The following is a 57,671-nucleotide window of genomic DNA, read 5'->3' as shown; positions in this document are numbered from 1 at the left end:
TTCATCTTTGTGACCATGGTCCGCAGGTTCTGCATCAGCCTTGGGCGCAACCGTAACTTCCGTTACAGAATGCGGTAGGTCTGAGCCTTCTTCACCGCTCCATTCAACAATTTCACCATCTTCGTAATATTGAAATGCATCCCAGGCAACTTTCGTTTCTTCTTTAGGATTTTGTGCTACGAAAGAGAATTGCTGGAATTGTCCAGCTGCTATACCTTCATCAGTTGCTGCCCAAGTTACCGTTTTTACATGCCCATCTTTGTCACCTTCTGTCGTTACTTTCCATCCCGGTACAGGCTGATAGCTTTCAAAAGTAACCCCTTCAGGAACTTTTAAAGTCACCTTTGTAGTGGCAGATTCTTTTTCGACGGGTACTTTGAGTGTATAAGTTTCCCACGCCTCAGGGGCAGATGAACTAGGCTTGACTGTAACGTGAGCATACGCTGAACCGGAAAAAATGAATAGTGCAGCAAATGTAAAAATAAGAAGCTTTGAAATGTTTTTCATTAGTATTAATCCCTCCTGTTATGAATTTCCTATGAAAATTATAAAATCAGCATTGATTGAATCCAGGTTTTCAGTTAATCCGTGAACATGGATACTCCACTTTCCTGGCATGGTTAATATAGACTTTGATGTAAATGTACCTGTGTTTTTCTCCTTCATCTGCAGCTTCATTTCACCATTTGGCGTATCCAATGGCTTCATTGTGATTGTAAGCTGCTCTATTTCAGCAATTGGCTTGCCTTCATTGGAAAGTTTTACTTGAATCAGGTTATCCCCGACTTCATTGGGGGTTACCATTAATGTAACCTCATTATTTTCTTCAGTCAGTAACGTCTTTTCGATGGGCCCGGGAGAAGACATGGCAGTTTGGACATTTGTCAGCAAAGCTGCAACGAGAAGTATGACGACCCCTAAACCAAACTCCATTCCTACACTATAACCAAGTTTTTTCGTTTGCTTTTTCCCTCGGAGAAAATGAAAGCCTCCTAAAACGATCATGACTAACATGAGACCGATTTTCGCTAGTAACAATTGGCCATATGTTGTGTTAAACAATGAATGGATAGTCGGTACATGCTGTAAACTGCTATATATCCCGCTGACAATCAGTATGATTACAAACAGAAATGTCCATTTGGAAAACCTTGAAATGATCGACCAGTAAAACGTTTTCTTATCTTCTTGGACTGCCTGCCGATCGGCTAGCCCAGGCAAAATCACCAATAAGGCCATAAGGCCGCCGAGCCATAAAGCCATGGACAATAAATGAAGGAAATCCATCAAAACGGCCAGAACCTGATTAGGAACGGCTGCTGTATGTCCAGTTAAAGCCTTACAAATCATCAAGCAGGCAATTATGATGAAAGAAAGGTAAGGTAGTGATTTATTCAGGGAGTTCTCGAGCATGAAATAAATCACTAAAAATAGAAGCAGCAATATTAGAATTTCAATGATCCAGACCGATCCAAAGTTTGTAGCATTCAATACTTCTTTTATATAACTAACTTTAAATGCATCAGTCCAACCTACGCCAGCATCAATCGTAACTTTTAAAGGCAGACTGCAGAAGATGGAAAATGCTAAACCTGCATATGAAAGCCAAAGGTATAGACGAGTTCTTCTGCTAGCTTCAAAAAGTCGAGAATCCTTCATTAATGATAATCTAAAAAAAAGGATTCCGGTTAGGGCAGCGAAGCATATGTATTGAAGACTTTGCAGGATTACATTGATGGAATTCGGAAAACTTGCATTCACTTCGGAATTTTCTTGGTCTGAAAGACCAGCTGAATCTCCGAATTGAAAGGGTATTGTTCCTTCAATGGGATGGCCATCACTCGAAACCACTCTCCATTTAATGTAGTAAATCCCTTCATCGATAGTGCCCTTCCACTTAGCTTCCAGTACTTTTTCACTTTGTTCCGAGATTGCACTGTCTTGGATTTGAATTTTGTCCCCATCTTGGCTGAATACCTCAAGCGAATGGAAAGCTGGTTGTATATTCTCACTGAATTGAATGCTGATTTTTTCAGGAAGAGTATCCATTGCTTCATTCGGGCTAGGATTAGAGCTTATTATTGTAGCATGACCAAAAGCCATTGCCGGGTTTAAAAGCAAAACGAACAGGCTGACTATCAGCCAAAAATATTTTTTCATCTTGGTGTGCCATCATCCTTTCATCAGATTATGTAAGCTTATTATAAAAGGAAAATGTGAAAAAACAGTGAAAATAAATTTGTTATCTAAAGGCAGTTTAAGAGGTTCGCTAGAAAAGTGATAACAATAAGGTTAGATGACCTGCATCCCTCCCTCCATTATAACCATAGTATTGGTTGGGGATTCCGCTTTGCACCAAAGCATCAATAGGTATCCTCCGAAAAAATCCATTAAGAAATAATTAAGGTTCCTTTGGTAACCTGGCCCTATCATGTTTGCAGGAATTATAGGAGGGATAGGCTTTGCTAAAGAAGGGATTAAAAGAAAAAAGCGTTAAGGTGATCTTGGTTGGTTCTCTTGTGGGGATGGGGACATCCACTTATATGCCCGAGGCATGGGCGGCGGAAGGCACGTCTGTCATTCAGGAAGAGGCACAAACGGTAAATAGTCTTTCAAAGCTAGAAATAGAAGGGATAGAACTGGATCAAAAATTTTCAGAAGATGTACACGATTATAGTTCGGCAGTGGGGAATGATGTGGAAAAGATCACATTGCTTGCTGCAAGTCCTAACGAGAATGCAGCCATATACGTGAATGGTGTCAAAATGACAGATGGTAAAGTGAAGGATTTAACTCTTCAAACTGGTATGAATACGTTTGAAATCACCGTCAGCGATGGGGAAAATGAAACGGTTGCCTATACTCTCAAGGTCGAAAAACTTGAAAGTGATGATAACCTTTTAACATCGATTGGATTATCAAAAGGCTCATTAACATTCGATTCTAAAGTGACAGCTTATAATGCTTCAGTTGAAAATGAAGTCCAGTCCGTTACGGTAACTCCGACATTGAGTGACAGTACCGCAATTGTAAAGGTGGATGGAAAGGATGCTACCAGTGCCGGTGTAAAGGTTACCCTTCCAGTCGGTAAGACAACGGTGAAGATTGTCGTTACAGCAGAAAATGGAGACGAAAAAACCTATACGCTTACGATTACACGGGCTGCAGCCAAGGAAACCGAATCGAAAGATGCTCCTAAAGAGAGTGAAGTTCAAAAAGAGCCATCAACAGAAACAAGTAAAACTCAACCTTCCTCGGATAAGGGGAATAAATCATCTTTAACATCAGCAGAATCCTCGGATAAGGGGAGTAAATCATCTTTAACATCAGCGGAATCCTCCAATAATCTAAAACCAAGCAGTGGTGTCAGCCAAGTGCCGAAAGCACAGCAACTTGAAAGTAATTCAACACAAAAACTGAAAACCGATTCTATAGAGAAGGTAGCGTCAGCAGATTCTTTAGGTGAGGAAGGTAATAATGCACCAGTGTTGAACAGTCTGACTGTATCAACCGGAGTATGGAACAAATCTTTTGAATCTAATGAGCATACCTATCATATCGAGGTCGATAATGATATTTCTTCAGTCGAAATGGATGCAGCGACAAATGCCAGCGGAGCAACGATTGAATATGACGGTGAGAGCAGTAAACAAGTGAAGATCAAGGATAAAGCGAAGACGGCCATTTCCGTTACCGTTTCAAAGGATGGGGAGCGCCGTACTTACGTCCTTGTTTTCGAAAAGGATATGGATGTGGAGATGGATGAGGAAGAAACCGTGGATGATGTCAAAACAAAAGAGGCGGAAGTTGAGGCTACACAAATGAGTACGGCTGGCAAGAAAGTGAGCGATACATCCAAAGATACAGAAGGTCAGGTTAATGTGAAACAGCCTGTCGAGACTGTGTCATTCTTTGGGAATATAAAGGATTTCTTCACCTCCCTGTTTAAATAGGATCGTTCTGAATCCTGCAAAAAAGGACAAGGTTTAGGCTTGTCCTCGGATTCAAAATTTTATGGGCAAAATGATTTGGACCTCGGTTCCATGGTTTAGTTCGCTGTTAAAGCGGACCTTTCCCCGATGCGCCTCGATGATTCGGCAACTGACTGTCAGTCCTAATCCGGTTCCTTTTTCTTTAGAAGAATAGAAAGGTTCTCCAAGATGCTTTATCCGGTTTTTTTCAATTCCGCTTCCATTATCTTTGATGGTGATGGAAAGGTTATTGTCCATGCGTTCAAAATCAATCCAAATGTGATCGGCGGATGCCTCCATTGAATTTTTGAGCATGTTTATGAAAACTTGTTTTAATTGGTTTCCCTCACATAATAGAAGCGGTATTTCGTTTTTAACAGATATTGATATTTGGGTGGGGTACGAGTCCGCCTCTGGTTTCAACAAGGTTTTGACATCATTCATCAGGTCGATGATTTGATGTTTGCTGAATGGAAGTTCCTGTGGTTTTGCCAGAACGAGTAACTCGCTTACAATAAGATTGATCCGGTCCAACTCACTTAACATGATTGTGTAGTATTGTTCAAAGGGATGGTCGCTCTTTTTAAGCAGCTGGACGAAACCTTTTAAAGAAGTCAGCGGGTTTCGTACCTCGTGGGCTACACTTGCGGCAAGTTCGCCGACTATCGATAATTTTTCGGTTCTTCTTAAGCGTGCTTCGGTTTCCCGGATTTGAGTGACCTCTTTAGCATAAGTAATGATTCCGACTAAATCCTCGCCAACCATCATCGGGACAAACGTACAAGAAAGTAAGATGGACTTCCCGTACTTCGTCAGGAATTCTATATCTTTCCCTTTTTTGATCCCCTTATGGTTTTCCATGACATATTGGCAAGATGTACGGATCAATTCCGCGTCTTCTGCTGAAAAGTTCAAATTAATGAATGAGGCTCCATGTATTTCTTCCTGTTGAAAACCTGTTACCGTTTCAAATCTAGGATTCACGGTCGTGATCATTCCGTTTAAATCAAGCATCAGCATCGGATATGGGTTGTGTTCAAACAATGATTTATAGCGTTGTTCACTTTCGAATAATTGATTCTCCGCGACAACCCTTTCAGAAATATCCCTGCCAATGACGACTAAGCCTTTTCGTGAACCATCCTCATTGAACAGGGGAACTTTGATCGTATCAAAGGTCTTGTGATTGCCATCGGGAAGAGGGATGATTTCCTCACACCGTGTGATTTCCCCTTTTACCCACGTTTCTTCATCGGAAACTTCACAGTAGATCAACGACTCTTTATAAAATTCGGAGTATTCGGCGAGCTCACTGTCTCTTTTTCCCTTATAATCTACATGCTCCAATTGAAATAATTGCAGCCCGAAGGTATTGGATTCAAGCCATCGGCCATCACCATCCTTGAAGTTAACGAAATCAACCATTGAATTGATGAGTGTACGCCGACGTTGTTCCGCTTCTTTTAATTGTTTGAATTCTTCCCTTTTAGCTAAATAAAGATATAAGACCAAGCCTATTGATAAAAGGAAAACAAAGCCTTCCACTCTTTGCAGTTGAACGAAGACTTCCTTGTTATGGATATTTGTAGTTAAAAAATAGTCGAATACGACTAATGTAAGAATCCCGGATAGGATATATATTGCTAAGATGGAGCGTTTGGACATGGAGATTCTCCCTGATTTTAAGACATTACAAAGGTAAAATTACATACACATTTTAAGACATTACAAAGGTAAAATTACATACACATTTTAACAAACTATCGGAAAAAAATATATGCAGAATCTCTAAATAAAAAAACAGGGGCCAATGTGGTCACCTGTTTTTTCTGAAGAAGGTTAGTTTCTTCTTCTTTTTTGCACGCTTATAGATCAAGAAGAATAGTAAGAAGAGGAGTGCAAGAGCAGCTAGCGTATATTGGTTCATTTCAACAGATAGCAGTCCATAGGGAATCAGTGATAGGAAGAAAAAGTATATAAGGTTGCCAAGTGCCGTCGCCAATAAAAAGTCTTTGAAAGTGACGGTGCTGACTCCGGCTGCCAAGTTAATTAAGCTTGTTGGGATAAGCGGGAAAATCCTGCCTGTAAACACGTACATGAAGCCATGCTCCACTACAGATTCTTGCCACTTTTCACCAATCTTCTTTAAAAGAAGCTCCTGAAACCAGTTTCTTGCTGCATAAAAAATGAATCCTGAGGCAACAACACTTGTAAACCAACTCCATAGATAGCCATATATGAATCCGAATATCGTGACATTGATGGTCAGGAGCAAAATTAAGGGGATGATTGTAAAAGAATTTTGTACAAACATCAATACGAATGTCACAATAAATGTAAGCAAAAGATTTTCCTTCAATATGCCAATCACAGAATCCAAATCACTTTTCCAAACCAAAGTGAACAGTTCTGCATTAGAGTATATAAAAATTGCGATTACAAGTAGACCGATTATGGTCAGGACTTTTTTCAAAGGGCCACCACCATTCTTACTAATAGTTTATCATTTTCGAGTTCAATGGTGAAAAAAAAGAGCTGCCGCATCATGCAGACAGCTCTTTTCCATTATAGTGGCTTAACGGCGCGAAGATTCCTTTTAAAGCCACTTTTCAAACTGAATTCTTTTGTTCATTCCATAAATGATTGGCGCTCCAATCAAAAGGACAACGAACTCACCGACAGCTGTAGTCATCCAGCTTAGCCAGAATGGCAAGCCAAAGGCAAGGTTCAGTTCAATTGCAATTAAAAACATTGTGAACGTGAAAAAGATAATCGTAGCGATCATACGTCCTTTAATGCCTTTTATGAAACGAGAAACATAAATGACAAGCAATAAGGCGAGCAGGGATTGGCCCACCCCAAAAATCAAATCATATGGCACCATCGGCGAAAAGAGCAGATTCGATATGAAGACTCCGCCAACGATACCGTAGATATACTTTTTATTGAATACAATCAGATGATTCAACATTTCCGGTACACGGAATTGGAACATCTCAAAAGCTATTGGTTTAAACACCAATGAGACCACCACATACAAGGCAGCCAATAACCCGTTTATCACGAGTGTACGAACATTCATTTTACTCTCTCCCTAGTTTTTTATCGTGGGATGGTTACGAACCACGTGTAGGCGTTTATCCGATTATTAATAGTATCCCATGTAAGCTTGTTTCGTCAATTTGTAAAGAATGGTTTTAATTTATTAGTTTCCAAGCAGGAGAAGTAGCACAATAGGATTTTGATTTATTGCAATGAAGGATGATATTATTTCAATATGTACGTCAAAGGAGTGAATATAAAATGTCGATCGAGAGTGTCAAAAGCCATTTTAAACAATGGAATCGGGAAGGCGACGTAAAGGAGTTCGAAACATCGAGTGCCACGGTGATTGAGGCAGCGGAAACCATCGGTGTTATCCCAGCGCGGATTGCTAAGACTCTTTCCTTTAAAGGGGAAGGTGAACACGCGATTTTGGTAGTTGCCGCAGGGGACGCCAAAGTGGATAATAAGAAATTTCGTCAGACATTCGGTTTCAAGGCACGAATGCTTTCGCCTGAAGAAGTGCTTGCACAGACCGGCCATGCAATTGGAGGCGTTTGCCCGTTTGGTCTGGCAAACGATTTAGCTGTTTTTCTTGATGTATCGATGAAGCGCTTCGAGTCATTGTTCCCGGCTTGCGGCAGTGCGAACTCTGCAATAGAACTTACACTCGCTGAATTGTTTGAATATTCAGGTGCGAAGGATTGGGTGGATGTTTGTAAGGGTTGGGAAGAAAAGGAGAATGAGGAAACGGCGGTAAGCAATGCAGTTGATGGCATTTGATTAATGTGTCAAAAAATTAGATTCACATGAATGGGATTGAGTCCACTGCAGTGGACTTTATTTGTGGGGCCTTATGCATTTCTATGATTAAAGCGGAAAACGGGCAGAAAGTGTTCCTGAGCGGAGGTTGAAAGATGTTAAATGGAAGCGAAAGAAAAAGCAATAGCAGCTATCTTAGTCTTAAAACTCTTTATGAAGAAAATATAACGGTTAAGAGCATTGCCCAGGAGCTTGAGTTTTGCCATAAAAATGATCTGGCGCTGGATATTCAGAAAGCATTGGAAAAAAAGAATTTTGATATATTGGCAGTCCAAGATCAAGGGGAAATCATCGGGTATATCGAAAGGGAAGAACTAGGTGAAGGAAGTATTTCTGAATATATGAGAAACTTTTCACCAAGGGAAATGGTTTCGGATTCAACCCCTTTGATCCAGCTTCTCCATATTTTCAAGAATAAAACAAGGGTGTTCGTATTGGAGAATAATTCAATTAAAATGTTGATTACCCATGCCGACCTTCAAAAGCCTCCGATCAGGATGCTGATATTCGGATATATTACCTTATTGGAAATGAGGATGAGCGATATCATCCTGGATAGATTCGGCGATGGCAGCTGGTATCCAATGATCAGCGAAGACCGTTTAGAAAAGGCAACCGAATTATATAGAAGGAGAATTGATAAAAATGAGGATATCAATATAATAGAGTGCCTGCAAATCAGTGATAAATTCGATATCATACATAAAGATAAAGAATTGAGGTGCTTCTTCCAAATCCCTTCGAAAAGTAAAGGGAAGAAGGATGCGAACGCCATCCGGAAATTACGGGATAAGATTTCCCATGCTAATGAACTGGGTCTGGACATGTCATGGATGGAAATCATCGAGGTTGTCGAGTCCTGCGGCCGACTGCTCGAAATCTCTGAATCCTATCCTTACGAAAAGTAAGATCCGGCTAATCATGCTGGTTGTTTTTTAGCTCATCCAGACAGAAAAAAACTGCCCATATCAGGCAGTCTCCCCGAAAATTCAAAACTCCGGCAGTTGATCCAGGTTATTTTCCTTTATCCCATCGGGCTCACTCCGCAATATGTCACGTCCATATTTATGAAAGACGTCAACATTGGCCAGGTTGCCCGCCTTTGCTTCCGAAAGGGCTGTGGGGTAGTCGAGTTCGCGGCCGGAGTTCGTCTTGATGGCGATAATATTGTCCTCTTCATTTTTCCTTACGGCGATGATTTCTTCTTTTCCTGCTGAATCAGGTTGGTTTGCTTGCGGTGTTCCTTGCTGTTTATATGATTCATAGGCTTTTTCAAATTGGTCCATGTTTTAGACACCTCCTATTTATAGGGTGAGCTATTTTTTCTGCAATATACAAACCGGATTTCGTCCAACTTGAGCCGTTAATTCGTCCAAATGGGCCGATTTTTCGGCACTTTTTTTTGTGATTGCTGTCTTCTTGGCCTTTTTGCAGTGGCATGGCACTTGCATCTATTAATAAGTAGTAGCAGGTTTAAGTAGTGCAAGTTTAAGTAGTAGCAAGAAATAATATCCACTGGATTAAGGGAGGAAAATGAATCATGAATGTAAAACAAGGGGCAAGCACTGTAAATGCAAAACAACAGGTCAAGACAATGAAAGCGGCGGTCGTCAATGAATTTAACCAAAAACTTGAGATTAAAGAAGTACCCATCCCGGAATTGGAATATGGTGAGATATTAGTGAAAATTAAAGCCTGTGGCGTGTGTCATACCGATCTACATGCGGTACATGGTGATTGGCCGGTAAAACCCAAGCTTCCGCTTATCCCCGGACATGAGGGTGTGGGCATAATAGAAAAGGTGGCAGAGGGCGTAACTTCCTTGAAAGTGGGTGACCGTGTTGGGATCCCTTGGCTTTATTCGGCCTGTGGCGATTGTGAATATTGTCTGACTGGAAGGGAAACGCTTTGCTTGGATCAATTGAATGCAGGCTATTCCGTGGACGGCGGGTATGCGGAATATTGTAAAGCACCTGCCAAATATGTGGTGAAGGTTCCTGAAGGGCTTGACTTTGCGGAGGTATCACCGATTTTCTGTGCAGGTGTAACGACTTATAAGGCGCTTAAGGTATCAGAAGCAAAACCTGGTGATTGGGTAGCGATTTATGGAATTGGCGGATTGGGACATGTTGCCCTGCAATACGCAAAAGCGATGGGCTTTAATGTCATTGCTGTCGATATTCAAGATGATAAGCTTGATCTGGCAACGGAACTGGGGGCGGATTACACGGTTAATGGGCTTAAGACCGATCCTGTACAGGCCATAAAGGATAAGGTTGGCGGTGTGCAGGCATCCATTTCTGTAGCGGTTACGAAAAAAGCATTCGAACAGGCTTACAGTTCAGTCAAGAGGGGCGGCACACTTGTCGTAGTTGGATTGCCGAATGATGAACTTCCAATCCCGATTTTTGATACAGTGTTAAATGGGGTAACTGTAAAAGGGTCCATCGTCGGGACGAGAAAAGATTTACAGGAAGCTGTTCAATTTGCGGCTGAGGGTAAAGTCAGAACGAATATTGAAACAAGAAAGCTTGATGAAATCAATGACGTGTTTTCAATGATGGAAAAGGGGGAAATCAACGGCCGCATCGTATTGACGCTAGAATAGGAACAGAGGAGGAAGCCCTGGAACGGGGCATCCTCCTTTTTATTATGTCTGGCTCTTCTCATTTAATATATAGCGCAATTTCCTTATGGATATCTGCAAGCGTTTGGCAGCTTCATTCCGGTTGCCGTAGGTTTTTTGCAGTGCCTGCATGACGAGCTCCTTTCCAATTGTCGATTGAAGCTGTTTGATTTCCGTAAGGATTTCTTCAAGCATCAGTTCATCCTTCTCATTAAAATCAGCCACCAGCCTTTTTCGCCACTCTTCAAGAAGGTTTTCAGTTGACTGAATCTCATTAGGTGACACATTTTTGTCAGGAGTGATCTGGCTGTTGGATAGTGAGATATCATTGGCGGTTATTACCGACTTATTGTCTGCAAGAGTTAGCGTGCGCATGACCACATTAGAAAGTTCGCGTATGTTGCCTGGCCAGTTGTATTGTTGTAATTTTTCAATGGCTTCATTGGAAAAAGAAATATCTCCTTGACCATTTCTCTCAACCAAGTGACGGACAAGCAACGGAATATCCTCTTTTCGGTTCCTTAATGGCGGGATATCCAGAGTCACGACGTTCAGTCGGTAAAATAGGTCTTCCCGGAACTTATTTTTGTCCACTGCCTGCTGCAGGTTTTCATTGGAGGCCGCCACTAACCGGGCGTTCGTCCGTAATGTCCCGCTGCTGCCAACCCGCATGAATTCCCGTGTTTCTAAAACCCGAAGCAATTTGACTTGAATGGCGGGACTCGCATCCGCAATTTCATCAAGGAAAAGCGTCCCGTTCCCTGCAATTTCGAAAAAACCCTTTCGCAGCTGGGTCGCGCCTGTGAAAGCTCCCTTTTCATGACCGAATAATTCGCTTTCCAGCAGGGATTCAGAGATCGCTCCGCAATTGATGCCGATGAAAGGTTCATGGTTCCGGGGGCTGGCAATGTGGATGAAGCGGGAAAGCACTTCTTTACCGCTTCCAGTTTCTCCTTCAATTAATACATTGACGGATTTTTGGGCCACCTTGAAAGCCGTTTCAATCAAATTCTTCATTAAAGGACTTTCACCGACAATGAGTCCTGAATCCTCGGCTAGCTTATGGATGAAATGCTGATTCAAAGCTTCATTTTCATTCAATAGGTTGTCAATCTGCCTTTCCAGTACTTCAATATCCACGAAGGGTTTTTCCATGTAATCACTCGCGCCAAGTTTCATGGCATCAACGGCGGTCTTGACGGTGCTGTATCCGGTCATGATCAGTACCTTGCAACGCGGCTGCAGTTGTTTTAGATGCTGAAGGAGGGAAAGTCCATCACAATCCGGAAGCTTCAAATCTATCATTGCGACATCAAAACGCTGCTGATTCCAATCGATCTCATGAAACTCCTTGCCGCTATTCACAACTTGTACGAGGTAACCTTTCATCGTAAAAAGGCGGGATAGAAAAGTCCCAACCTCTTTCTCATCGTCTACCACAAGTAAATGAACCACTTTATCATCCCCTTTCCTCTCCTTGTAAGGGAAGCCTCAGGAAAAAAGTGCTTCCTTGTCCTGGTGTGCTCAATACGTCGATCATTCCGCCATGGTCTTTGGCGATGCCGAGGCTTACAGACAGCCCCAAACCTGTACCTTTTTCACGGTCTTTAGTCGTATGAAAGGGATGGAATATGAAGGGCAGGCGTTCTTTTTCAATCCCCGTTCCGTTATCAGTCACCTGAACCACCATGAACTTGTTTTCTGTATAGGTAGTGATCGCAATTGATTTTTCCGTTTGGACGGACTCATCTAATGCGTCCTTGGCATTCAATAGCAAGTTGATGATGATCTGTTCTATCTGCGGCTGGCTGCCCTTTATGAAAGGAAGGTCTTCCTGAAGGGTAAGATGGAGGGAGATTTGCTTCTTCCCAAGTTGGAACTTCAAAAGGTTCAGGACCTGGTTAATGGCTTCATTAATAGAATAATAGTGGAATCTATACTCATCCTGCCTTGAAAAGGTAAGCAGGCTTTTCACTATTTGCCTGCATCGGTCTCCGCAAATCTTGATATCGTCCAATAGCATATAATCCGGATTGTCCTTTGGGGTTTTCCGTAATAAAATTTGCGAGTTACCAAGAATGGCCGTTAATGGGCTATTCAATTCATGGGCAACCCCAGCTGCCATTTCACCAATCGCTCCAAGTTTCCCGGCATGCAATAGCTGGACTTCCATCTGTCTTCTTTCGGTGACGTTTTTATAATAAGCAATGACCCCATATACTTGATGCTCCTTATTTTGAATCGGGTAGGCATGCATTTCCAAGATGGTATCATGCTGAAGGAGAATTTCCTGAAACCCTGGCTTATTACATGTAAAGGTATCTTGAATCAGAGATTGGGATTTTTCAATTAAAGCAAGCAGGTCGGAAAAGTCCCTGGCTGAATCATTGGATTGATAGACCGTTCCTTTGTGATCAAAGACGATGATCATATCTTCAACTGCCTTGAATGTATCCTCCCATTCCTGTTTGGAATGAAGAACTTCCTTATAAAGCTGGGCATTCTCCAAAGTTAACGCGAGCTGATTGGATAGTTGCTCAAGAAATTCGAGTTCATCATCATGCCATGTTTTCTTTTTCTTCCTGCCGAAAGTCCAAATTCCGATTTTTTTACTTTTTCCGTATAAAGGGACTAATAGAAGTGATTCGATTTCAAGGGATAATAGACGTTCCTTTTCTGGAAATTCCGGTAACCGTTTAACTTCCACCTGAATCGGCTGTTTGTCCATCAAGGCGGAAGAGAAATCCTGAAAAGGGTGTAACAAGTTTTTGGGATCAATTTCAAGTTCGCAGTGACCATTAGGGCAGATGTGAAGCAGGGCAGGTTCTTCCTCATACAATATGACAAAATGACTGTCATCGAAGGTAATGAGCTGCTTAAGTTTTGCAATAACATTTCGGAGAATCTCTTGGATGTCGATGTCCATATTCATATTTTTAGTGATGTCATTCATGATTTCAAGCTGCATATTCTTCTTCTTCAGCTGATCCACGGTTTTCTTAAGTTCCGTGTAATACGTTTTCTTTGAAGATTTAACGCCTGTCATTAAATCTATCATTTCAAGTTTGTTCATGCTTTTCACCTCTTATAGGGCTGTAAGAAGCAGCTGATTTATCTGTTCTAATGACATATCACGAGGATTTGTGATCATGCAGGCATCCTCAAGAGCGGTCATCCCTATGGGATCTATCATTTCTTGCGTAATGCCGACATCACTTAAACTCTTGGGAGCCCCTATATCCTGGGATAATTCCCTTACGAAGCTAATGGCTGCCATTCCTGCTTGCTGCTCGGTCAATGCCCGTGTATCGATGCCCATGATGTCGGCAATCTCGCTGAATCGCCTTGGTGAGGCAATTCGATTGAAATCCATGACATGGGGAAGGAGTATCGCATTGATTTCACCATGCGGAAGGAGATACTTGCCGCCTATAGCATGTGAAATGGCATGGGCAGCTCCCAAAATGGCATTGGAAAAAGCCAGTCCAGCCTGCAGGCTCGCCATCGCCATCGCTTTTTTTGCTTCCTCATTATGCCTGGATGCAACAGAGGGGCGTAAGTGGCGGGAAACGATGAAAAGCGCGTTTTTAGCTTGTACATCTGTCAAAGGTGTCGCAGCGATTGAAACATAGGATTCAATGGCGTGGGTTAAAACATCCATTCCCGTAGCTGCGGTCAAATCCGGTCCCAAAGTGGTTAAGGTACCAGGGTCGACTATTGCAATATCGGGGACGAGTGATTTTGAAATGATTGTCATTTTTTTCTCGCGGAATGAATCGACGATCACCGAAAACTGGGATACTTCCGAACCCGATCCTGCAGTGGTCATGATCATCACCATGGGCGGGAGGGGAGAGTGGACTTTATCAACCCCTTCATAATCACTGATGATGCCGCCATTCGTTACTAAAAGGGCAACCCCTTTGGCGACATCCAAAGCACTGCCTCCACCCAACCCGATGATGGCATCACATTCTTGTTCTTTAAATGCCAAACAGCCGGCCTCGATCTCCCTGTCCTTCGGATTGGTCGTCATTTCAATGAAGGTAGCAAAAGCAAGGCCTGCATCTTGGCAGGATTTAATGACTTTATCTAACCAGCCAGCATTGGACACCCCGGAGTCACTTACTATCAGAGCCTTTTTGGCACCCAGCCGCAAGCAGGCCTCGCCAGCTTGTTCAATCGAACCTTTTCCAAAAATCACTTCCGGCATCACGAATTTAGTTATCGACATCTTTGCGCCTTCTCCCTGTAGAAATTCTATCTCTTCTGTATTATTTTCCCGAAAAAGAGCGAAAATCCTGTTTGGATTACAGTTATTTTTATATAATATGACAAAATATCGAATGATAGATAACTTTTGGCACGGGTCAAACCTCCTGTTGATTTCTTGGATTTGTAAATTCGGTACTTTAGACATGCATGAATAGGGATAAACCTACCTAGTTAGTATTTTCTATATATTGTAAAATTATGGAGAAATCTATTAAACTGGGAGGCAATCTATGAAAAAACAATTTCTGTCGGTAACATTAATCGCAGCATTGACACTCGGGACAGCCGGGACAACCACCGCTTTAGCAGCGCCACATTCATCGCCGGTGCTATCAGCGCCATCCACGGACAAGCAAGTCATTAAAAGAATCGATGCCGATAAAATCTACAAGAATATTGAATACCTCTCACAAACACCTCGGGTGGCCGGTACGGATTCTGAGTATAAAGCCGTCCAATTCATCAAAAAGCAATTTCAATCTTATGGCTATAAAGCCGATATTGAAGAGTTCAATTTTTTATCTTATACAGACCCAAATCTGGTCGAGCTGTCCGTTGCCGGATTTGATGGCGAAATCCAAGCGAACCATTTAACCTATTCAGTTAATGGGGACCTATCCGGTGAAGTGGTATATGCCGGTTTAGGAACGAAAGAAGAGCTTGAGGAAACCGATGTTGCAGGGAAGATTGCCCTTATACAAAGAGGCAGCCTCACTTTTGCAGAGAAAGTATTGAATGCAGCGGAAAAAGGGGCAGCGGGTGTCATCCTGTTCAATAATGCCGATGGGGAATTAAATGGGACACTCGGAGGGGCTAATGACAAGTATATTCCATCCGTCACGATCACCAAAAAGGATGGAGAAGCCCTTCTGGAAAAACTGAATGCTGAAGTCAAATTGACAGCATCATTAAAAATTGAAGGAGCCTATTCCGGAGAAAAAACCTCTTATAATGTAGTGGCAACGAAAAAAGCAACAAAGAACATTAAAGCAAAAAAGAACGATATCATTTATATTACTGGCCATCATGATTCCGTCGCAGGTGCACCCGGAGCGAATGATGATGCATCAGGAACATCCGTCACCCTTGAACTTGCCCGTGTTCTGAAGAATCTTCCTACAGATACCGAAATTCGCTTCGTCACCTTTGGGGCAGAGGAAAATGGATTGCTGGGTTCACAGCATTATGTGAGCAATCTCCCTGATGATGATATCAAGCGGATCATTGCCAACTTCAATCTCGATATGGTGGGAAGCAAGGATGCCGGAGATTTGGTCATTTTGACTAATGATGGAGAAATGAACCTTGTAACCGAGCTGGCCCAGGCATCAAGTACAAGACTGAATGGTGAGCCGACTCCATATGGACAAGGCGGGAGAAGTGACCATGTATCCTTTGCTGAGGCTGGGATACCCGCTGCTTTATTCATCCACAGTCCATCAGAGCCTTGGTATCATACTCCTGATGATACCATTGATAAAATCTCAAAAGAAAAGCTTCAGGATGTTGCTGAAATTGTCGGCACCGCTGTATATGACCAAGCTAAAATCGAAGCTAAAAAACCTGATCTCAATCATAAAAAAGGGAAAAAGGTGAAGGCTCCGCATTTATTTAACGAAAAGGAATTCAAATAATGCAGTAAATATTCAGAGGGTGCAGCCTGCACCCTCTCTTTATGTTTAAAAATGGAAAACGAGGGGTAAAAAGTCTAATCTGGAATTGGTGCGTGTGGGATGAATTCCCTAAACATTTAGCATAAATAGCTTATTTATCCCTATTTAACTCTAAGACTATAATCCTTATAATAAAAATTATGAAAAATATGACAGTCTACATAATGGGAATAGTATGTTTGAGGTGATTTTTTAAGTGTATGCAAATTCATTGAGTGAAATACATTCAGCCCTTTCCAGTAAAATGTCCGATGTGAATGAAAAAATCAACCGTTTGGAGCAGGCAAAAAGACAAATCAAAGAAGAACAGAATGCTTGTCTTGGGGAAATCGCTAAAATTAAAAATCCGGACTTGGCAAAAAGCTGGACGGGAAACCGTGCAGAAGACTTTCAAGATGCCCGCAGTGATGCATACAAGGCAATGTCAACGATCATTCATGATAATTATGACGACTATCAAGAGAAAATCGACGGTAAAATCACGCTGCTTAATATAGAGAAAAAGGCTCTTAGTGCAGCAGGTACGATAGCACATGAAGCGGATGTTCTTTTAGGCAAAGGAGAAGCCGTCATAGATCAATTGGAAAGCAAAATATCATATTTAAAAGGGTGGTTGTTTTAATGACGACAATCAAACTGAATCATCCTGCCGTAACGAAGCAAGTCGATCAGGTGAAGACGGCACTTGGTTCAGTCAAGCTTGGAAATTTGCCGGCAGGCGAGCTGGGCAGCAATAAATTGGAATTCACTTCGAAATGGATCGACCGGGAAACGAACCTGGAAAAGGTCTTCGAGCAATATATCAAAATCGTCCAGAAAAATGTGGAAGATACCCGTGCCAACATTGACTTATTAAAAGAACAGGATGAAGCCATCGCCCATACGTCTTCACATGGGTACCCTACGCGATGAAAATATATGAAGCCGAGACATTGACGGCCGCAACCAAGTCGCGCGCCAAGCAATATGAAGAACTAAAGAAGGAAGTCACAGCCCTGAAAAAGGAATTTCAGGGCATCGTCGGCCTGGATAACGAGTTTCAGGGAGCCGGTGCTACCGCCATCAAAAGCTTCTATGAAGCGCAAATCGAGGTGGCGGATGCCTGGATGGAACTATTTACTACCCAAATCAGTTTTTTGGAAGGCATACCGGCCACCCTGGAAGAGGCGGACCTCTCCGGAAATACGGTGGTCGAGGTTCCCTTTTTAGATGGCGAAGTCTCAAACGGAATCAACCAAGCGAAGTCGCTTGTCGATGAACAAGCGAACGATCTCCAAAGGATCCTGAACAGCATTGACGATATCCTGCCTCTTGATATGTTCGACCAAAAGGACTTTAATGAAAAAATCACGCTGGCCGGACAGAGGCTGGATGACACCGTGACAAAGGTCGAGAATGTCGACCGGCAATTGGTCGAGGAATATGATGTGTCCGTCGGGCAGGAAAACGTGGCCGTTGGCCTCTTCCGCGCCTTGCTTGATGCCACCAAACAGGACGGCCACGTTTCGCCGATGACATTCAACCAATCGGCATTCAAAAATAGTGACGTCTATCAAGTGAAGGATGAAGTCGCCGGTCAGATGAAAGACTATCAGACCTTCAAAAAGGAACAAGCAGAAGCCCGGAAAATCGAACAGGAAATGGAAGAACTCGAAAACCGCCCATGGTATGAAAAAGCCTGGGATACGACAAAAACCTTTACAGGGGAATTCACGGGATATTATGATTCAATCAGGGCCTCAACCGGAGTCGATCCAGTAACGGGCCGCAAGCTGTCCGATGCCGAAAGAATCGCCGCCGGCGCCATGGCCGCCGCTGGATTCATCCCCGTCGTCGGCTGGGCCGGCCGGGCCATCAAAGGCGGAAGCGCCCTATACAAAACGGCCAAAGGGCTCAACGCAGCGAACCATGCGCTCGATGCCTATAAAACGACAAAAGGCTTTAGCCTCCTCCAGAAAACCGAATACGGAATATACGGACTCCTCGCAGCCAACGGCCTCGGCGAAGCAGCCACCGGCAAAGACATGTTCGGCAACCAGCTAACCGAGGAACAGCGCCAGAACGGGCTGTTGATGGCACTTGGCATCGGCGGTGTGGCAGGAGCGGCCAAAGTCGCCGATAAAGTAGCGAGTGGTACAAAGTTCGTACCTTACAGTAAGGAATTTGCGCAAAAGCAGGTTCAGAAGGTTCAAGCTACAATAACAGACATAGCGAGATCAGGAAAAACCACGTTAAAAAATATAGGTGAAGCAATCGGTAAAAAAGAAATCCCTAAACGGATAAGTATGGAACAAGTTTCCCTTGCAGGAGGACCAAACCTTCCCCAAGTTCTGATGGAAAAGCAGACAATTAAGGAAGCCTATCAGAAATTTACGGTTAAGGATAGCAAAGTAGAGGGTGTTTCTGGGGAGAAAATTTCTAAGGGTACGGATGATCTTAAGTTTAAGAATGTTGGGGAGTATTTTAATAGTATCAATAATATTGGAAAACGAGATGATTTAACGAGTGAACAGAAGCTTGTAAAGATTCACGAAGCATATGCCGCATTAGAGGTAAAAGGTGATGTTACTGTTGTTAAAGGCACAAAATTCCTTCGTCCAGAAGGGTTTGGTCGAAATGGTAGAATGATTGTGGATTGGCCAGATAAAATGGGGTTTGTAGAAGAATCCATCCAGCCAATTGATAGAAATAGTCCGTTACCAGAAAGATGGGATAGAGTAGGTGGAAAAGGTGGAGAGAATTTCACCACTTTACCTCATAATGGTATTCCATACACATATGATCAACGTGCAATACCGTATATAGAAAACCCTGCTGCAAGGCACGTTGGGCATTTTAATAATGAATCTTATTTTGAATCTATTGATGCAGTCAAAAGTGGAAATCTTGAAGAGTTAAATCGAATTGTAGTGGCCAATGGAAGAACAGCAATTTCTGATTCAGAATTTGCTGATTTTAAGGCTTATTATGACGATTTCCAAGATAGAGTACAAAAATTTATTGGAAATACAGATACTACTTACGGAGTGAAAGGTACTGCTGCTTCCTGGACTAGTAGCTCTACAGGTGAGAAGTTAATGAATGGTGGAGCAGAACAAATTGTAACGCCATTAAATGGTGAGATGCTAGAGATTATAGGAATTATACCTAAATACTAGGAGGGCTAGACGTGACAAAACAAGAGTTCTTAAATAGATATGAAGCTGAAAAACTAAATATTGGTGAATATATTATGGTACTAGATACTATAACGGATGAGTCGCTAGTAATAGGATGTGCACATGATCAAGGAGTCTGGAAAGTTTATAAAACAAGAGAGAGAGGAGGTCACTATATAATTAAAGAAATTGCTAGTGAAAATGAAGCTTTTGATTTTCTTTATGAGTTAATATTAAGTAGACATAACAGAATTAATAATTAAAATTTGCATTAGATGGGAAAGTGTAAAAACACCACTTATTATTCAAGTTATATTTTGCATACAGGAATGACCGAACTTATAGCAAAACATGTAAAGGTAATTGAAAAACAAAGCATATTTGAAGTGTACAAAAAAAAGAAAAGGCCATTTTGAAGAATCGACTCTATGATGGTTGTACCATCAACAGTAGGTGCCATTACGGGAACATTGGCAGGTATGTACTATAAAATGGACGACATTCCTAAAGAATGGCTTGAGAAAATCATCAGAAAAGAAGATATTGATGAATTAATCAACCAATTCCATAGTTTTTGTGCAGATAAAGCCATTAAAGAAAAGTATGGGGCTTGATGTAAATCCCCAATATAAACAAAAAACTCCTATAAAATCCCTTTATAGGTTTTTTTTATGTCCAAAGTTCAGTTTATGCTATGTTAAACGGGAAGCGAAGCAGTTTATTATTGGTGATGGAAAATTAAATAATGGAGTGGGAAAATGATAAGAAAAGGTGAGTATACAATCTATAATGGGAGAGAGTATAGATTCATAGAATCTGATACAGTGGAAGCTATTGAATTAATTAGCAATGATAAAAAAGATATGGAGAATGGCTTTACTTATTATAAAAAAAATATTTACACGAAAATAGTAGGTGTAAATGAAGTTAAAGAATTATATTCTATTAATCCCTATGCTATATATAAGGGAGAGGTGTTTCCAGCATCACAAGAAAGAAAAAACGGAAAAGTATTGTTGGATACAACAAACACTGAACTTGCTAAAAGGATGGGATTTGAACGGACAGATAAATATATGTACTCTAAATCTGTAAAATGGGATGAAGTGGAGATAATCGAGAAGAGGAAACCTTATTCATTAGATTAATTTCTTCATTTCAAACGCGATTATATTTATTGTACTATCCCCTCTAATGAGTTTTGGAACTGTTTTGTTAAGGGTCTCCTTTATAGGCGAGTAGATAGGAAGATGAAATGGATAAGAAAAAGCAGTTAATCGATCAATTAAAAGTTGTGATAAATAATCTTGAAAAAGATTATAGTAATGAAATTACTAGCGGCGTTTTTCAACTTATATATATTAGATATAAGAATGCATTGGATGTAATGGAGAATAATGAAGATATAAGAGAAGTGAATATTATTGGCGGCGTAAGGGCTTATATGGATAGTTATAATGACTATCTAAATCCGTTATTAGGAGAATTACATAAAGCTGAAAAATTAAATAGAGAATTATTCCATGCTTGATAAAGTTTGAAAATAGAGGAACCTATGATAAGAAAAGGAAAGTATGCAATACATAATGGTAGCGAGTATAGTTTTAGTCTACTGGAAGATAAGTCTATAAGGTTAATAAGTAATAAATATGCTGATCTATCTCAAGGTTTCAAACATTAGATGAAAATATCTATATAAAAAATGTTTCTGTAGAAGAGGTAGATTTATTTAAGATAAATTCAAAGGCAATATATAAGGGAGAGGTGTTTCCAGCATCTGAAGAAAGAAGAACTGGAAAAGTATTGTTGGCTACAACAAACACTGAACTTGCTAAAAAGATGGGGTTTGAACGAACAGATAAATATATGTACTCCAAATCCGTGGAATGGGATGAAGTGGAGATAATCGAGGAGAGGAAACCCTATACATTAGATTAATTTCCTGATTTAAAGCGCTACATAAAGTAAAAGCGATTATTTCTTCAAAAAGTGGGTATTAAGAATTAAGCGGTCTTTCATTTAATATCTAGCACTAAGTTTTCTTTATGTTGAATAAGGAGAATTTGGTGGGAGGTGATTAAATGAGGAAGGCCTATGGTATAAAAAGTTTGATGATTTACCTTGAGTCGGTAAATTATCCAATTACCGAAGAGGAAATCAATGATCTAATATTGAATAAAAAGATCCCCCACCTCAGACCCATCGATAATTTGCTGATTTTTAATTTAGATCATATTGATGGCTGGCTTAGTGATCAGCAATCCAACCCTTAGTTAATTGAAGCCTTGCTTTAAGTGGGGCTTTGATTTATATGTGAACCTGTAATCTAAGTTTATTGATAAAAAGGAAAAGCTAGCCGAGGTGTTTCATGAAAACCTTGGCTGGCTTTTTGTTTATCTCTTCATTTTCAGAAAAACGAATCAGCACCAGTTGATTTGGTAACGACTGTATACTGCCGTTATGCCTGAATTATAATAGCTTAAGCAAAGCTTGTGCACCTGTTAGGATAAGCCCTATGATAAAACCACAGACCGCTCCATTCACGCGAATCCATTGTAAATCTTTTCCTACACCGTTTTCCATCATATCAATCAGCGTTTCGTTGTCTAGCTTATCTAAATTTTCTTGTACAAGATTGCCGATCTGAGTATGATTATTTTCAATGAGAACAGTAATTTGTTTCTGTATCCAATGGTCGATGTGCGTGCTATTTTCTTTTATTTTGTCCAGTACGTGATGAATCATTGGAGTCAGATAAGTATCCATGAAATGTTCTTCTTCCACGAAATCCAATGCTTCTTGTTGAATTTGTTGTAGACTTCCCCTTATTGTCGCCTCAGGCTCCCATTTTGTCAGAAGTTGATTTTTCCATTTTTCAACTCTTTCTAACAGTTCCGGGTTATGGTTAATGCCTTGTATCTCTTTCCTGATATATAAGATTAAAGCCTCTCTATTTGGTTCTTCCTCGTTTTGTAAATTATTTACGACACTTAATAACAGGTTTTGGATGATATTCCCAAGTTTTTCTTCGTTAAGTAGGCTTTGAATGGATTTAACGGCAAACTGAAGCATACCTTCCAGTTCAATCTTGCTGAGTACATCCATGGAAACAGTGCCAAGTCGGTGACTGGTTTCTTTTTTTCCTAACCAATCTTCAGCTTTTTTCAAAACATGATCCAAAGCCTTCTTATCAAACTCTTCGTTAAGTAACTCTGAACTTACTAAATGTAGAATCTTGCTCATGTCTATGCTAGAAAGTGATGCTTTAATTTTTTTTGCAACGAAAGGTGTAATCTTTTCTATATCTATATAACCAATCATTTGCTTGATTAGTTTAATCAGGACTTTTCTAAAAGTATCACTTTGAATCTCTTTTACTAAAATAGGGATCAATTTTTCAGTAAAAGGAATATGTTTTACTTTGTCCTGAATACTTTCCTTAGAAAGCCAGTCGTTTTTTAACATCGAAACAAGTGCATTTGTCATTCTTTTACGATTGTTGGGCAAAAGGGCTGTATGGGGGATTGGTAATCCAAGCGGATGGCGGAATAATGCAGTGACTGCAAACCAATCTGCCAATCCGCCGACTAAACCAGCCTCAAACCCTCCATGTAATAAATCTAAAGCCAATGAACCTTGAAATGGAGTGGTTGCAATATAACCCGCCCCCATGATAATTAGTGAATATGTAGCTATTTTTCTTGAAGATTTTATTTTTGGTGACATTATATTCCCTCATCCTTAAAATGATAGTCAATTACTATAACCCGAATCATTAGCAAATTTTATAACTTACTTTCATCTAGTAGTATAGCAGGTAGTTCAAAAAAATAACCACAACAAGGCAGTAAGTTCATTAATTTTGGGCATTGAATATTTGTTATTTTCCCTTGAATGTTCAATCTTCAGATGGTTAATGCACAAAAAAAAGCCGATTCACTCAATCGGCTCAATTTACTAATTTAATTAAGGAGTCAAAAAGCTCTCCGGATTATTTGTTTTGGTTCATCTCCAACATATTATGATGCGTCTGTTTTTATCGAACTATTTTTAACGGTCGCTACTTTTTTCTTATCTTTCATGCGACTGAAAATAAAGGCCAGAACGGAGCCTGATATATTATGCCAAACACTGAAGATGGCACTAGGAACAGCGGCCAAGGGCGAGAAGTGGGCTGTTGCTATGGCTACACCTAAACCAGAGTTCTGCATACCAACCTCCATTGCAACAGCTTTCTGTTTAGCTAAATCCATTCCGCATAAACGAGCAAAGAAAAAGCCCAGTAAAAAGCCAAGAACATTATGAAGAACGACCACTGCAAAAATCAGCAAACCTGTTTTAGCCAGCTGAGCTTGGCTGCCGGCTACTACGGCAGATACGATCAGAACGATAGAAATGACAGATACTAGAGGTAAAGCCTTTGCACCGGCCTCTGCCTGTTTGCCGAAAAACTTTTTAACAATGAAACCAAGCAACAGTGGGATAATCACCACTTGAATGATCGAAATGAATAATGACCCAATACTGATATTGACCCATTTACTTGCCAAGAGCAGAATAAGCAGGGGAGTTACGATAGGCGCTAGAATAGTGGAAACAGAAGCAATGGCAACTGCAAGCGCAACATTTCCTCTCGCAAGAAACACCATGACATTTGAAGCCGTTCCACTAGGGCAACATCCTACCAAAATAACACCAACAGCGACTTCTTTGGGCAAATCGAACCCTATTGCTAATCCGAATGCCAATAAGGGCATAATGATAAAATGACCTGCTACCCCTAGTGCGACCTCTTTCGGACGTCGGAATACTTCTTTAAAATCCGCTGCTGATAATGTAAGTCCCATGCCAAACATGACAATTCCTAGTAATGGAACAATATAGGCTCCAATCCATATAAAATGATTAGGTAAGATATACGCAATAACTGCAAATAAAATGACCCATAAAGTAAACGTTTTACCAGCAAATCCGCTGATTTTCTCTACTACTCCCATAGTGACCTCCTAGATGTTTTAAAATAAAACAATTATAATTTATATTCAGAATATTTAAAACCCTTTTAGGCGATAAAATTGTCAATACGTTTCTAACCAGCCTTTTGGGGAGTTTCATATGGGCAGTCATTAAGGTGATTGTTTGAACTGTATTTCTCAAGCTCTGAAATTTTGAATATGAAGATTAACAAAGAAAAATGCGAAAGTTTTTAGAATTCTGTTCGCTTTTAAAAAATAAGAGGGGTCTGCAAACTATTGGTAAACTAATTATATGGAAAGTAGAGCAGGAATTAGTATTTGTTGTTTTACAGGTTTAATTATTGCTATTGTATGTTTAGCCAAGGCTATAAAAGAATTGGAGATGTGGTTTCTTTGATACATATATTAATTGCGGATGATGATCGGCATATTCGGGAGTTGCTTAAATTTCACTTGGAAAAGGAAGGGTATATGGTATTCGAAGCGAAGGACGGGAATGAAGCTTCCTTGCTACTGGAGAAGGAACGGATCCATCTGGCTGTTGTCGATATTATGATGCCGTATAAAAACGGACTGGATCTTTGTAAGGAAATCCGGGATCAATATGATCTGCCCGTCATTTTATTGACAGCTAAAGATCAACTTATCGATAAGGAAAAGGGGTACTTTGCGGGTACGGATGATTACCTAATAAAGCCGTTTGAGCCAAGGGAACTCCTATTTCGGATAAAAGCGCTATTGCGAAGGTACCGTATGGTGAATTCTGAATCCATCTCATTGAATCAAACTGTGATTGACCGTAAAAGTTATGAAGTGCGAATAAAGGGGAATACGCTGCTCCTGCCGCTTAAGGAATTTGAGCTGCTGGCTCAGCTGGGGAGTTTTCCTGATCAGGTCTTTACTCGTGAGCAGCTTATTGAACTGGTGTGGGGTGCTGATTTTGAAGGGGATGATCGAACGGTTGATGTCCATATTAAACGGTTAAGGGAACGTTTTGCCGGGCGGACCGATGATTTTGTTATAACGACTGTCCGTGGCTTAGGTTATAAACTGGAGGTCAACAAGAAGTGAAAACACTCTATTTCAGGATAGTTATTCAAACCATTTTGATCATGGTGCTTGCCAGTGTCATCGCTTTTTTAATTTCCAATGTCTATTATCATCAGGTTCAAAAACCCTACAATGGTGAGAAGATAAACAAAGTCGCAAGTGAGATCGTCTCCTTATATGAGGAGAATCCTGATCAGGATATTGATGCGTATTTAAACCATATTGCAGGATTGCACTATCAAATGTATCTATTTAATGAGCAGGGTGAAGGAACTTTATATGGTGAGCCGTTTCGGGAAACGAGTTTGGATTCAGACACGATTTCAGGAGTTTTGAACGGGAAAACCTATCAAGGGATAGCTAATTATAATAATGGGCTATTTATTACGGGGTTTTTTGAGGATGTATTAATCAATAGCATTGGGGTCCCAATTAATGTGGATGGCGAGAAATATGCCTTGTTTGTAAGGCCGAATATAGAACTGCAGTTTGGAGAGTTCCGCTTTTACCTTTCTGTTTTGCTCGTACTTACGCTCCTGCTCAGTTTTTTATTTGTTATTATTAACACGCGTTTCATTGTTAAGCCAATTACGAAATTAACAGAAGCCACAAAGAGAATCGCTGATGGGGATTATAGTAGTGAATTGAATGTTACCCGCAGTGATGAAATTGGGGATTTGGCTCAACATTTCTCGAAAATGACTCAAAGCATACAGCGGTTAGATGATATGAGACAGGAATTCGTTTCAAATGTTTCTCATGAAATTCAATCTCCGCTCGCATCTATACAAGGCTTTTCTCAGACCCTTCAATCGGAGGAATTAACAAAGGAACAAAGAAATAAGTACTTGTCTATTATTGAAAAAGAGAGCCGGCGTATGTCCTTGTTGAGTAAACAGCTGCTCATGCTTGCTTCGTTGGATAAAGAAGAAGATCCGCTGCAACGGTCTAGTTTTGATTTAGCACAACAAATAAGGCAAGTGTTGTTCATGCTGGAATGGAATTGGCGGGAAAAAGATATGGTGATCGAAATGGATTTGCCGTCAACCGTCATTTCTGCAGATGAGAAACTTTTAAATCAAGTTTGGACGAATTTGATAACCAATAGCATTAAATACTCGGAAAGCGGCAGTTCGATCAATATTCGGATTAAAAGAATAGGCAGTACTGTTGAAGTGATTATCGCGGATACGGGCATGGGAATTCCAGAAGAAGACCTCCCTTATATCCTTGATCGCTTTTATAAAGTCGACAAAGTGAGGAACAGGAGTGAAACAGGCAGCGGCTTAGGACTTTCGATTATGAAGAAGACGGTTGATCTTCATGGAGGAACGATTGAGGTTCAAAGCGAACTTGGCAAGGGGACCACTTTTTATATCCGGTTGCCCCTTATGTAATCATTCGTTCATCTTCCATTCATATTGATTGATTACAATCAATTCATACCGGTTGAAGTACATCTGAATCGGTAACAAAAGGAATGGGAGATGAAATGATGTTTTTAGCAATACGTGAACTAAAGCATTCAAAGTTACGTTATCTGCTGATTGGACTGATTATGGTATTGGTCGCTTTGCTTGTCTTTATCATTTCAGGATTAGCTAATGGACTTTCTTCAGATAATGCTTCATCCATACAAAATATGAAGGCCGACTATTTCGTTATGGAGCATGACTCTAAAAATAAATTGAACCGATCGATCATATCCATGGAAAAGCTAGATGAAATCCGGGCTTCATCGGATGTTAAAGCAGCCGAAGGACTTGGGCAAATGATGATTACATTGAATAAAGTCGGCTCATCGGAGAAAACGGATGTCACGATTTTTGCGACCGATGCCAGTGGTATTTTAGCACCGAAGGTCATAGAAGGAACGAACTATGACAATAAGAAACAAGGTGAAGTAGTTGCAGATCGTTCTTTAAAAGAAGTGGGTTATAAATTAGGCGATTCACTTAAAGATGATCTATCAGGTAAGGTTTTCACCATTGTTGGTTTTACTGAAAAGCAGTCTTACAGCCATTCACCGGTAGTTTACATGAATGTTAAGGGATGGCAGGAGATTAACCCAGCATTGAAAAATCAAGGGAATGATTCAATCAGTACGATAGCCGTGCAAATGGATTCGAAGGCAGAAGAGAAAGTACGTGAATCATTGCCTGAAGGCCTAACGCTCATTTCGAAAGATGAATCACTTCAGAGTATACCAGGGTTCAAAGAGGAACAGGGTACATTGACGATGATGATTGCCTTCTTGTTTGTCATAGCAGCATTCGTTTTGGCTGTATTCTTTTATGTCATTACCTTACAGAAGACGAATCAATTTGGAGTCCTTAAGGCACTCGGAGCCAATACGGGCTACCTGGCAAAAAGTATCATTGGTCAAGTAATGCTGCTTGCCGTGACATGCATAGCCATCAGTGTTGCACTGACATATGTCGTCACTTTAATCATGCCAGAAGGAATGCCATTTGAATTGAGTACCGACTTGGTCATTAAATATTCCGTGTTACTTTTGGTTGTATCCATATTGGGTTCACTGCTATCACTATACAGAGTAGCGAAGATAGACGCGATCGAAGCAATAGGGAGGGTATCATGATGGGGGATAAACTATTATTTGAAAACGTCAGTAAGATTTATGGGGAAGGCGTTAATAAGGTGACAGCCCTTGATAATATTTCCCTGAATGTGAGAGCGGGGGAATTCGTCGCTATCATGGGTCCTTCAGGCTCAGGAAAAAGTACTTTTCTTTCAATAGCGGGAGCGTTACTATCTCCGAGCGAAGGTCGCTTGCTGCTGAATGATGAAGATATAACAACACTAACACCAAAGGAATTGACTAGAGTTCGCCTTGAAAAAATCGGATTTGTATTCCAATCATCGAATCTTGTGCCATATCTCACCGTACGAGATCAGCTTCTGCTACTTTCTGAACTGATTGGCAAGCGAGATAAAAAAACTGTGAAAAAAGCGGACGAATTGCTTAGCCACCTTGGACTTGGACATCGGGCAGATCACCTGCCAGAAGCACTGTCGGGCGGTGAGCGGCAGCGTGTAGCCATCGCCCGTTCGCTAATGAATGATCCAGAAATCATTTTAGCGGATGAACCGACCGCAAGTCTTGATTCCAAAAGAGGCAGGGATGTTGTTGAAATGCTTGCACATGAGGTGAAATCAAGAAATAAAGCGGCCATCATGGTAACCCACGATGAAAGAATGTTAGATTTATGTGATCGAGTGGTCAATATTACAGATGGCAAGGTATTTGGATGAAGTTATACGTAAAAGGCCGCCGCCTCTCCAAAGGAATTAGGAGTGGCGGCGGCCTGAATTGCTTGAAGGGGAACCTGGTTAATCGACAGTATGCGGTTGGAATACAGTCGTTACTTTATATAAACGATTTGCAATTATGTATAATATTTTGCTTGTATCCCAGATGGTTATCTTCGGATTAATCATGTTTTTTCATTTTAAAAAACAAGCAGTGATAGGTTGCTTTCACACCTGATTCATTTCGGTATTCTGTGTCGTATATGTTGATTAACTCTCGAAAAAAGGAAGGGCGCTGGCAGTAGTTTTCTTTGTTGCTGTTAGCAGCACCAATCTTTTTAATTGAAGTGAAAAATTCACGAACTGTCTGAAAGTACTCCAGTTCAAGCTTTTCTATTTTGGTTATCTCGATTGGAACTGCTGAGGAATAGGGCATTGCTGCTTCACAAACTTGTGATAATTCTTCCAGAGTGTAAAACATTTGGCCTGGTGAACTATCCATGGAAAGCTGAAGCCTTTCTTTCGCATGTTCATATGACCTATGAAGCTCTTGAAAGGTATCTATTCCGAACGTTGAAAATATCAGGCTTCCTTCGGCCGTTAATCGTGTAAACAGTTTTTCAAGGGTTGCAGGAAGAGCATTCAGCCATTGAAACGTTGCATTGGAAATAATCAAGTCGTAATTTTCATTAAGCGCCATTTCTTCAATATCCGTACATAAAAATGTAACACGGTCCTCCTTTGTCATTCCTTTCGCCACTTCAACCATTCCTTGTGCAATATCAACAGCCGTAATGGCGGCATTAGGGAATGTTTTGAGGAGTAACCTGGTTAAGTAACCGGTGCCGCAGCCGATTTCAAGAATATTGATTTTATGATTGGTGTTTTTTTGAGGAAGCAAATCCACTAATTGTTTTGCCATGTTTTTTTGAACATTAGCATACGCATCATATGTTTTCGCGTGTTCACTGAACCGCTTGCTTAACAATCGTTTATCAATCATGAACGTACTCCTTTTGAATAAATGTTTTTATATGCTCCATACATTCCTGTGGTTTTGTGAGAAATGGAATATGGCCAGCACCTTCAATAATATGAAGCTCAGCTTTCCCACCCAGATTTTCTTTAATGAAAGATGAGGCTTCAAGTGGACAAATTTTGTCTTCCCTCCCATGAAGCAATATAAAGGGGGCTTCAATCCGGTCGAGTCTTGCTCTAGCATCTTTCTGAAGTAAATAATCCAGACCAATCAGAAGCGAAAACACATCATCTCCATGAAACTCGCGTTGAATAGTCTTGATGAATTGATGATAAAAACCTGCTTCTTTTTCAGCATCGGAAAACATCGCTTCATAGAAAGAAGTCAAAGTCTTCTCTTTATTGCGCTGCAGTTGTTTCTTCATGCGCTCGACCATTCGTGGATCCCAGCCAAATGAATAATTTTCTCCTGTGGTGAACCGACTTGTTGCGCCAAAAAGGATAAAACCGTTTATTTTTTCTCGATACGAACTTGAAAGTTCAAGTGATACTAGTGATCCTAATGACCAGCTCAGTAAATAAACAGGACCATCGATGGAATCGAATGTGTCTATGACTCGTTCTTCAAAGTCATTTAGTCCTTTCATATCTCTCCAATCTATAAATGAAAGGTGAAATAGTTCTGACAGCGGTTTGATTAACGGTTGAAACGCCTCTTTTTCCATTCCCCAGCCAGGAAGCACGACTAAATTCGGCTGTTTCATTCAACAACACCCATTTCTTTTCCAATGATCGAAACTTTTTCAACTGCCCAATCAAGATCTTTTTTATCGTGGAGAGCTGTTACGGTAAACCGGATTCTCGCTTCATTTTCAGGAACGGTCGGCGGCCTGACAGCAATAGCTGCAATTCCTTCTTTCTGCAAACGTGCGGCAAATTCCATCGCTTTTTCGTTTTCCCCGATGACGATAGGAACAATTTGTGATTGGCTTCCGCAAATATTAAACCCGTAATATGTGAGTTCTTCTCTAAAGTATTCTGAATGTGTTTGGAGCAGTGAGCGGCGTTCTGGTTCTTGCTGTACAAGTTCAATCGCTGTTTTTATAGCACCGAGTATGGCCGGGGGAAGTGCAGTTGAATATATGAATCCGCGCATGCGATTTTTTAAATAGTCGATGAGCCATTTTTTCCCGACAACATAGGCCCCGAATGAACCGAGCGCTTTACTGAATGTTCCCATTTGGATATCTATTTTATTTTGAAGCTGAAGATGACTGGCATAGCCTTCACCATTTTTACCGTAGATACCGCTTCCGTGTGCTTCATCTGTCATTAACAGTGCGTTATAACGTTCCTTTAACCGAACAAGGTCTTCAAGAAAAGCGAAGTCACCATCCATACTGAAGACCGTATCCGTCACGATTAATTTACGTGCTTCAATCGGTGATTTTTTCAAAAATGCTTCTAAATGATCTAAATCATTATGACGATAGCGTATATGCTTTGCACGGCTTAAAAGAGCTCCATCGACAATGCTTGCATGATTCAATTTATCGCTATAAATAATATCGTTACGGGACAGCAGGGTGGAGATTATTCCAAGGTTCGCGTTATATCCACTGTTGATGATGAGTCCTGCTTCGGCTTTCTTCCAATTGACAAGAGCTTGTTCCGCCTGCTCGTAAAGAGGATGATTGCCAACAATTAAACGTGAAGCCGTTGCTCCTGCACCATATGTATGTACTGCATCAACCATAGCCTTTTTCAGCCGCTCATCTCCTGCATATCCTAAATAGTTATTAGAAGCTAGGTTAAGCATCCTGCACCCGTTGATCGTAAGCCAAGGCTGCTCGGCACATACGGTTGATACGAGTTCACGCTTTTGCGAAATCTCTTCTAAATGAGCCAGTTCTTTTTTTATTTTTTCTTCCCAACAAGGTAATTGTTTTTCACTGTGCATGGCCATTCTCCTTTTTATATGTCAACTAAAATTAATATAGGTTAACATATAAAACATTCTAATCATGACTCAATGAAACTGTCAAGCTTTGAAAAGGAGCATGAGAATAAATTAATAATCCATTAATCTCGGAGAAATCAAGGGTCAAAAAAAGCTGGTTGGTTATTTTAATCCAAGCCCGAACATTTAAGGAGAATCGGGCAGCGGCTTTGTTAAGCTAATGTATAAAAAAGCTTAGTGAAATTAGTGACTTTGTATGTATTAAGCTCGTTCATTGAAGATAATCTAACTTCCAAGGTAGTCTTTTTGTTAAACCTTCAAATCTTTGAAGGATTAAATGGAATTCCATGTTACTATAGAGCAGTGAAATTTAACAGAATTCACATTAACCATTACATAAAGGAAGGGTATAAATATGAAAAAGATTTCTTTGGATGTTTTCTTTATATTAATAGGAGCTTTTATTTTCGCTTTGGCAATAAATCTTTTCGTCATTCCCAATGAGCTTGGTGAGGGAGGAGTCACGGGGATAACCATCATTTTGTTTTATCTTTTTGAATGGTCACCAGGGCTGTTAAGTTTGATCATTAACGCTTTCCTGCTCATTGTCGGTTATAAATTTTTGTCGAAATTAACAACGGTATATACAATCGTAGCTGTTGCATTTAATTCACTTTTCCTTCATTTAACCGAAAGTTGGACGATATCTTCAGATGAATTGGTCATCAATGCGATATTTGGCGGGGTTTTTGCCGGTGCAGGAATTGGCATGATCATTCGTGTTGGGGGCACTACTGCCGGTACGACGATCCTGGCCCGAATTACGAATAAGTATTTGGGATGGAGCTTAAGCTATGGACTTCTGTTTTTCGATTTAATCGTTGCGTTCTCATCTTATTTCATCATTGGTGCAGAAGGTCTGATGCTCACTATCCTTATGCTTTATATTGGAACAAAAACGATGGAATTCATCATTGAGGGATTGAACCCGAAAAAAGCGATTACCATCATTTCAAAAGAAGCGGACCAGATTGCAAAGCAAGTAACCGAATTGATGGACCGGGGTGTCACTGTTTTTAGCGGCCATGGATACTATACAAAGGCATCCAAGGATATTTTATATATCGTTATAAGTAAGCAAGAGGTGCTAAAGTTAAAGAGAATAGTGCAGTCAACGGATAGCAATGCTTTTATAGCCATACATGACGTTCGGGACGTATTTGGTGAAGGATTCCTGGATATCTCGAAGTCCTGATGCTAATAAGGTATAAGCGAAATGAAAAGGCCTAATAGGCTTTTTTATTTTGCACTGCAAAAAATCTGTAAATTCCGAATAATTTGTTATATTATGTAAGTAAGAAACCACACACCCTGAGGAGTGCAGCCATTAAATGTGGAGGTGTCCAAGATGATCCTTTTAAAAGTGGATGACAGAAAGTTTGGGAAAAGCAATATCAAGTACAGTGTCGTTGATAAGGAAACGAATGAATTGATCATTAGCGGTGTGTTTAAGGAATTTGGACAAGCAAGCGATAAATATTATGAATTGAAGGATGAATACGGTCCTTCCAATGTGAAGATGATATTGAAGTGAAAAGAGGGGGACCGACGGGTTTCCCTTTTTTCGTATAATGCCAGGAATGAAAATGGCCCGTACAATAAATAATCGGATAAAGGAATAATCAAAGGTTTCTGAATCATATAATTAGATTAAGAGAGTTCTTAACATCCTTTTTTTACAATATACTACAATTTTATTGTAAAGTATGGAATTTGGTGGTAATATAAAGCGCATAAATGTAAACGTTTGCAACATTTTTTTGTGAGGAGGTGATGTAAAAGAAGTACGCTAGACTATAAATTTTATAGAATGAATGGCTTTTATTTTACTAATTTTATGCAAACGTTTTCTTAAAATTGCATGAATATTATGAGAAAAAGGGAGAGTGGGTAGGCATGAGGCGTAAAAAATGGTACGGGGGAATTCTTACTGTTTTATTAATTTTTAGTGTGATTTTGGCTGGATGCTCTTCTTCAACTGGCGGAAACAGCGACTCAAAGGATGTCGTGACGCTCGATATATTTCAATTCAAGGTAGAATTCAAGTCACAATTCGAGACATTGGCTAAACAATATGAAAAAGAAAATCCAAATGTGAAGATCAAGGTATCGACAGTCGGCGGCGGAAATGATTATAAATCTGCCATAACGGCAAAGTTCGCTTCAGGTGAGGAGCCAGCGGTTTTTAACATTGGCGGACCGGTAGATGTCGCACAATATAAAGATAGATTAACAGATTTAAAGGACACGAAGGCTGCTGCTGCAGCGCTTGACGGTACTTTGGATGGCGTGGAAGAGGACGGGCAAGTCCTTGGACTTCCATTTAACCAGGAAGGATACGGCTTGATTTATAACAAACGAATATTTAAAGAAGCCGGAATTAATCCTGATGAAATTACAAGTTATGAAGCCTTAGAGGCGGTAGTTAAGAAAATCGATTCACAAAAAGACAAATTGAAGATCGATGCAGTTTTCGCATATCCGGTAAAAGAGAAGTGGGTGACAGGAAACCATTTATCCAATGTATTCTTATCACCGGAGTTTGATGGGAATGTGTTAGAAGCAAGTAAAGCACCAACGGTTAAATTCACGGATGGTGACAAGTTTAAACAATTGGTCGATATCCAAAATGAGTATTCCGTCCAGCCGACAGCAAGTCTTGATTACTCCCAACAAGTGGAGGAGCTGTTCTCGCTTGAAAAGGTTGCGATCATTCAGCAAGGTAACTGGGTGTATAACACAGTCTATGATATGGACCCTGAGTTAGCTGAAAAGGGAATTGGCATCATCCCGATTCCAAATGGAGACAATGCAGGCATGCCGGTCGGTGTACCGAACTATTGGGCCGTGAACAAGAAATCGGATGAAAAGGTACAGGAAGCAGCGAAGAAGTTCCTCGACTGGATGTATACATCCGAAGCAGGGAAAAAAGCCGTTTTGGAAGATTTTAAATTCATTCCTGCTTATGAAGGATATGATGTAGAAAAAATTGCCGATCCAATTTCAAAAGAAATTTATAAATACTCCCAAGAAGGAAATACGATTGGGTGGGTGTTTAATGGATATCCGGTCGGTTGGAATGATGATCTTGGTGCAAGTGTCCAAAAATACGTAACTGGTAAATTGACTTGGGAGGAACTTGTCCAACAGAACATTGAAAATTGGGAGAAGATTCATAGCAAATAAGTGTTGGGAAATGCAAGTGACCAATCGGCATGAAAAATGTGTCGATTGGTTGTTCCTTATTATAGAAAAGCCGCTGAGGGAATTTACCTCAACAAGGGATTCAGCAAATAACACAGTCATGATCTAAACCCATTAACTATTAAATCATTTCAAGGAGGTCGGTTTCGTTGAGAAATCGGGATGCCGCATATTGGCTGTTTTTGACACCTGTTCTTGCTGCACTCATTTTGGTTGTGATCGTGCCGCTCATCTACGGATTTTATTATTCCTTTACGAACTGGAACGGTTTAGGGACTCCGGATTTCATTGGTCTTAAGAATTATATGGACTTGTTTACGGATAAAGGGTTCCTTGATACATTTTGGTTCACCATTAAATTTTCCGTAGCGGCAATTGTAGTTATCAATATCATCGGATTAAGTTTGGCCCTCATCGTGACTTCGAAAATTAAATCAAGCAACATATTGCGGACAGTTTTCTTTATGCCCAATTTAATTGGCGGCTTGATTCTCGGCTTTATTTGGCAGTTCATTTTTATTAAGGTCTTCGGTGCGATTGGTGATTTGACTGGGATCGAAGCATTTAATGGATGGTTATCAACGACAGATACAGGTTTTTGGGGATTGATCATTTTAACGTCTTGGCAGATGGCCGGATATATCATGATCATTTATATTGCCTATCTGCAGGCTGTTCCTGAAGACTTGATAGAAGCGGCAAAAATTGACGGAGCGAACAGCTTCCAGCGTTTTCGCCATATAACTTTTCCACTAGTGGCACCTGCTTTTACCGTCAGTTTGTTTTTGACGCTTTCCCACTCGTTCAAAATCTATGATCAAAATCTTTCTTTGACGAATGGAGCTCCCTATAATTCAACTGAAATGGTTGCGATGAACATTGTAAAATCCGCCTTCACCGAAAACGATATGGCATATGCACAGGCAAAAGCAGTTATCTTTTTCGTAATCGTGGCGGTCGTTTCGCTGACACAAGTCTATTTCAATAAAAAACGGGAGGTTGAGCTGTAATGAGGGGAAAATGGAAATTGTGGCTGATTGGATTCATCGGATTCATTTTGGCCATATTATGGCTCACTCCGTTTTATTTAATGCTTGTCAATGCTTTTAAAATGAAACGGGATATATTTGCCGATACACTGGGACTGCCTGAAACCTGGACATTCGAAAACTTCACTCAAGCTTTCGAGCAATTGGATTTCCTCCGGACTTTATTCAATTCTTTATTGATATCGGGCGTCAGTGTAGTCATCATCATCATCTTTTCTGCGATGGCAGCATACGCTCTTTCCCGAAACAAAAGTAAAATAAGTTCCCTGCTTTTCTTTGTGTTTGTAGCAGCCATGCTGATCCCGTTTCAGTCTGTGATGATACCGCTCGTTGCACAATTCGGACAGCTGGGGATGTTGAACAAGGCCGGACTGATTTTCATGTATTTAGGTTTTGGCTGCAGTCTTTCCATATTCCTTTATCATGGTACTTTAAAAGGGATTCCCCTCTCACTTGATGAGGCAGCAAAGATTGATGGTGCAAACCGCTTTCAAGTATTTTGGTATATCATATTTCCATTATTAAAACCGATGTCCATTACAGTTGGGATCTTAAATGTCATTTGGATATGGAACGACTATTTGCTGCCATCCCTTGTTATTGGCGGCGCAGGATCGGAGACCATCCCACTTAAATTATTCTTCTTTTTCGGTCAATATACGAAGCAATGGCATCTTGCCTTGGCTGGACTTACTTTATCTATCATTCCAGTCATCATTGCGTACTTTTTTGCTCAGAGGCAAATTATCAAAGGAATTGCAGATGGAGCAGTTAAATAACTATTTAAATATAGGGAATATTAAACCATGTGCGGTGAACGGGGAGTGTTGATGAATTTGTCTGTTACTATAAAAGACGTTGCCAAAAAAGCAAATGTCGCTCCATCAACGGTATCGCGTGTAATCCATAACAGCCCGACAATCAGTGAAAAGACAAAGCGTAAAGTACGCAAGGTATTAAAGGAAATGGGCTATCATATGAATGAAAATGCCCGGAACTTAGTTACGAAGTCAACTAAGGCCATTGGGATCGTCATGAAAAGTTCGGCAAGGGAATCACTTTATAATCCCTTTTTTCCAGAAGTGATCCGAGGCATCGGGGATTTCTGTAATAAAGAAGGGTACAGTCTTTCCTTGACAACCGGCGAGACGGAGGATGCGATCTTTGAGGATGTCGTGAAAATGGTTCAGGGCAGAAGAGTGGATGGCATGATTGTTTTGTACTCTAAAAAGGACGATAAAGTGGTGCCGTATTTATTAAAGCAGGGCTTCCCGTTCGTTTTGATCGGGAAGCCAAGTACGAACATGAGCGGAATCACGTTCATTGATAACGATAATGTTCAAGCGGCCAGGGAAGTATCGGAGTTTGTAATAAGTCTTGGACATGAGCGAATCGCCTTTTTAGGGGGCAGTCCCGAGTTTGAGGTGATCCAGGACCGCTTGACAGGTTTTGAACAAGCGATGGAACAGGCCGGGCTGGATGTGCGACAGGAATATATCAAATTGATTCCTTTAAATCGAACGGATGGAATAAAGGCCATTGACGAATTGCTGGAATTGAAAGAGGCACCAACCGCATTTTTGGTTATGGATCTTTTATTGGGTGTTCTCTTGCTTGGAGTGTTAGCTGAAAAGAACTTGAAAGTGCCACAGCAAATAAGCGTCGTCTGTTTTAACCACTCAGAATTCATAGAATTTTTAAGTACGCCGCTGACAACGGTTGATATCCATACGTATCAGTTAGGGTATGAGGCGGCAAAATGCGTGTTCGATCTAATTGCAAATCCGGAAATGATGGAAAAGAGTATCAGTATTCCTACCAAAATCATAAAGCGGGAGTCGCATTTTGTTGCCGAAAAGGAAATTAAATGAAAAATGTAGAAATGTTTTACCAATTAAAGCTTGATTTTTGCTAACATAAATTTACAATATAGATTATCACTATTATTTTTGAAAATTCATACTTACTGAAGTCAATAAGTATGTTCTTATATTTTGATCACACCTAACGCAAACGTTTGCGTTACGGATAAAGAGGTAATAGTTAAACATGCAAAGCAAGTTGCCGTGAAATGAATCTTGAATGGAGGAGGTTGTTCATGAGAGTCCTGGTATGGAATGAGTATCGCCACGAGAAAACAAAGCCTGAAGTAGCCGAAGTATACCCAGATGGTATCCATGGTGCAATTGCCGGCTTTTTACAAAGTGAGCAGGTCGAGGTGAGGACCGCTACTCTCGATGAAGAAGAGCATGGATTAACCGAAGAAGCACTGGAACGAACCGATGTACTTCTTTGGTGGGGGCATGTTGCACATGATGAAGTTCAGGATGAAATCATTGCAAGGGTCCACAAGCGAGTACTCGAGGGCATGGGTCTCATCGTCCTCCATTCCGGTCATTTTTCAAAAATCTTCAAACGACTTATGGGCACGACTTGCGATTTGAAATGGCGGGTCGCGGATGAAAAGGAACGGCTTTGGGTTGTCGATCCCAGTCATCCTATCGTTGATGGTATCGGAGAATATATAGAGCTTGAGAAGGAAGAGATGTACGGGGAACATTTTGATATTCCTGCACCAGATCAATTAATATTCGTCAGTTGGTTTGAAGGCGGGGAGATATTCAGAAGCGGCTGCACGTACCAGCGGGGAAAAGGGAAGATTTTCTATTTCCGTCCAGGTCATGAAACATATCCTACTTTCCATAATCCGGAGATTCAACGAGTAATTAAGAATGCTGTTGATTGGGTCAAGCCGGAATCTGGAATCGTAACGAACTATGGGAAAGCCGAACCGTTGGAATCCATCTCAGGCAAAGAGATGAAGTGAAGGAGAGAACAAAATGGGCAAAGTGAAGGTAGGAGTCATTGGATGCGGGAGTATCGCAAAAAACAGGCATTTTCCGGAGTATGATGCACATCAGGAAACGGAGATCATTGCCGTTTGTGATATTGTGCAGGACCGGGCGAATGCAGCAGCACAAAGGTATGGCGCCCAAGCATATACTGATTATATAGAACTTTTGAAGAATGAGGAGATTGAAGCGATCAGTGTATGTACACCGAATTACCTGCATGCACGCATCACGGTTGAGGCCTTGGAAGCTGGTAAGCATGTCCTTTGTGAGAAACCAATGGCTACTTCTTTGGTGGACGCTGAAAAAATGAATGCAGCAGCAGCGAAAAGCGGCAAAATACTAATGATTGGTCATAATCAGCGTTTTGTTCCTTCTCATCAAAAAGCGAAACAGCTTATTGAGAGCGGGGAGCTAGGGAAGGTCTATAGCTTCCGGACGGCTTTTGGACATTCCGGGCCGGAAACCTGGAGCGTGGACGGACTGGAAAGCTGGTTTTTTAAGAAGGATCAGGCAGTCATTGGTGCAATGGGCGATTTAGGCGTTCATAAAGCTGATTTATTACGGTATATTCTTGGAGAAGAATTTGTTGAAGTAGGAGCCTTTGTGGAAACGACTGCCAAGAAAAATACAGACGTTGATGACAGTGCGGCCTGTATCCTCCGGACGGAGAGCGGTATCATCGGAACTCTTACCGCCAGCTGGTCTTATGCAAAAGAAGACAATGCTACGGTCATTTATGCGGAAAAAGCGGTATTGCGCCTTGAAGACGATCCGAAATACTCACTGATCATCCATCATGATAATGGAAAGACAGAAACCATCCAATTAGGAAGCATCCAGACTAATGACTCAGAAGGACAGCATGATTCCGAAGTGATCAGCCACTTTGTAAAATGTGTGGTGGACAATGAGGAGCCTCTTGTCTCAGGAGTTGAAGGATTAAAATCATTAAAAGTCATTCTTGGCGCGATGGAATCAAATGCATCCCGAAAAATCATCCGCTTATAAAGGGGTTAAAAGTCATCATGTACAAATTAAAAATGGGTATTATCGGTGCTGGCGGAATTGCCCAAAAAAGGCATATCCCAGCTTTTCAAAAATTTCAAGATAAAGTGGTTTTATACGCCATTCAGGATATAGATGAAATGAAGGCGCGAGAAGTGGCGCGTGAATTTCATATCGAAAAGGTTTTCACCAATTATGAAGAAATGTTTGCTGAAGTGGATGCTGTTACGATTGCAACGCCAAACAAGTTCCATGCGGAGATTTCCATTGCTGCTCTGCAAGCGGGTGTTCATGTGTTATGCGAAAAGCCAATGGCCATTACAACCGAGGAATGTTTAGCAATAACCGAGGCTGCAAACATATCGGGTAAAGTGTTATCGACTGCCTATCATTACCGCTTCATGAAGGAAGCCCAGGCTGCAAAGAAAATGATTCAGGCCGGTGAGATCGGTGAACCTTATGTAGCGCGTGTACAGGCAATCAGACGTCGCAAAGTTCCTGGCTGGGGAGTTTTTACAAGTAAGGAATTACAAGGCGGGGGAAGCGTGATCGATTACGGCTGCCATTTGCTTGATTTGGCATTATGGCTGATGGATGACCCAGAACCGATTGAAATCGTAGGTTCGACATATAATTATGTCAGTAAGGGTGTCGATCAGGTCAATTTATGGGGGAATTTCGATGCCTCGGTATTTGAAGTGGATGACCATGCCACGGCATATATCAAATTTGCCAACGGAGCATCTCTATTATTCGAAACATCCTGGGCCGCGAATATCCGTGAAGAAGCAACTGTTTTGAGTTTATCCGGAACGCAGGGCGGACTTGATGTGTTCCCTTTAGTCTTGAATCAGGCTAAGCACGGCATGCTTTTAAACAGTGAGGCAGTATGGATGCCAGGGGAGGATACACCAGACCTGCAACAGGCAGAGAACTTTATTAATAGCTGCTTGGGGTTGGCAGAACCATTGGTAAAACCATCGGAAGCCATGAAAGTTTCAAAAATAATCGAAGCCATTTATCAAAGCTCGGCAAGTGGGAAGGTCATGAGCATAAATTAATGAAAAAGGTGAGGTGGGGCATGTGAAATTAGGGATCTTTACAGTGCTATTTGCTCAAAAATCATTCGAGGATATGCTTGATTATGTCGCGGATTCCGGATTAAAAACAGTTGAAATCGGTACAGGCGGGTATCCAGGGAATATCCATTGTCCACTCGATGAACTGCTGGAAAGTGAAGAAAAGCGCCAAGAATACCTCGAAGCCGTTCAAGCAAGAGGGTTAACGATCAGTGCATTCAGCTGCCACGGCAATCCAATCTCTCCAGATGAAGCATTCGCTAAAGAAAGTGATGAAACACTGATTAAAACAATCAAGCTTGCTTCCTTACTGAACGTCCCGGTCGTCAATACCTTTTCCGGTACAGCAGGTGATCACGAAGGAGCTAAATATCCAAACTGGCCCGTCGCCCCATGGCCGAATGAGTATACAGATGTGCTGAAATGGCAATGGGAAGAAAAATTGATCCCCTATTGGAAAAAGACGGCCGCCATTGCCGATGAACACAATATAAAAATCGGCCTTGAACTGCATGGGGGCTTTCTCGTGCACACACCCTACACCTTGTTAAAACTTCGGGAAGCTACATCTGATGCAATAGGCGCCAACCTTGATCCAAGCCATCTTTGGTGGCAGGGCATCGAACCAGTCGGGGCAATCAAAATCCTCGGGAAAGCGGGAGCAATCTACCACTTCCACGCAAAAGACACATACTTGGATCAGGATAACATCAATATGTATGGGTTAACCGACATGCAGCCATATGGAAATATCCAGAGCCGTGCCTGGAACTTTCGCTCTGTAGGATGCGGCCACAGCCTGCAAGAGTGGTCCGACATCATAAGCGCCCTTCGCACATACGGTTACGACTACGTCGTCAGCATCGAACACGAAGATCCGCTAATGTCGGTTGAAGAAGGATTCCAACGGGCCGTAACCAATCTGAAAACTGTACTCATCAATGAAAGCCCAACTGATTTATGGTGGGTATAATTTAGAGCCGATAACGAGCAGCCTAATGCAGGTTGCTTTTTATTTTTGCCCCTTACTCGTGAAAAAGTGGAATTCACGAGTAAAAGTGCAAAACTCACGAGTAAATCCGAAAAACTCACGAGTAAAAGAGTGAAACTCACGAGTAAAGTGGAATTAATAATAAATCAAAATTCTTTTTTTTACATCAATTGTGTTGAAGACAAACATATTATGACCCTTTCCACCCTTACGTTTAAACGGGTTCTTCACTGTCAATATACTGGAAATCTTTCGCCTTTCTTAACATACGTGTAATCATGAAGCATAGGAGGAAGTAAAAGCTCCATAAAAGAAATCAGCTGTATCCAATGGAGATAGCTGGTTTTAAAAAAATTTCAAATTGACAGTCACCTACTACGTGTTACAGCATACTCTATAGTAAGTAACACTGAATAGTGAAGTTGCAAAAATATTATTAAGAAAAAAAGTTGACACCTCTGCTACTCAGTGTTACAGTTTAGTTGTAATAAGTAATACTAAATAGCGTGATTTCCCAAAAGCTATTCAGTAAAAATTCCCTTCAGAACTAAGTTATAAGTCACAAAATAGAGGAGGCTCTGAACATGGAAAATTTAACTGAAATGCTGAAAGGTTCGCTGGAAGGCTGCGTGCTGGAAATCATCAGCCGCCATGAAACCTATGGCTACGAGATTACCCGCCGCCTGAACGACCTTGGGTTTACTGAAGTCGTGGAAGGGACGGTCTACACCATACTCGTGCGATTAGAAAAGAAAAAACTGGTGAACATAGAGAAGAAACCGTCAGATATGGGGCCGCCCCGCAAGTTTTACTCACTTAATGAGGCTGGCCGCCAGGAACTTGAACTGTTTTGGAAAAAATGGGATTTTGTATCATCGAAAATCAACGTCTTAAAGTCAATCTAGCTTCATAAGATATTTCGTACGATATTTTTGGACTGTCTTGTTCAGCTTTATCAATAAGGAGGAAAAATAACATGATGGAAATGTTCAAAAAAATGATTGGTGATAAAAAAGAGTATAAAATGATGATGGCACGGGTTGAAGCCCTGCCAGAGGACTATCAGTTTGTATTTAAGAAAATTCAAAGCTACATGTGGAATTTCTCAGCGGGCAGCGGGATGGATATGCTGCACATGCAGTATGAATTAATCGATTTGTTCGAAGCCGGTGCGGCGGAAGGTAGACAAGTGCTGGAAATCACTGGGGACGACGTGGCGTCCTTTGCCGACGAACTAGTGGCAAATGCTAGAACCTATTTCGCCAAGTATCGTGAAGATTTGAATGAAAGTATCATGAAGCGATTGGGAAAAAATAAATTCAATAGATAATTCCGACTGAATAGCTGGTTACAAATGTGAATTGCCACCTTCGCTATTCAGTTATATTTTTAACTCGGTAATAAGTAATACAGAATATCAGTCAGACTAAATAGTAGAGAATAGGCAATCTAGTTCCGCTAGGCGCTCGACCGGATAATTACAAACTTACAAGCGGCCTTGCCGCACTATTAAAAGGAGGAAAAAAGTATGAGCAATGCAGCGATTTCTGTAAAAGGGTTAAAAAAATCCTTTAAAGACAATGAAGTCTTGAAGGGGGTGGATTTTGAGGTACGGCGTGGCGAAATTTTCGCACTGCTGGGCTCAAATGGAGCGGGCAAGACGACGACGGTCAATATCCTCTCGACTCTGATGAAGGCCGATGGCGGCGAAGTAGGTATTTGCGGCTTTGACGTCCAGCGTCAACAGGATCATGTTCGCCAGAGCATCAGCCTGACAGGGCAGTTCGCAGCTTTAGACGGTATGCTCACCGGACGGGAAAACCTGATGATGATCGCCAAGTTGCGGGGAGTTTCCAATCCTGCTCAAGTCGCCGACAATCTGCTTGCAAGATTCAGCCTGACCGATGCGGCCAACCGTCGGGCGGACAAATATTCCGGCGGGATGAAGCGTCGGCTTGACATCGCCATGAGCCTGATCGGGACGCCAGCAGTCATTTTTCTCGACGAACCGACGACAGGGCTTGACCCTGAAGCGCGGATTGAAGTCTGGGATACCGTCAAGGAGCTTGCCGGCGGAGGCACGACCATCTTGCTGACGACCCAGTACCTGGAGGAAGCCGAACAACTGGCGGACCGTATCGCCATCCTGCATGGCGGAAAAATCATCTCGACCGGGACCCTTACCGAACTCAAGGAGATGTTCCCGCCAGCGAAAGTGGAGTACATCGAGAAGCAGCCGACACTGGAGGAAATTTTCCTCGCGATCATCGGCAAAAAGGAGAAGATGTAAATGAAAAGCAAAACAGGGGTATTACTAGGACGTTTAATGCGCAACATCATGCGCAGCCCGGATACAATTATCACGGTGGCGATTACGCCGATTATGATGCTGCTACTGTTTGTCTACGTATTTGGCGGCGCCATAGAGACAGGCACGGACAACTACGTCAATTATTTATTGCCGGGAATTTTGCTGATGGCTATCGCATCCGGCGTCGCTTACACTTCCGTGCGGCTGTTTACGGATGTAAAGAGCGGGCTGATGGCACGTTTCATTACCATGCCCATCAAGCGCTCGTCGGTATTGTGGGCACACGTGTTGACCTCGCTTGTTTCCAATGCGCTTACTGTCGTGGTGGTTATCCTTGTCGCGCTCTTGATGGGCTTCCGTTCCAGCGCTGATATCCTGGATTGGCTCGCGGTAGCTGGGATACTCGCGCTGTTTACGCTAGCGCTGACATGGCTGGCGGTCATTCCCGGATTGACAGCGGGGTCTATGGAAGGCGCGACAGCCTACTCGTACCCGCTGATTTTCCTGCCGTTTATCAGTTCGGCCTTTGTCCCCACCGAAACCATGCCTAAAATTGTCCGTGCGTTCGCTGAGAACCAGCCCGTGACTTCAATCGTGAATGCGATTCGTGCCCTCTTGTATGAAGGGTCTGTTGGCAACGATATTTGGATCGCGCTTGCCTGGTGTGTCGGCATCATGGTCATCGCTTACTTCTTCGCCAGTAAAGCATTTAAACGCCAGTTAGGGTAAGTACACCATAAAGGGATTAGCCATATCAATAGTCAGCCGATGCGATGAATGCATTTGCTATCACATGGAAGGCTTAAATGCCGGGGCAACCATCGATGAAATCATGGAAACCCTCACAATTGTTGTGATTGGTGTTGGCTCGATCACTTATCCCAACGCGAGGTTTGCCATGCATGCTCCGAGTAAAACTTCAAAACTCACGAGTAAAAGTGTGGAATTCACGAGTAAAAGCGTGAAACTCACGAGTAAAGTAGAATTCACGAGTAAAACAGCAGCATTCACGAGTAAAAGTGCAAAACTCACGAGTAAAAGTGCAAAAATCACGAGTAAAAGCGCAAAACTTACGAGTAAAAGTGCAAAAATCACGAGAAAACCGCAAAACTTACGAGTAAAAGCGTGAAACTCACGAGTAAAGTAGAATTCACGAGTAAAACAGCAGCATTCACGAGTAAAAGTGCAAAAATCACGAGTAAAAGCGCAAAACTCACGAAAATATCCGCAAAACTAAATAGCAAATGATTGCTGAAAATTCTTCTGAAAGTAAAAAAATGATGCCCCCGAATTCTGGGGGCATCTTCATTATCATCTTTGCCTTGGGGTGTAATCCAATTCCTTAAATAGTTCCGTCAATTCATCCTCGGTCAGGTCGCGCCATTGTCCGTTCGCCAGTCCGTCCAGATGGATGTTCATGATTCGGATTCGATGTAAATCACGGACTTCATAACCCAGTGCGGAGCACATACGGCGGATTTGTCTGTTCAGTCCTTGCATCAAAGTGATGTTAAATGTATATTTGGTCAACTGCTCAACTTTACAAGGAAGTGTTTTCGTATCCAAAATCTCCACTCCGGAGGACATATCTTTAATGAAGGACGCGGTAATTGGCTTATCCACGGTTACGATGTATTCTTTTTCATGCTTGTTTTCTGCACGAAGGATTTCATTTACGATGTCTCCGTCATTTGTAAGAAGGATCAGACCGCTTGAGTCTTTGTCCAGCCGACCGATATGAAAAATGCGAAGCGGATGATTTACAAAATCAACGATATTGCCTTTAATGTGTTTTTCGGTCGTACTTGTAATCCCTATCGGTTTATTCAGTGCAATATAGACATTTTGCTGCTCGACTTTTATCGGCTTGCCGTCTACACGAACATCATCGCCGGGTTCAGCTTGACTGCCGAGCTCAGCTACAGTGCCATTAATCGTCACACGGCCCTCGGCTATCCATTTGTCTGCGCCTCGTCGCGAGGTAATTCCGGATTCACTGATAAATTTATTGATCCTCAACTAAAGCACACCTTTACATTCAAATTTTCTTCTTTAAAGGATAACGTAAATCATGGTGCATAGACAAGGGGAAAAGACAAGAAAGCGTTCGTTGGTGAGAATTACAGGATGTTCTTTACATGTTCTTCGTGACAGCTGCCGGATATGCCTTTTTCTTTTTGCTTGTCAGGTAAACGCCAATAAAGACAAGGATGCCACCGAGGATTTGGATTATCGTAATCGCATGACCTAAAACCAGGCTAAGGATGGCGGTAAATACAGCAATCAGATTCAGATAAATTCCTGCCTGGCCGGCATTGATATGACGAAGGGAAATATTCCAGAAAATAAATGAGCCGACAGACGGGAAGATTCCAATATATAAGAGACCCGTGATTGCTTTACTGCTTAAATCAAGGTTCATTCCCGAGCCAATGGCAAATGGAGCGACGAGAATCAATCCGAGAAATACGGAAACGGCAGTAGCAGAGATGATTGGAATGTTTTTCAGTTTTTTACCGATTATTGAATAAAAGGTCCAAACGAGAATCGCCAGGATCATTAATAGGTCGCCTTTATTATAGGTGAGCTGGAAAATATCCAGAAGGTGTCCTTTTGTCAAGACCAATAAAACGCCGAATAAAGAAATGATAAGTCCGAGTGCATGAAGGGATGAAATTTTCTCCTTTAACAGCAAAGCGGAAAAAAGAACAATTAAGGCAGGGTTCATGGAATTGACAAGAGCGGCATTCATGGAAGTTGTATAGGTCAAAGCCCAATAAAGGAAAAAATTATAACTGATGATCCCGAGCACACCCAAGACTAATAGTAATTTCCAGGCTTTCCATACACTCTTCCAGTGTGGCTTTTCAATCCATTGCGCTAAAGGAAACAATAAGAAAACGGCAATTAGCCATCGCGTAAATGTTAGCTGGATCGGGGAAAGTTCTGTCACAACGTATTTTCCGAAAATGTAATTACCGGCCCAGAACAAATTTGCCAAGATAAGAAATAAAATAACAATAGATTTTTTCATCAGACTGCCTCTTCCTTAATTTATGGAATATTCACTAAATATAACAAAGTAGAGGTACCTAAGCAATATAGAGAGCCTACAGTCAATTTAAGTACAAGGATGAACCGCAGAGTAGGATAAAAAGGCCGTTCAGCTTAAACTGAACAGCCTTTTTCACATCTATATTAAGCGAAAATGGCACTGATTTCGGCGATTTCGTCCATGGTTAGATCGACATCCAATGCTTGTAAGTTGCGTGTGACCTGTTCTGGCTTTTTCGCTCCGGGAATCAGTACATCGATCGAGTGCCGAGTTAAATACCAAGCTAGTACGACATCGGCGACTTCGGTATGCTTCCTGTTGGCGATCGCCCGTACTTCTTCCACTTTTTGCAGGTTGCTTACAAAGGCTTGTCCTTGGAAAAGCGGACTTTTTGCCCGGCCGTCATCGAATGTTGATTCCTGATTATATTTGCCGCCGAGCAGACCGGAAGCAAGGGGGAAATAAGGAATGAAGGAAATATCATTCTCGGCTGTATATGGCAGCAGGTCTTGTTCTGCCTCACGTTTGAATAGATTGTACTCGGATTGCAGGACATCGACATAGCCGTCTTTATTCGCTTCCTTCAATTGTTCGAACGAAAAGTTCGAGACGCCGATTGATTTGATTTTGCCTGCATCCTTCAATTCCTTTAAGGTACCTACTGCTTCATCTTTAGGGGTATCGCCATCAGGGAAATGAATATAAAATAAGTCGATGTAGTCTGTTTGGAGCCTTTTTAGACTCGAGTCCACGGCATCTTTCAGAAAAGCCGGAGAGTTATCAAAGACGATGTTGCCATCGACAAATTTATGTGCCCCTTTAGTGGCAAGGACTATGTCATCGCGTCTGCGGCTATCTTTAAGGATTTCACCGATAAGTTCTTCTGAACGCTCAGGACCGTAAATGTAAGCAGTATCCCAAAAGTTGATCCCCTCTTCCAATGCCGTTCTCAAAACATCCCTTCCTGTATCCTCACTTAGATTAGGGAAAAGGTTATGCCCGCCAATTGCATTCGTGCCAAGGCCAATCGGATTTACATACAGATCTGTTTTACCAATACGGGTTTGCTTAGACATATTACTTATCATCTCCTTTGACCCCATCATAACAAAAAGTGGATGTCGATTTCCAAAATAAAGCAATGCAGTTGTGCACAAAATAAGCAGATGATCTGTAAAATCACCTGCTTACTTCATTATTATAGTGTTTCGATTTCCAACTCCTCCGCTGGAGCTGTTTGTCCGATTTGACTGAGCAGAACGCCAAGGGCTGTACCGACGAGAGCAGGGATGATCCACTCCATGCCGTAGGCGGAAAGGGGAAGGACATCACTCAAGGTTTGCACGGGTCCTAATTGTAAGCCGAAAGCATTCAGTCCATCCATCAAGGCGAAAACTCCTGTGAAAGTCATTGCACTGCGATAAACCTTCTTCGGGTTTTTGAAATGACGGCTGAAGAATGTCAGGACAATCAGGACGATCGTTAACGGATAAGCCATCACAAGGAATGGTACCGATACTTTCAGAATTTCATTCAGACCCATATTTGAAAGGATGAAACCGACGATTGTTACGATCAGAATGACGGTTTTATAGTTCAGCTTGGGGAAAAGTTTCGAGAAATACTGTCCGCAAGCAGTCGTCAACCCGACGACGGTGGTGAAGCATGCTAAAGTGAAAATGATGCCGAGAAGGACCTTACCGCCAGTTCCAAGTAAAAGGGTCGATGCGACAGTGAGGATATCCGTTCCGTTTTCGAATGAACCATCGGCTGCCATGCGTGCACCGATTACTCCTAAGGAGATATAAACTAAAGAAAGCAAAACACCAGCGATGAGACCCGCTTTTACTGTATATCTCGTCAATTGCTTTCGTTCGGAAATCCCCCTTTGCTGGATTGAAGTAAGGATGACGATCCCAAAAGCCAGGGAAGCCAGAGCATCCATCGTGTTGTAGCCTTCAATGAACCCTTTCGAAAATGCTCCTGCAGCATATGCTTCGGTTGGAGCTTGGAATGGAGCATCAAGCTTTACGAACCCAACGACACAGAGAATGACCATGGACAAAAGTAGAACGGGTGTAATCCAGCGTCCCATGAAGGTTTCCATTTTTTCTGGATTCAATGAAATGGCATAAACGATGATGAAAAATACGGTTGTGAACATGAATAGAAATAGTGATTGATTCATTGAGTCGCCAAGATACGGCTTGAAGCCCATTTCATAGGCAACATTCGCATTCCGTGGAATGGCCAGAAACGGCCCGATGCTTAAATAGATGACAACCATGAACAACGTGCTGAATAGTGGATGTACACGGGCACCGATGGTTTGTGCCCCGCCTTTAACAAGTGAGACTGCAAGAAGCACCAAAATTGGCAGGCCGACTCCGGTGGCGACAAAACCGGCAATGGCCGGCCAGAAAGAAGTTCCTGAAGATGCTCCTAAAAATGGAGGGAATATAAGATTCCCCGCTCCGAAGAACATTGAGAAAAGCATAAGGCCGATAAATAATGTGTCTGTTTTTTTCATGATGATTTCTCCTTTTTTTTAAAATGATAACTCTCGCCGACTGGCCTGAAAAAGGCTAATTAAAGTGTTTTGTGCAAATAAAAAACTCGCCCCTGAAAATCAGGGACGAGTTTATGCTCGCGATACCACCCATATTCCGCACTACAAAGAAGCTGCGGCACTCAGTCAACGTACGAATTCATACGTGATCCATTGTAACGGCGGAAACCCGTCAAAGCCTACTGCATTTTCAGCTTTGCATCTCAGAGATGATTTTCGGATAGGCCTTGGACATCGACTTCCACCACATGTCGACTCTCTGTGGAACAGGGTTCTCATCTTACTCTTTCTCTTCATAGATTTTATAATATAAAGACAATTTAGCAAATTCTGATTATGAAGTCAACATAATTTATCATTAATCCTTTAAAAGGAGCAGGAAATTAGTCCCTCGTTGGCGAAACTTCCTTTATCCAGAGGATTTTTTAAAGAAGAATAGGCTATTACTCCCTATTATCTTTCTAATCGCAACTATATTATAATAGAAGGCAGAACACTAAAGGAGACAACAGTATGTCTGAAAATAAAAAATTAAGCCTGGCGGATGCAGTCAAACAAAAACTGGCTCAAAAGCAAGCAGGATCAAGTAAAGATAAACTGGAAACAGGCGTTGTGAAGAAAACGAAACAGCTTAAAAGCCAGTTGACCAAAAAGCCGAATAACCAACGTAAGCGTACAGGGGTATAATCCTAATTTGTCAAAGGACAAGTACTGTTCGGAGCTTATCAGAGAGCAGTTACCTTTTATGAATGAGGTTACTGCTTTTTTATATGGATGAGGCAGGGTGATTTTGCTTTTTACCGTTTATAGGTAAGATGAAGGGGTGGGCTTCTGGTAATTTAGAGGGATAAAGAATGGTTCGCTCATCTCTAGAAAAAACATATTTTCTCGAATATGGAAATGACATCTCTGTATCGGTTTATTAAAAACATTACAGTTCCGGTTGTTTCTGTTTTAAAATTGTAAGAGTGGTGACATGTTGTTACCATATTGTTTTGCTAAAATAACATTTTAAGGTTTTGTAAATGATTTTTTAACTAAAGGAACCTATAGATTGAATGTTAGGTCTACTAGAAGGCTTATAGAATCAGTGATTATCCTTTAATTGAAAATATGAAATATATCGGGGGAATAAAGGTGGACGAACGTCTGATCGGAAAAAAATATTATGAAACGATGATTGAGGATACAAGGAAGCACCCCATTCAAGCTTTGGGTGAAATGTTTCTCGTGGAACAAAAAAAGGAAAGAGCGGATTTAACCGCAATTAGATTTACTCAAGGAGAAGTATATTTTCAGCATCATGACTATGAGGCAGCCATTTTTAAATGGGAAAACATAGAAGGGGAACTTGGTTCATGGGCGAAGAAAAACATCGCTGATGCTTATTTTGAACTGGAAATGTATTCAACCGCAGAGGATATCTATAAATCCGTCGATACGGATGAAGCGGTCTTGAAAACAGAGGTTCTTTTGCAACTGTTTTCCCTGTACATAGTGGAATCGAGAAATGACCTGGCTTCCAATGTCGTGAAAGAAGCAGTCGAGTTCCAACCGGACTACCCGAATGTCACGGAAATTGCACGCGCCTTTTTTGAAGAACAAAAGGATTGGAACAGTGCGGTGGTATTAGCGGCGAATGAAAGTATCCGTACAGAATCAATGGGCTGGTTCGATGTGCTGAAAACGTATATCCAGCAAGGTGTTGCCCAATCGATGGATCCGGATTATTTTTCAACTGTCCTTGGTTCGCTATACACACTCGACCAGGAACGTTTCGAAAAGGTGACGGTTGCCCTGTGGAAAAACTATAAATATACGGATTCTTATTTCGAATGGCTAAGAGTGATTAATAACTTGATAGATACCATCGAATTGAACCATGCGGATGTATGGGATGAGCTTTCCGTCTATTATAGGGATGCATATGCAGGTCTGTTAGAAGGAACGCACCTAATCAAAGAATTAAGTCCTGTCGTGCCAAGGTTGCTGGAAAACTGGCTCAAAATCGCAGACGGGGAGCTCTCGCTGTTTGCGGCGGCATCCGCGTTGTCCTGGAATGAAATCTTCCCGGATACTATCAATGCGCTGGTCATTCAGGATGCAGAGAGCCTGCTTTCGAAATCGCCTAAATTGGGTGGCGGACTGGAAGCGGGAGAGAAACTGTTCAATTCCATTATCCAGTGGGCTGAAGATAATGATTTAAAGGTCGGCAATAAGCTTAAATGGATGGTAGACGGGCTTAAGGATACCCGGAATTTCAATCTTCTTCTTGCAGGAAGTACAGGAAATGGCAAGACATCCTTTATTCAGTCAATCGTTGGTGAGAGCATTGCCGCTGAAGATCATTCGTCACTAGTCAGTGTCAAAGATGGGGATGATCTGGAAATCCTTGAAATTACCGATACAGATAGCAAAGTTGTCGAGGAGCTAACTGATTTGGATGAAACTCGCCGACAGCGCGGGACTATTGTCGATGTGACCATCATCAGTGACTACCTAAGAAATAATCAACTGCGATTATTGGATACACCGGGGTTCAATGGGGAAAAAAGCGTGGAATCCGATTTCCAGGGCTATTTACATGGCAGTGATGGATTGATGTTCGTTCTTGACGCCCGGGCGCCTTTCACCGGCAGCGAAAGGGATCTGTTATTGGAAATTCAAATGATGGCTCCGAAACTGCCGATTCATTTCTTATTAAATAAAATGGATACGATATACAGTGATCAGGTCGCAGTCCGGATGGAAGACGAAACATGGGATAAAGTGAATGCATATTTCCCGAATGCGAAAGTATTCGCTTTCTCCAAACACTATGACAGCAGGCAGCAATTGAAGGATCTTTCAGCTTTCCTTCAATCGAATTATCAAGATGATAATTGGAAGGAAAGAAGATCTGAAAAAATTCTGGCATTCATTCGTAAAACTTTATCTTATCTGTTAGAAAAACGGGCAGCCAATGAGCGGAAATGCGAGCATTCCATCTCTTGGAATGAACAGATGGAAGTCAAGCTGAATGGGGCGGTCAATCAACTGGCTGATTTGGAAAAAGAAAAAAGTGAAAATATCATAAGGTCGTATCGTCTGCTTAAGGACGAAGTGAAAAATCAGCTTTATTCAAAAATTCCTGAATTACTGAGGGATTGCTCTAAATCGTTAACGGAAAGCAGTGATTTCAGTCAGGTCCATGTACAGTTAAACCAGGAAATGAATGAGCGGATTCAAAACTTCATTTCTGACAAGATCATGCCTCAATATTACCGTTCTCTTCAAGACTGGATTGCCAGTTCCCAAATGGAGTTCACGCAAAGCCAGCAGTTTATGGATGAGATGAGTGCCGGATTCAATGAATTATACAAAGAAGAACGGATTACGCTGGCAGGCGACTTCAGGGTATTGGATGACTGGCGCCGTGATGCCGACCGGATGACAAGCAGTATCCGCATCGAAAACGTCAATATCCTTTTGCGCAGGACTCCATCTCAATTACTGCTTAAAGGGGCAGGGAAGCTGTTTGGGGCGATACCGCAAAATAAAGCCAATATGTACAATCGTTACAAGAAATATCTGGAAAGTGAAGATTACCTGGATGTTGCGGAAATGATCACGGAACGTTTCCTTACCCAATTTGGATTGTTTGAAAAATCTTTGGATCGTGACATCTCCCTTTTCTATCGCGGTTCATTTGCCTTACTTCAAAAAACGATAGAGCAAACGCAGACTGAAATAAAAGACTACCAGGCTGCATTGGAGCATATGAAAGAAAATCCGGAAGTTTACCGTGACCCGATCACTTTGTTCGAAGTGAAATTAAGGCAGTTGGAGCGGCTTGAAAAGATTGAGAAAAAGCGTCTAGCCCAGCTTCAAAGAAAATAAAAAATAACGGGAAACATTTCAAATATTCAAAAATCTATTGACTTTACGACTATATCCCTATAAAGTGATAATTACGAAAACGTAACACGATATATCTCTTATCAAGAGTGGCGGAGGGACTGGCCCTAAGATGCCCAGCAACCGTTCCATTAGGAATTGGTGCTAAATCCTGCAAAACAGAAATGTTTTGACAGATAAGAGAGGGACAAGTCTGCAAAACAGCCGATTAAACCTCTCTATATTAGAGAGGTTTTTATTTTGGGATTTACACCAACTTAACTGATAAGACTAATTAGAAAAAATGGAGGGAAACAAGATGAAAAGGTCTATTAAAGGGATATTCATTTCAGCCATCGCTTCGGCTTTGCTTTTAACGGGTTGCTCTACAGGTCAGAGTTCCACAGAGTCGAAGAAAGAAGAAAAAGTATCATTTGAAAATGTTCCGGAAAGATTTGCTGATGGAGATGGAGCCAGAATCAAAGTGATCCGTAAAATCGGCGGTGATGATCATACGGCCCAATACCTGGCGGGGGCGAAGGAAGAAGGAGAAGCACTGGGGTTTCAAGTGGATACGTATACAGCCAATGGTGATACGGCTAAATTCCATGATGCGATAGCGCAGGCTTTGGAGGAAGATTATGACGGCTATATCATTTCCCATGGTGATGATGCAGCAACTGTGAATGACGTTCAAAAGTTGGTTGATGCAGGTAAAAGCGTTGTCACATTCGATTCAATAAGCGATCTATCTAAAATAGAAGGCGTGACATTAACTTCACAAGATGATGAAGCGTTGGCAACGCTGGCTTTTGATAAACTGATAAAAGAACAGAAAGGTGAAGCGTCAATTGCATATCTTTGGGTGGATGGATTTCCTCCAATGGTAAGAAGAAATGCAGTCTATCAGGAAAAATTAAAAGAAAATCCTGGGATTAAAGAAGTTGAAAGATTCGGAGTGGCATCTGCTGATACTTCGGTTCAGACACAAAATGCTGTAGCCGCAATGCTGAATAAATACCCTAAAGGTAAATTGGATGCCATTTTCGCAACATGGGATGCCTTTGCTATCGGTGCAGCCCGGGCGATTAAAGAGGCGGGCCGCGATGAAGTGAAGATATATGGAATAGATGTTTCGAATGCAGATCTCCAGGAAATCCAATCGGCTGATAGCTCATGGTCCTACACGGCAGCAGTCGATCCCAAGTTGATCGGTGCAGTGAATATGAGGATATTGGCTAAAAAATTAGCGGGCGAAGAAACACCGCAAACCTATGACTTGGAGGCTTCACTTATTTCACAAAAGCAAATCCAAGCGTCAAAAGAAGCGGTGAACATGGCAAATCTGTCTGGTATTGTCGATGGCTGGGGTATATCGACGGAATTTGAAGAAGAATGGATGAAAGTTTTGAAAGATCATTATAAAAAGTAAAAAGAGACACTCTCTTTCCAGTGAAGGGAGTGTCTGTTCAATAAGGGGGAATGGACATGGGCACGCAACTAGAAATGAAGAAGATTTCGATTGAATTTCCGGGGGTGAAGGCGCTGAGTGATGTTGATTTTTCCGTAAAATCAGGGACAGCCCACGCATTGGTCGGTGCAAACGGAGCAGGGAAATCGACGTTAATGAAAGTTTTATCGGGAGCCCATGTTCATTATTCAGGTGACATTTTTATTGATGGGATGAAGCGGGATATCCGCTCACCAAAAGCGGCTCAAGAACAAGGCATTCAAATTGTTTATCAGGAAGTGGATACCGCCCTCATACCTTATTTAACGGTTGGGGAAAATGTAATGTTGAATGATATGGTTCAAAACATGGGAAAAAAACAGATGGTCCAATGGAAAGAGCTGCACAACCAAGCCGCATCTATTCTTAATGATATGAAAATTCGTGTCCCTTCGAAAAAGCTGGTAAGAGACCTTACCTTGGCTGAAAAACAGATGGTCCTGATAGCAAGAGCCGTTTCGACAGAATGCAAATTCCTGATTCTCGACGAGCCAACTGCTCCGTTAAGTCATACGGAGACGACAGAACTTTTTCGAATTGTAAATGAATTAAAGCAAAAAGGCGTGGGAATCATTTTCATTTCACATCGACTGCCTGAAATTTTTGAAATCTGTGAGGAAATTACGATCATGAGGAATGGGAAGCGTGTCACTTGTCGAAAGAAGGAAGACATAACCCGTACTGAAGTGGTAGAGAACACGCTTGGAAAAACCATGGATGAACAGTTTCCTGAAGTGAATGCTTCGATTGGCGACGTTATTCTGGAAGTGAACGGATTGTCAGATGCAGAGAAAGTTAAAAATGTCAGTTTGAATATTAAAGCAGGCGAGATAATCGGCTTGGCAGGGTTGGTCGGGGCTGGGAAAACGGAGCTGTGTAAAACCCTTTTCGGTCATACTTCGATCACAGCGGGTGAAGTCATTCTGAATGGTCGAAAGCTTTCCTTGAAATCACCGCACGAAGCAGTAAAAAGCGGTCTGGCACTTGTACCTGAGGAACGCAGAAAAGAAGGGGTCCTTGTTCAGGAATCAGTCTCGGCGAACTTGACGGCAGCCAGTCTTGGCAAATTCTCCAAGACATTCAGCTTCGTGAATCGCAAGGCGGAAAAGGAAAGAGCCAAGGAAATGATCGCAAGTCTCGGCATTAAAACTCCTTCAGGGGAAGTGAATGTCGAAAACCTTTCAGGTGGCAATCAGCAAAAAGTTGCCATCGGGAAATGGCTTATGGCCGATGCGGATGTATACATATTCGATGAACCAACGAAAGGGGTCGATGTTGGAGCCAAGAAGGATATATTCGAATTGATTGCAGAGCTTGCAAGGAATGGGAAAGCGATCATTTATGCATCATCCGAGCTTTCCGAAATCATTGGCATTACCAACCGGACATATGTGTTATATGACGGGAGCACTGTCATCGAATTAGAAACAAGCAAAACGAATGAAGAAGAACTACTATTCTATTCAACAGGAGGAAAATAGAATGAGCATACCCATTCCTGTTACACAGACAGCGAAAGCGAAGAAAAAAGTGGAACTATTCGACTTTTTCTATAAATACGGCACAATATTGACGATTATCATTCTGATTGGAATTTTTGCCGTGTCCAATCCATCTTTCATTCAAACTACGAATCTGGTCAACATCCTGCGTTCCATTTCAATCGTGACCATCATTGCGATCGGCATTACGATATCCCTGACCGTGGATGGCTTCGACCTTTCAGTCGGCTCCGTCGCATCATTGGCCAATGCCATCGTCATCTCGATGTTTGTCTGGTTTTCACAGGATACATTAATTGCTATATTAGCTGCGATCGGTGCCTCACTTGTCGTAGGGGCTTTGAATTCATTCATGATCGTTAAGTTGAGAATTCCCGACATGCTGATGACATTGGCTACCATGTTCATTATCCAGGGAATTGCCCTTACCTATACAAAAGGGGCCACGGTTTCACAAAATATGGTCATGCCCGACGGGACATTCGCAACAGGACTGATCAGCCCGTTTTTCGCCAAAATTGGCCAGGTACCATGGATAATCCTGATCATGGCCGTCATTGTGATAGCGACCCATATCTTTTTGACTTATACGAAGCACGGTCGTTATATGTACATTATTGGGGGAAATAAGGAAGCGGCGAGACTTTCCGGAATATCGGTTAATAAATACAAAATCCTTGCCTATCTGCTTTCGGCTCTATTTGCTGCAATCGGGGGGATTGTCCTTGCTTCAAGGGTCATGACATCGGAAATCAATTCAGGGTCACCCTATTTAATGGATGCCGTCGCGGCAGCCTTCAT

57 protein-coding genes, 2 riboswitches and 1 other annotated feature (1 of these 60 running past the window's edge) are annotated in these 57,671 nt (G+C 41.6%); of the genes, 37 read left to right on the top strand and 20 right to left on the bottom strand.

Features of this window, described 5'->3' with window-relative positions:
* Positions 1-507, bottom strand: partial view of a YcnI family copper-binding membrane protein gene (locus tag V3595_RS24005; RefSeq protein ID WP_485910148.1) — the 5' portion only. 156 nt of this gene lie to the left of the window's left edge; the window shows 507 of its 663 coding nt (coding positions 1-507); its start codon is at positions 505-507; its stop codon lies beyond the left edge, outside the window.
* Positions 508-525: 18 nt separating this feature from the next.
* The gene (locus tag V3595_RS24000) at positions 526-2,160 is read right to left on the bottom strand and encodes a copper resistance protein CopC (RefSeq protein ID WP_485910146.1); all 1,635 of its coding nucleotides are present in this window, start codon (positions 2,158-2,160) and stop codon (positions 526-528) included.
* Positions 2,161-2,462: 302 nt separating this feature from the next.
* Between V3595_RS24000 and V3595_RS23995 the strand changes: the two genes are divergently transcribed.
* Positions 2,463-3,953 (top strand): cadherin-like beta sandwich domain-containing protein, encoded by a 1,491-nt coding sequence (locus V3595_RS23995; protein WP_485910144.1) that lies wholly within the window; start codon positions 2,463-2,465, stop codon positions 3,951-3,953.
* A gap of 51 nt (positions 3,954-4,004) precedes the next feature.
* Here V3595_RS23995 and V3595_RS23990 read toward each other — a convergent pair whose 3' ends face one another.
* The 3 genes from V3595_RS23990 to V3595_RS23980 all read right to left on the bottom strand — a co-directional run bounded on the left by V3595_RS23990 (position 4,005) and on the right by V3595_RS23980 (position 7,053).
* Positions 4,005-5,636 (bottom strand): PAS domain S-box protein, encoded by a 1,632-nt coding sequence (locus V3595_RS23990; RefSeq protein WP_402905732.1) that lies wholly within the window; start codon positions 5,634-5,636, stop codon positions 4,005-4,007.
* A 151-nt stretch (positions 5,637-5,787) separates the two neighbouring features.
* On the bottom strand, positions 5,788-6,444 hold the full coding sequence (locus V3595_RS23985) for a TVP38/TMEM64 family protein (RefSeq protein ID WP_485910142.1): 657 nt from the start codon (positions 6,442-6,444) through the stop codon (positions 5,788-5,790).
* A 123-nt stretch (positions 6,445-6,567) separates the two neighbouring features.
* Positions 6,568-7,053: a QueT transporter family protein gene (locus V3595_RS23980; protein ID WP_485910140.1), complete on the bottom strand. Its 486-nt coding sequence runs from the start codon at positions 7,051-7,053 to the stop codon at positions 6,568-6,570.
* Between the two features lie 6 nt (positions 7,054-7,059).
* Positions 7,060-7,104, bottom strand: a riboswitch (PreQ1 riboswitch).
* Between the two features lie 170 nt (positions 7,105-7,274).
* Between V3595_RS23980 and V3595_RS23975 the strand changes: the two genes are divergently transcribed.
* Together V3595_RS23975 and V3595_RS23970 are read left to right on the top strand one after the other, a co-directional pair.
* Positions 7,275-7,796: a YbaK/EbsC family protein gene (locus V3595_RS23975; protein WP_485910138.1), complete on the top strand. Its 522-nt coding sequence runs from the start codon at positions 7,275-7,277 to the stop codon at positions 7,794-7,796.
* Between the two features lie 134 nt (positions 7,797-7,930).
* Positions 7,931-8,743 carry a hypothetical protein gene (locus tag V3595_RS23970; protein WP_485910136.1) on the top strand — a complete coding sequence of 271 codons (813 nt, stop codon included), beginning with the start codon at positions 7,931-7,933 and terminating at the stop codon, positions 8,741-8,743.
* Between the two features lie 81 nt (positions 8,744-8,824).
* On the opposite strand, the gene V3595_RS23965 is transcribed toward V3595_RS23970, so the two are convergent.
* Entirely contained in the window at positions 8,825-9,121 is a 297-nt protein-coding gene (locus tag V3595_RS23965) for a DUF3892 domain-containing protein (RefSeq protein WP_214745573.1), read from the bottom strand.
* 308 nt (positions 9,122-9,429) lie between these two features.
* On the opposite strand from V3595_RS23965, the gene adhP reads away from it, so the two are divergent.
* Positions 9,430-10,443, top strand: a complete 1,014-nt coding sequence (gene adhP, locus V3595_RS23960; RefSeq protein ID WP_485910212.1) for an alcohol dehydrogenase AdhP — start codon at positions 9,430-9,432, stop codon at positions 10,441-10,443.
* Positions 10,444-10,485: 42 nt separating this feature from the next.
* On the opposite strand, the gene V3595_RS23955 is transcribed toward adhP, so the two are convergent.
* From V3595_RS23955 to V3595_RS23945, 3 genes are read right to left on the bottom strand one after another with little or no spacing between them, the layout of a single operon-like run.
* Positions 10,486-11,916 carry a sigma-54-dependent transcriptional regulator gene (locus V3595_RS23955; RefSeq protein ID WP_485910134.1) on the bottom strand — a complete coding sequence of 477 codons (1,431 nt, stop codon included), beginning with the start codon at positions 11,914-11,916 and terminating at the stop codon, positions 10,486-10,488.
* Positions 11,917-11,920: 4 nt separating this feature from the next.
* The gene (locus V3595_RS23950; RefSeq protein ID WP_485910132.1) at positions 11,921-13,534 is read right to left on the bottom strand and encodes a GAF domain-containing sensor histidine kinase; all 1,614 of its coding nucleotides are present in this window, start codon (positions 13,532-13,534) and stop codon (positions 11,921-11,923) included.
* A gap of 12 nt (positions 13,535-13,546) precedes the next feature.
* On the bottom strand, positions 13,547-14,695 hold the full coding sequence (locus V3595_RS23945; protein WP_485910130.1) for an iron-containing alcohol dehydrogenase: 1,149 nt from the start codon (positions 14,693-14,695) through the stop codon (positions 13,547-13,549).
* 271 nt (positions 14,696-14,966) lie between these two features.
* Here V3595_RS23945 and V3595_RS23940 point away from each other — a divergent pair, with 271 nt between their 5' ends.
* From V3595_RS23940 to V3595_RS23895, 10 genes are all read left to right on the top strand, one after another.
* On the top strand, positions 14,967-16,370 hold the full coding sequence (locus tag V3595_RS23940; RefSeq protein ID WP_485910128.1) for a M28 family peptidase: 1,404 nt from the start codon (positions 14,967-14,969) through the stop codon (positions 16,368-16,370).
* A gap of 235 nt (positions 16,371-16,605) precedes the next feature.
* Positions 16,606-17,031, top strand: a complete 426-nt coding sequence (locus V3595_RS23935) for a YwqH-like family protein (protein ID WP_485910126.1) — start codon at positions 16,606-16,608, stop codon at positions 17,029-17,031.
* Positions 17,031-17,321: a YwqI/YxiC family protein gene (locus V3595_RS23930; protein ID WP_485910124.1), complete on the top strand. Its 291-nt coding sequence runs from the start codon at positions 17,031-17,033 to the stop codon at positions 17,319-17,321. The genes V3595_RS23935 and V3595_RS23930 overlap by 1 nt, the downstream gene beginning before the upstream one ends.
* Positions 17,318-19,567, top strand: coding sequence for a ribonuclease YeeF family protein (locus tag V3595_RS23925; protein ID WP_485910122.1), 2,250 nt, complete (start codon positions 17,318-17,320; stop codon positions 19,565-19,567). Before V3595_RS23930 ends, V3595_RS23925 begins: the two co-directional genes overlap by 4 nt.
* Before the next feature lie 11 nt (positions 19,568-19,578).
* Positions 19,579-19,830: a hypothetical protein gene (locus V3595_RS23920; protein ID WP_053533616.1), complete on the top strand. Its 252-nt coding sequence runs from the start codon at positions 19,579-19,581 to the stop codon at positions 19,828-19,830.
* A 165-nt stretch (positions 19,831-19,995) separates the two neighbouring features.
* On the top strand, positions 19,996-20,181 hold the full coding sequence (locus V3595_RS23915; protein WP_350445741.1) for a hypothetical protein: 186 nt from the start codon (positions 19,996-19,998) through the stop codon (positions 20,179-20,181).
* Positions 20,182-20,325: 144 nt separating this feature from the next.
* Complete coding sequence (locus V3595_RS23910; RefSeq protein WP_485910120.1) at positions 20,326-20,715, top strand: hypothetical protein; 390 nt, start codon at positions 20,326-20,328, stop codon at positions 20,713-20,715.
* A 107-nt stretch (positions 20,716-20,822) separates the two neighbouring features.
* The gene (locus tag V3595_RS23905) at positions 20,823-21,098 is read left to right on the top strand and encodes a hypothetical protein (protein WP_072272337.1); all 276 of its coding nucleotides are present in this window, start codon (positions 20,823-20,825) and stop codon (positions 21,096-21,098) included.
* Positions 21,099-21,331: 233 nt separating this feature from the next.
* On the top strand, positions 21,332-21,505 hold the full coding sequence (locus V3595_RS23900) for a hypothetical protein (RefSeq protein ID WP_485910118.1): 174 nt from the start codon (positions 21,332-21,334) through the stop codon (positions 21,503-21,505).
* A gap of 143 nt (positions 21,506-21,648) precedes the next feature.
* Positions 21,649-21,840 (top strand): hypothetical protein, encoded by a 192-nt coding sequence (locus V3595_RS23895; protein WP_057278530.1) that lies wholly within the window; start codon positions 21,649-21,651, stop codon positions 21,838-21,840.
* Between the two features lie 196 nt (positions 21,841-22,036).
* Here V3595_RS23895 and V3595_RS23890 read toward each other — a convergent pair whose 3' ends face one another.
* Positions 22,037-23,293, bottom strand: coding sequence for a DUF445 domain-containing protein (locus V3595_RS23890; RefSeq protein WP_485910115.1), 1,257 nt, complete (start codon positions 23,291-23,293; stop codon positions 22,037-22,039).
* 293 nt (positions 23,294-23,586) lie between these two features.
* Positions 23,587-24,564 carry a bile acid:sodium symporter family protein gene (locus V3595_RS23885; RefSeq protein WP_485910113.1) on the bottom strand — a complete coding sequence of 326 codons (978 nt, stop codon included), beginning with the start codon at positions 24,562-24,564 and terminating at the stop codon, positions 23,587-23,589.
* A gap of 372 nt (positions 24,565-24,936) precedes the next feature.
* Here V3595_RS23885 and V3595_RS23880 point away from each other — a divergent pair, with 372 nt between their 5' ends.
* The 4 genes from V3595_RS23880 to V3595_RS23865 all read left to right on the top strand — a co-directional run bounded on the left by V3595_RS23880 (position 24,937) and on the right by V3595_RS23865 (position 28,869).
* Positions 24,937-25,614: a response regulator transcription factor gene (locus tag V3595_RS23880; RefSeq protein ID WP_485910111.1), complete on the top strand. Its 678-nt coding sequence runs from the start codon at positions 24,937-24,939 to the stop codon at positions 25,612-25,614.
* Positions 25,611-26,990 (top strand): sensor histidine kinase, encoded by a 1,380-nt coding sequence (locus V3595_RS23875; protein WP_485910109.1) that lies wholly within the window; start codon positions 25,611-25,613, stop codon positions 26,988-26,990. Before V3595_RS23880 ends, V3595_RS23875 begins: the two co-directional genes overlap by 4 nt.
* 98 nt (positions 26,991-27,088) lie before the next feature.
* Positions 27,089-28,195: an ABC transporter permease gene (locus V3595_RS23870; protein WP_485910107.1), complete on the top strand. Its 1,107-nt coding sequence runs from the start codon at positions 27,089-27,091 to the stop codon at positions 28,193-28,195.
* Positions 28,192-28,869, top strand: coding sequence for an ABC transporter ATP-binding protein (locus V3595_RS23865; protein ID WP_485910105.1), 678 nt, complete (start codon positions 28,192-28,194; stop codon positions 28,867-28,869). The genes V3595_RS23870 and V3595_RS23865 overlap by 4 nt, the downstream gene beginning before the upstream one ends.
* A 178-nt stretch (positions 28,870-29,047) precedes the next feature.
* Here V3595_RS23865 and bioC read toward each other — a convergent pair whose 3' ends face one another.
* The 3 genes from bioC to bioF are packed head-to-tail and all read right to left on the bottom strand — an operon-like array spanning position 29,048 to position 31,804.
* A complete protein-coding gene (gene bioC / locus V3595_RS23860; protein WP_485910103.1) occupies positions 29,048-29,869 on the bottom strand; it encodes a malonyl-ACP O-methyltransferase BioC in 822 nt (273 codons plus the stop codon).
* Positions 29,862-30,608 carry an alpha/beta fold hydrolase gene (locus tag V3595_RS23855; RefSeq protein WP_485910101.1) on the bottom strand — a complete coding sequence of 249 codons (747 nt, stop codon included), beginning with the start codon at positions 30,606-30,608 and terminating at the stop codon, positions 29,862-29,864. The genes bioC and V3595_RS23855 overlap by 8 nt, the downstream gene beginning before the upstream one ends.
* On the bottom strand, positions 30,605-31,804 hold the full coding sequence (bioF, locus tag V3595_RS23850) for an 8-amino-7-oxononanoate synthase (protein ID WP_485910099.1): 1,200 nt from the start codon (positions 31,802-31,804) through the stop codon (positions 30,605-30,607). Before bioF ends, V3595_RS23855 begins: the two co-directional genes overlap by 4 nt.
* A 415-nt stretch (positions 31,805-32,219) precedes the next feature.
* On the opposite strand from bioF, the gene V3595_RS23845 reads away from it, so the two are divergent.
* From V3595_RS23845 to V3595_RS23780, 14 genes are all read left to right on the top strand, one after another.
* On the top strand, positions 32,220-33,059 hold the full coding sequence (locus V3595_RS23845) for a YitT family protein (RefSeq protein ID WP_101224964.1): 840 nt from the start codon (positions 32,220-32,222) through the stop codon (positions 33,057-33,059).
* A 153-nt stretch (positions 33,060-33,212) separates the two neighbouring features.
* Positions 33,213-33,398 carry a hypothetical protein gene (locus V3595_RS23840; protein ID WP_034305959.1) on the top strand — a complete coding sequence of 62 codons (186 nt, stop codon included), beginning with the start codon at positions 33,213-33,215 and terminating at the stop codon, positions 33,396-33,398.
* Between the two features lie 362 nt (positions 33,399-33,760).
* Entirely contained in the window at positions 33,761-35,050 is a 1,290-nt protein-coding gene (locus V3595_RS23835) for an ABC transporter substrate-binding protein (protein ID WP_485910097.1), read from the top strand.
* Positions 35,051-35,217: 167 nt separating this feature from the next.
* Positions 35,218-36,078 carry a carbohydrate ABC transporter permease gene (locus tag V3595_RS23830; RefSeq protein WP_076370709.1) on the top strand — a complete coding sequence of 287 codons (861 nt, stop codon included), beginning with the start codon at positions 35,218-35,220 and terminating at the stop codon, positions 36,076-36,078.
* The gene (locus V3595_RS23825; RefSeq protein WP_101224962.1) at positions 36,078-36,896 is read left to right on the top strand and encodes a carbohydrate ABC transporter permease; all 819 of its coding nucleotides are present in this window, start codon (positions 36,078-36,080) and stop codon (positions 36,894-36,896) included. The genes V3595_RS23830 and V3595_RS23825 overlap by 1 nt, the downstream gene beginning before the upstream one ends.
* A gap of 57 nt (positions 36,897-36,953) precedes the next feature.
* Entirely contained in the window at positions 36,954-37,988 is a 1,035-nt protein-coding gene (locus V3595_RS23820; RefSeq protein ID WP_485910095.1) for a LacI family DNA-binding transcriptional regulator, read from the top strand.
* A gap of 227 nt (positions 37,989-38,215) precedes the next feature.
* Positions 38,216-38,944, top strand: a complete 729-nt coding sequence (locus V3595_RS23815; protein WP_485910093.1) for a ThuA domain-containing protein — start codon at positions 38,216-38,218, stop codon at positions 38,942-38,944.
* Between the two features lie 13 nt (positions 38,945-38,957).
* Positions 38,958-39,980 (top strand): Gfo/Idh/MocA family protein, encoded by a 1,023-nt coding sequence (locus V3595_RS23810; protein WP_485910091.1) that lies wholly within the window; start codon positions 38,958-38,960, stop codon positions 39,978-39,980.
* A gap of 17 nt (positions 39,981-39,997) precedes the next feature.
* On the top strand, positions 39,998-41,038 hold the full coding sequence (locus V3595_RS23805) for a Gfo/Idh/MocA family protein (RefSeq protein WP_034305944.1): 1,041 nt from the start codon (positions 39,998-40,000) through the stop codon (positions 41,036-41,038).
* Between the two features lie 22 nt (positions 41,039-41,060).
* Complete coding sequence (locus V3595_RS23800; protein WP_485910089.1) at positions 41,061-42,029, top strand: sugar phosphate isomerase/epimerase family protein; 969 nt, start codon at positions 41,061-41,063, stop codon at positions 42,027-42,029.
* Between the two features lie 602 nt (positions 42,030-42,631).
* Positions 42,632-42,952 (top strand): PadR family transcriptional regulator, encoded by a 321-nt coding sequence (locus V3595_RS23795; protein ID WP_016114891.1) that lies wholly within the window; start codon positions 42,632-42,634, stop codon positions 42,950-42,952.
* Positions 42,953-43,023: 71 nt separating this feature from the next.
* Positions 43,024-43,377: a DUF1048 domain-containing protein gene (locus tag V3595_RS23790; RefSeq protein WP_402905823.1), complete on the top strand. Its 354-nt coding sequence runs from the start codon at positions 43,024-43,026 to the stop codon at positions 43,375-43,377.
* A 198-nt stretch (positions 43,378-43,575) separates the two neighbouring features.
* Entirely contained in the window at positions 43,576-44,337 is a 762-nt protein-coding gene (locus V3595_RS23785; RefSeq protein WP_485910086.1) for an ABC transporter ATP-binding protein, read from the top strand.
* On the top strand, positions 44,338-45,087 hold the full coding sequence (locus V3595_RS23780; protein WP_485910084.1) for an ABC transporter permease: 750 nt from the start codon (positions 44,338-44,340) through the stop codon (positions 45,085-45,087).
* 147 nt (positions 45,088-45,234) lie between these two features.
* Here V3595_RS23780 and V3595_RS23775 read toward each other — a convergent pair whose 3' ends face one another.
* From V3595_RS23775 to brnQ, 6 genes are all read right to left on the bottom strand, one after another.
* Complete coding sequence (locus V3595_RS23775) at positions 45,235-45,453, bottom strand: hypothetical protein (protein WP_485910216.1); 219 nt, start codon at positions 45,451-45,453, stop codon at positions 45,235-45,237.
* A complete protein-coding gene (locus V3595_RS23770; protein WP_485910214.1) occupies positions 45,450-45,575 on the bottom strand; it encodes a hypothetical protein in 126 nt (41 codons plus the stop codon). Before V3595_RS23770 ends, V3595_RS23775 begins: the two co-directional genes overlap by 4 nt.
* Positions 45,576-45,669: 94 nt before the next feature.
* Complete coding sequence (gene rluF, locus V3595_RS23765; RefSeq protein WP_350301088.1) at positions 45,670-46,377, bottom strand: 23S rRNA pseudouridine(2604) synthase RluF; 708 nt, start codon at positions 46,375-46,377, stop codon at positions 45,670-45,672.
* A gap of 115 nt (positions 46,378-46,492) precedes the next feature.
* A complete protein-coding gene (locus tag V3595_RS23760; protein WP_402905831.1) occupies positions 46,493-47,392 on the bottom strand; it encodes a DMT family transporter in 900 nt (299 codons plus the stop codon).
* Between the two features lie 164 nt (positions 47,393-47,556).
* Entirely contained in the window at positions 47,557-48,489 is a 933-nt protein-coding gene (locus V3595_RS23755; protein ID WP_485910082.1) for an aldo/keto reductase, read from the bottom strand.
* 122 nt (positions 48,490-48,611) lie between these two features.
* Entirely contained in the window at positions 48,612-49,943 is a 1,332-nt protein-coding gene (gene brnQ, locus V3595_RS23750; protein ID WP_485910080.1) for a branched-chain amino acid transport system II carrier protein, read from the bottom strand.
* A gap of 98 nt (positions 49,944-50,041) precedes the next feature.
* Positions 50,042-50,288 (bottom strand) — a binding site (T-box leader).
* 207 nt (positions 50,289-50,495) lie between these two features.
* Here brnQ and V3595_RS23745 point away from each other — a divergent pair.
* From V3595_RS23745 to V3595_RS23725, 5 genes are all read left to right on the top strand, one after another.
* Positions 50,496-50,669 carry a hypothetical protein gene (locus V3595_RS23745; protein ID WP_164468807.1) on the top strand — a complete coding sequence of 58 codons (174 nt, stop codon included), beginning with the start codon at positions 50,496-50,498 and terminating at the stop codon, positions 50,667-50,669.
* Positions 50,670-51,119: 450 nt separating this feature from the next.
* Positions 51,120-53,861 (top strand): GTP-binding protein, encoded by a 2,742-nt coding sequence (locus V3595_RS23740; RefSeq protein ID WP_485910078.1) that lies wholly within the window; start codon positions 51,120-51,122, stop codon positions 53,859-53,861.
* Between the two features lie 95 nt (positions 53,862-53,956).
* Positions 53,957-54,062: riboswitch (SAM riboswitch) on the top strand.
* Between the two features lie 115 nt (positions 54,063-54,177).
* A complete protein-coding gene (locus tag V3595_RS23735) occupies positions 54,178-55,290 on the top strand; it encodes a sugar ABC transporter substrate-binding protein (RefSeq protein WP_485910076.1) in 1,113 nt (370 codons plus the stop codon).
* A 56-nt stretch (positions 55,291-55,346) separates the two neighbouring features.
* Positions 55,347-56,849, top strand: a complete 1,503-nt coding sequence (locus V3595_RS23730; RefSeq protein ID WP_485910074.1) for a sugar ABC transporter ATP-binding protein — start codon at positions 55,347-55,349, stop codon at positions 56,847-56,849.
* Between the two features lies 1 nt (position 56,850).
* Positions 56,851-57,671, top strand: an 821-nt coding sequence (locus V3595_RS23725) for an ABC transporter permease (protein ID WP_485910072.1), incomplete at its 3' end; no start/stop codon positions are given.

Origin of the sequence: Bacillus sp. CFBP9009 (assembly GCF_036541465.1) — a bacterium.
GTDB lineage: Bacteria > Bacillota > Bacilli > Bacillales > DSM-1321 > Peribacillus.
Note: the sequence above shows the minus strand (reverse complement) of the source record. Positions and strands in the feature narration are given on the sequence as shown.

Excerpts from the sequence above, each read along its gene's own strand:
- V3595_RS24000 (WP_485910146.1), bottom strand. The coding sequence starts at position 2,160 with ATGAAAAAATATTTTTGGCTGATAGTCAGCCTGTTCGTTTTGCTTTTA.
- V3595_RS23990 (WP_402905732.1), bottom strand. The coding sequence starts at position 5,636 with ATGTCCAAACGCTCCATCTTAGCAATATATATCCTATCCGGGATTCTT.
- V3595_RS23980 (WP_485910140.1), bottom strand. The coding sequence starts at position 7,053 with ATGAATGTTCGTACACTCGTGATAAACGGGTTATTGGCTGCCTTGTAT.
- V3595_RS23975 (WP_485910138.1), top strand. The coding sequence starts at position 7,275 with ATGTCGATCGAGAGTGTCAAAAGCCATTTTAAACAATGGAATCGGGAA.
- V3595_RS23970 (WP_485910136.1), top strand. The coding sequence starts at position 7,931 with ATGTTAAATGGAAGCGAAAGAAAAAGCAATAGCAGCTATCTTAGTCTT.
- V3595_RS23965 (WP_214745573.1), bottom strand. The coding sequence starts at position 9,121 with ATGGACCAATTTGAAAAAGCCTATGAATCATATAAACAGCAAGGAACA.
- adhP (WP_485910212.1), top strand. The coding sequence starts at position 9,430 with ATGAAAGCGGCGGTCGTCAATGAATTTAACCAAAAACTTGAGATTAAA.
- V3595_RS23950 (WP_485910132.1), bottom strand. The coding sequence starts at position 13,534 with ATGAACAAACTTGAAATGATAGATTTAATGACAGGCGTTAAATCTTCA.
- V3595_RS23945 (WP_485910130.1), bottom strand. The coding sequence starts at position 14,695 with ATGTCGATAACTAAATTCGTGATGCCGGAAGTGATTTTTGGAAAAGGT.
- V3595_RS23940 (WP_485910128.1), top strand. The coding sequence starts at position 14,967 with ATGAAAAAACAATTTCTGTCGGTAACATTAATCGCAGCATTGACACTC.
- V3595_RS23930 (WP_485910124.1), top strand. The coding sequence starts at position 17,031 with ATGACGACAATCAAACTGAATCATCCTGCCGTAACGAAGCAAGTCGAT.
- V3595_RS23925 (WP_485910122.1), top strand. The coding sequence starts at position 17,318 with ATGAAAATATATGAAGCCGAGACATTGACGGCCGCAACCAAGTCGCGC.
- V3595_RS23915 (WP_350445741.1), top strand. The coding sequence starts at position 19,996 with ATGATGGTTGTACCATCAACAGTAGGTGCCATTACGGGAACATTGGCA.
- V3595_RS23910 (WP_485910120.1), top strand. The coding sequence starts at position 20,326 with ATGATAAGAAAAGGTGAGTATACAATCTATAATGGGAGAGAGTATAGA.
- V3595_RS23905 (WP_072272337.1), top strand. The coding sequence starts at position 20,823 with ATGGATAAGAAAAAGCAGTTAATCGATCAATTAAAAGTTGTGATAAAT.
- V3595_RS23895 (WP_057278530.1), top strand. The coding sequence starts at position 21,649 with ATGAGGAAGGCCTATGGTATAAAAAGTTTGATGATTTACCTTGAGTCG.
- V3595_RS23890 (WP_485910115.1), bottom strand. The coding sequence starts at position 23,293 with ATGTCACCAAAAATAAAATCTTCAAGAAAAATAGCTACATATTCACTA.
- V3595_RS23885 (WP_485910113.1), bottom strand. The coding sequence starts at position 24,564 with ATGGGAGTAGTAGAGAAAATCAGCGGATTTGCTGGTAAAACGTTTACT.
- V3595_RS23870 (WP_485910107.1), top strand. The coding sequence starts at position 27,089 with ATGTTTTTAGCAATACGTGAACTAAAGCATTCAAAGTTACGTTATCTG.
- V3595_RS23865 (WP_485910105.1), top strand. The coding sequence starts at position 28,192 with ATGATGGGGGATAAACTATTATTTGAAAACGTCAGTAAGATTTATGGG.
- bioC (WP_485910103.1), bottom strand. The coding sequence starts at position 29,869 with ATGATTGATAAACGATTGTTAAGCAAGCGGTTCAGTGAACACGCGAAA.
- V3595_RS23855 (WP_485910101.1), bottom strand. The coding sequence starts at position 30,608 with ATGAAACAGCCGAATTTAGTCGTGCTTCCTGGCTGGGGAATGGAAAAA.
- bioF (WP_485910099.1), bottom strand. The coding sequence starts at position 31,804 with ATGCACAGTGAAAAACAATTACCTTGTTGGGAAGAAAAAATAAAAAAA.
- V3595_RS23845 (WP_101224964.1), top strand. The coding sequence starts at position 32,220 with ATGAAAAAGATTTCTTTGGATGTTTTCTTTATATTAATAGGAGCTTTT.
- V3595_RS23840 (WP_034305959.1), top strand. The coding sequence starts at position 33,213 with ATGATCCTTTTAAAAGTGGATGACAGAAAGTTTGGGAAAAGCAATATC.
- V3595_RS23835 (WP_485910097.1), top strand. The coding sequence starts at position 33,761 with ATGAGGCGTAAAAAATGGTACGGGGGAATTCTTACTGTTTTATTAATT.
- V3595_RS23825 (WP_101224962.1), top strand. The coding sequence starts at position 36,078 with ATGAGGGGAAAATGGAAATTGTGGCTGATTGGATTCATCGGATTCATT.
- V3595_RS23815 (WP_485910093.1), top strand. The coding sequence starts at position 38,216 with ATGAGAGTCCTGGTATGGAATGAGTATCGCCACGAGAAAACAAAGCCT.
- V3595_RS23810 (WP_485910091.1), top strand. The coding sequence starts at position 38,958 with ATGGGCAAAGTGAAGGTAGGAGTCATTGGATGCGGGAGTATCGCAAAA.
- V3595_RS23805 (WP_034305944.1), top strand. The coding sequence starts at position 39,998 with ATGTACAAATTAAAAATGGGTATTATCGGTGCTGGCGGAATTGCCCAA.
- V3595_RS23795 (WP_016114891.1), top strand. The coding sequence starts at position 42,632 with ATGGAAAATTTAACTGAAATGCTGAAAGGTTCGCTGGAAGGCTGCGTG.
- V3595_RS23790 (WP_402905823.1), top strand. The coding sequence starts at position 43,024 with ATGATGGAAATGTTCAAAAAAATGATTGGTGATAAAAAAGAGTATAAA.
- V3595_RS23785 (WP_485910086.1), top strand. The coding sequence starts at position 43,576 with ATGAGCAATGCAGCGATTTCTGTAAAAGGGTTAAAAAAATCCTTTAAA.
- V3595_RS23780 (WP_485910084.1), top strand. The coding sequence starts at position 44,338 with ATGAAAAGCAAAACAGGGGTATTACTAGGACGTTTAATGCGCAACATC.
- V3595_RS23760 (WP_402905831.1), bottom strand. The coding sequence starts at position 47,392 with ATGAAAAAATCTATTGTTATTTTATTTCTTATCTTGGCAAATTTGTTC.
- V3595_RS23755 (WP_485910082.1), bottom strand. The coding sequence starts at position 48,489 with ATGTCTAAGCAAACCCGTATTGGTAAAACAGATCTGTATGTAAATCCG.
- brnQ (WP_485910080.1), bottom strand. The coding sequence starts at position 49,943 with ATGAAAAAAACAGACACATTATTTATCGGCCTTATGCTTTTCTCAATG.
- V3595_RS23745 (WP_164468807.1), top strand. The coding sequence starts at position 50,496 with ATGTCTGAAAATAAAAAATTAAGCCTGGCGGATGCAGTCAAACAAAAA.
- V3595_RS23735 (WP_485910076.1), top strand. The coding sequence starts at position 54,178 with ATGAAAAGGTCTATTAAAGGGATATTCATTTCAGCCATCGCTTCGGCT.
- V3595_RS23730 (WP_485910074.1), top strand. The coding sequence starts at position 55,347 with ATGGGCACGCAACTAGAAATGAAGAAGATTTCGATTGAATTTCCGGGG.